The sequence below is a fragment of the Planococcus faecalis genome, assembly GCF_002009235.1.
GTDB lineage: Bacteria > Bacillota > Bacilli > Bacillales_A > Planococcaceae > Planococcus > Planococcus kocurii.
Genome location: NZ_CP019401.1, coordinates 230,687 through 286,501, shown reverse-complemented (window position 1 = coordinate 286,501; position 55,815 = coordinate 230,687). Strand labels below are relative to the sequence as shown.

Below are 55,815 nucleotides of genomic sequence, written 5' to 3'. Positions count from 1 at the left end.
AAACAAAGCGATGGCTCCCGCAATTCCTAGAAAAGAGGCTGCTGACAAATAGTCCCCAGCAATAGCTAGTCCATTTTGCCAACCAGTTAATCCGCCTCCTGCTGTGTAGAAATCACTAGCAGAATTCGTTCGTTTCGCTGCAAAATAAGTAATAACAAGCGTAATCCCAACAATAAAAACGAAAATGGCTATAACCGTAACATTCATTTAGGTTCCTCCTCGTCATAGTCAAATTCCTTCAACGTGGCTTTAGCCATTTCATCGAACTTCGCCGCACGTCTCATGTAAACAGTTACAAGAATCCACGTCATTGCAAACAATCCGAAAGCAAAAACCCATACCCATGTGATATCTCCAATAAAAGTTGCGTTCAACCAAGTTGTATACGAAATAACAATATTAAACAAAAGATAAAGTCCTAAAAACAGAATTGTTGTCGGAATTAAAAAGCGCTTTTTTCTGCTCATTAATTCCCTGAAACTTGATGAATTTTCTATCTTTTCGAAATCAGGCATGCTACCAGACTGTCTAGCATGCACGTACTCTTCGTCGTTTTTTTTACTATGGGTTTCATTTTCTGCAATTTCCTTCGTCAAATCTCTCACTCCTTTTTATTTTTTCTGAATACATAAATAATTAAAGCACCCCTCATTTTTATAGTCAATAATTATTTCTAAAAAATGTAAATATATCACTTATTCTTTTCAGCTTTTATGCTTCGTCCTTAACATACAAATTCATTTTGCAAACAGTTTGTTGCCCTCTATTAATGCGATTAGTACAACTGAACAAAGGATTTCTTTAGGTTTTCCAGAATACCTATAGAGGAGCTAAAAGTAAGGAGCCGATGAAATGAAAAAATGGATGATTTATGGGGCAAATGGCTACACAGGTGAGTTGATTGCTAGAGAAGCGGTAAGGAGAGGTATGTCTCCTGTACTTGGAGGACGTAGTGCCAAAAAAATTCAGGCCTTAGCAGAAGAACTATCATTAAATTTTCAAGCTTTTCCATTAGATGAACACGCAGCAGAGCAACTAGAAGAAATTGATTTGGTTCTTCACTGTGCCGGTCCGTTTCAACTAACGAGTGAACCGATGATTCAAGCTTGTCTATCTGCAAAAACACATTACTTAGACATTACAGGCGAGGTTTCTGTCTTTGAACATACTCATTTCTTACACACTCAAGCTGTCGAAAGAGCCATCATTTTATGTTCAGGTGTCGGCTTTGACGTCGTGCCAACAGACTGCATTGCCTTAAAATTAAAAGAAGAGTTACCGGATGCAGTTAACCTAGCACTCGGCTTTGATTCAGATTCTGGCGTTTCACCGGGAACATTTAAAACCATGATTCAAGGCTTGGGTTCTGGTAGCATGCATAGAAAAGAAGGTATCTTGGAAACCGTCCCGCTCGGCAAACAACAGCGGACCATCGATTTTGGTCGAGGTTCCTGCTCCGCTATGGGTATTCCTTGGGGCGATGTCTCGACTGCTTTCTACACAACAGGCATTCCGAACATCTCTACTTGGATTCCACTGCCCAAGTCACAAATCTATAGCGCCCGTCTAGTAGGTTCAACAGGACAGCTACTCGCGACAGACTGGGTGAAGCAAAAACTGCAAAAGCTAGTAGAGCAAAAAGTGACAGGTCCTGATCGCAAAAATCGCGCCAGTTCTCCTGCTTACATTTGGGGAGAAGCGATCAATCGTGAAGGCGTTAAAAAAGTTGCACGAATTCAAACGGCCAACGTCTATGATTTAACAATCTACAGTTCACTGGAAATTGTACGCCGCTTGCTAATCGAAAAAATTGAAGGCGGCTATTACACTCCAGCGGGTCTTTTCGGTTCAAGCCTTATCGAAGGATTGCCTGGTTCTGGATCTTTTGAACTCGATACGTTTTACCCTTCATAAGAAAAGGCACATTCGGTAATCGAATGTGCCTTTTCTTATGAATCAAAATCATTTTTTTATTAACTGCATGCGTTGGTTAAAAAGCGTCGGATACGACAAGAAACCAAGCATAACACTCGTTACAGCAGCGGTTGTCAGCAATAAGAACATGATGAGCAATTGGAATTGAACGGCTTGAATTGGATCTGCCCCTGCAATAATTTGTCCACTCATCATTCCTGGTAGCTGAACGAGTCCTACCGTTTTCTGGCTTTCAATTGTCGGAATCATGCTAGCCTTTATGGCTGTGATCAATTGTCTATGGATTGCCTGTTTCGGCGTTCCACCAAGAGACAAAATTAGCTCTGTTTGGTCTTGATTTGACTCGACTTCTGCTGTAAAACGATTCAGGAACAAAATCGACAACACCATGGAATTTCCGATAACCATTCCGCTAATGGGAATAATGTATTGGGCCGTAGCCGGAGTAATGGCAAAGCCGAGTAAAATACTTTGCGTCAATACTTCTACAGATAGTAAGGTGACGGCTACTTTTATCGTAATGCCTCGAATCGCCGATCCTTTTTTCTGGGCATTATGCGTAGCTGCTACAATCATTAAGCCAACCATTAAGAAAATATAGATGAGGCTTTCCGAATCAAAAACGAATTTCAAGACGTAACCGACTGCTAACAACTGCACAATCGAACGTAAAGTTGCGATAATTGTATCTTTTTCTAAGCCGAGGTTTAAGGTCTTGGACAATAAGAGAGGAATCGCTACAAAAATGAGGGTAATGGATAAAGTTAAGTAACTCATTCTGCCTCCCCCTTAACAAACTGCCGAACTCTGTCATTGACAGGATCATTGAGTAAATCACTTTCTCCTGTTTCCACGACTTCACCATCCATCATTACCCACGTATAATCCCCAATTTCAAGCGCTTGTTGAAGATTATGCGTAATCCAGATGATGGTCGTGCCGTATTTCCGGTTAATTTTGACGATCAGTTCTTCAATTTCCCGTAAGGACGTCCGATCTAAAGAAGAAGTGATTTCGTCAAGCAGTAAAACTGTCGGTTTGTTGACGAGTGTTCTCGCAATTGAAACCTTTTGGCGTTGACCACCGGACAAGTCTTTCACTTTCCTGTCCATCAACTCTTCTTCTAGTCCAACGTCATGCAATAATTCAATTGCTTCCTCTTTAGATAAAGAGTTGCCTTGTAATTCTAGCGGCAAGCTTAAATTCTCATAGACACTGCCGGTTATCATCGGTGCACTTTGAAGCGCTATTCCGACTAAGCGACGCAGTTTGACGGGCTCATAGCTTTCAATCGGCCGGTCTTTTATATAAACTTCTCCCGATTGAGTCGACAATAAGCCGTTACACAATTTTAAAAGCGTTGTCTTTCCTGCCCCCGATGGACCGACCAGCGTCGTAATTTTCCCTTCTGGAAAAGAGCCGGTAATCCCTTTTAACACAGGAGTTTTTGTAAATGAAAAATCAACGTGATTGAAATGAATTGCCGGCTTATAAGTTATCGTCATGAATCATCACTTCCTTTCAGACAGAAAAAACAGCACACCTTGTTCTGTGTGCTGCTTCGTTACTATTATGCTTCTAGCTTACGTTGTGCAAACTCATCGTCCATTTTTAGGAAGTATTCTCCACCTTCTTCGATGGCTTTTACTCTCGCAATGATGTCGCGGAACGATTTTTCTTCCTCCATTTGTTCTTCAACAAACCAATCAAGGAAAGACAGTGTCGCATGCTCTTCTAGTTCACCAGCTAATGTTACCAATGCGTAAATATTGCTCGTTACGCTTTTTTCTTGAGACAATGAGTTTTCAAGAACGTCCAACGCGCTGACAAAATGATTTTTGGGTTCAGTCAAAGCTTGTAGAACCGGTTTTTCATCCATCGTCACTAAATAATGATAAAATTTCATTGCATGGTAATGCTCTTCTTTTGATTGGATAAGATAGAAGTTTGCAAATCCATGAAAGCCTTTTTTCGAAAAATATGCGGCCATCGCAGTATAAGCATGTGCGGCCTGTAATTCGTTATTAAATTGATCGTTCAATGCGTTCGTCAGTTTTTCTGATAACATGTTTATTCCTCCTAGGCTCTTATTTATAATTATTATAATGTAGACAATATAACATAGCCTATCGAATTAATCAAATCAAATGAGAATATTTGTTTCTAATTGATAATAAATATCAATTATTAAGGAATTATACTTTATTTAAATGATAATAATTATCGTTAAGTACAAACCACTCACTTTTATCAACAGATTGTAGTACGATATATTGTATAAGAATTATATAAGGGGATGTTGGCATGCACGATATGAAATTAGATCCACAAGTCTTTGCCCTATTAAAAGAAAAAATCCAAATGATCCAGACTGAAGAAGGCGCCGTTTACTTGGTCGGCCCCATCCGTCTTCCTGTTGACTTATATAACGAAACGTTTATATTTAATTGGTATTGCTGGTTGAGCCTCGATGAAGTGACTGAGGATTACGAGAGCATTATTGAAAAACTGAACTCCGCAAACCTTGCTGAGTATCAGCAATCGAGCGTCCTCGTATACGGTGATTTTGAGAACAATGAAGATGCCTTGATTCGTATGCATTCTATTTGCCATACAGGCGATATTTTTGGCAGCAAGCGCTGCGACTGTGGTTTTCAATTAAAACAATCGATGAAACGAATTACTGACCATGGCACCGGTGCGTTATTTTATTTGGCGAATCATGAAGGTCGTGGCATTGGTTTGTTCAGCAAAGCGATGGCTTATGTACTTCAAGAAAATGGTTACGATACGGTCGAAGCTAATGAGAAATTAGGCTATGTAGACGATTCAAGAAATTACGGTGATGCTATTGCTGTATTGCAATCATTGCGTACCAAGCCCGTAACGTTAATGACGAATAACCCTAAAAAAGTTGCAGCTATTGAAAAAGCGGGACTTAAAATTGCATCAAGAACTTCCCTATGGGGAGACGAGTCTCAATACAACACGGATTATTTACAGACCAAAATTGAACGCTCAGGGCACCTTAAAGACGAGGAGGACATGATGCATGTCAAGCCATGAATTCTATATGGACTTTGCGCTCAGTAATGCACAAGCTTTAAAGGGCCAGACAGATCCAAATCCATTGGTCGGCTCTATCATTGTCAATAACAGCGGAATTGTCGGTATTGGAACTCACTTGAAAGCCGGCGAACCTCATGCCGAAATCCATGCACTTCGCATGGCGGGTGATAGGAGTCATGGCGCTACGATTTACGTAACGCTTGAACCTTGCTCCCATTTTGGGCGGACGGGACCGTGTGCACAAGCCATTATCGATGCCGGCATCAAAAGAGTTGTCGTGGCCACGTTGGATCCGAATCCACTGGTTTCCGGAAACGGTGTCCGGATGCTTCAAGACGCGGATATCGATGTAATCGTCGGCATACGCGAGGAAGAGTCACGAAAAATGAATGAAGTGTTCAATAAATTCATCGTCGGTAAAACCCCTTTCGTAACCTTGAAAGCCGCTTCTACACTTGATGGGAAAATTGCTACTCACTCTCTTGACAGCAAATGGATTACTTCTGAAGAAGCTCGATTGGATGTTCATCTATTACGGAGTCAGCATATGGCCATACTGGTGGGGGTGGGTACGGTAATTGAAGACGATCCTGAATTGACGGCTCGAATCCCAAATGGCCGCAATCCGCTTCGTATTGTTTTAGATTCCACATTACGTATTCCGCTTGATTCAAAGCTTTTGACAGATGGAATCGCAGATACTTGGATTTTTACAAGTCGAAATTGCGATAGTGATAAACGACAGGCATTAGAGAAGTTAGGTATTTCTATTTTTGCAACGAGTCACGATACGCAAGTGGATGTTTTAGATGTTGTTCGGACACTTGGTGAAAAAGGCATTTCATCGCTTTTTATCGAAGGTGGCGGTACCATCAATGCCGCATTTCTAGAAAATGACTTAATCGATAAAGTCGTGTTTTACTTTGCTCCTAAAATAGTCGGAGGCAAATTAGCACCGACTTTTATTGAAGGAACAGGTGTGGACTGGATGAAAGATGCCATCGATTTACGTGATGGTGAATTCAGCAAAATGGGCAAAGACTTTAAATTTACAGGCTATCCTGAAAAGCGAGGCAGCAGCATATGAAATTGGGTTTTGACATAGACGATACATTGATTAATTTGCGTGAATATGCCTTTCATTATTACCAACAGCAATTAGGTAAACGTGTGGACATTGATATTTTCCACACCTTGAATCGCGTCGAAATACATGAAGCGTTCGGATTGAGTGATGAAGAAGGCAAGGATTTGTGGAATCGCTCTTTGGATTTTTTGTATTTCACGGACTGTCCCCTCTACTTCGGGGCACTTGATCTATTGAAACAACTCGAATCAGGTGGTCACGACATCTACTATATAACATCACGTCCCCCAGAGTATGCTGACAATACGTTCAACTGGCTGATTGAAAAAGACTTCCCTATCGTAAGAGAAAACTTTTTCTGTGGCATGAAAGATTCGGAAAAAGTGAAGATCATTCAAAATTTGCAGCTGGATTATTATTTCGACGACAAGCCGGCTGTCTTGGATACTTTAACAAATACTCCTGTAAAAGTTATCGTCAAAGATCAATCTTATAATCGGCACCTCGATTTGCCACGTGTTGAAAATTGGGATGAGTTGGGCGATTTGATCAATAGTGAAATAAAGTAAGTTTCCAATCAAAAAAACCATTGAAGAATCGATTATTTTCCTTCTATGGTTTTTTGATGTATTCTATTACTTTCAAAATCGGAACTTCACTTTAATCAACTTTATCTTCTTCGCTCAATTGGCATTGCCCAAAAGCATCATCTAAGGTATCAAACCTCCCCAAGCGATGAACTTTTCCATTGCTGCTTTCCATGAAAGTATAAATCGTTACATGGCCACTTTGGTTTTGCCAAGTAACCTTCTGCACGCAAATCACTTCATCCCCTGTTGTATACTGTGTTGCGTCTCCATATGAACGTCCAACCCCTCAATTCATTTCCTTAGAACATCATGACCTTCTGCCGTAGCTCTTGGACCTACCAATTCAACGCGGAGATCTGATATTTCTAGTACTGCTTTAACATCTTTGTCGTTTACTTTGGTTGTCCATCTATCTGCAATTTTAAGATTGTCCTCCATAACCATCTCTCCTCTGTTATAGCCTAGCTTTTCTGCAACTCGATAGAATCGAAAAAGAAGACAGGAAAACCTATCTTCTTTAGTAATGTTTATTTTTCAGTTTTTTAAACGTTTCCACAAAGTGATCTGGATCTGTATAGACTTTGTACGTTAATACTCCCCTATGAGTATGCAGATACAACAAACTTGCTTCAGATGAAAAGGACTTATAAGATACATCCCATACGTTTGCTACTTGGAATTTCGTCGCAGAAGTTACCACGATATCTTCGTATAGGTGAATATTACATTCTGTATCGGTGATTTTTATTTCTCCAGATTCAATAGAACGCTCTGTATCAATGTAAGTGATGGACGACAATAAATTTACTTGGTCCAAGCTGGCATTCCTCCTATTCCTTAAGAATCTTTTCCTAGAAGTTTATCGTATAGGCAGGGTTTTAAGCAAAGCATACGTTTATACACAGCTCAAATCGTTAATGATGAATACACGAATTCGGTAGCCTATAAAAAAGATGCTCCTAGTTTCAGGAGCATCTTTTTTATGCTTGTTTAACTAATAATCCTTTTAAAACGTCAATAAAGAATTGATTTTCTTCTGTCGTCCCAACAGAAACACGGATGTAATCAGGTAAGCCCCAAATTTTCCCGTGACGAACAATGACACCTTTTGCCATTAGTTGTTTGTACAGTTCTTCGCCATCTTCACCCAGTTGCACTAATACGAAGTTGGCCATGCTTTCAACGTACGTTAACCCTAGGTCTTTAAAGGCTTTGTATAGTTGTTTACGTCCTGCTTTATTGGTTTCTTGGGAAGTCTGTACATGTTCAGTATCTTCAATTGCTGCAGTTGCTGCAATTTGTGCTAATGTATTGACGTTAAACGGTTCTTTTACTTTTAAAATCGATTGAATGATTGATTCAGGAGCGATTCCAAAGCCAACTCGTACTCCAGCAATACCATAAATTTTTGAGAAGGTCTCCAATGTTACGACTGACTGTCCCGCGTTGATGTATTCCACACCATTTGTGTAGTCCGCGGCATCAGCGAAATGATCGTAAGCCGCATCAATAACGACCAATACGTTATCAATCGCTTCTACTAATTTATCCAAATCTGATTTTGGTATATACGTACCTGTTGGATTGTTCGGCGTACAGATGTAAATAATTTTGGTTTTTTCTGTTACTGCTGCTAGTAACGCATCTACATCATATTCAAATCCTTCTTTGAATTTGACCGGTACAACTGTGGCACCCATAATATGTGCACCAAAATCATATTCACTGAATGACGGAGACGGAACAATGACTTCATCTCCAGCTTCGAGAAAAGCTTCAGAAATCAACGTAATCAATTCGTCAGCACCATTTGTTGTAATTACTTGTTGAGGAGTTACTTGAAATTTGTTAGCAATGGCTTTTTTCAATGCGCTCGCATCTGCATCAGGGTAACGGTTTAGTTCTGCCAATCCATTTTGAATCGCTGCTACCGCTTTAGGCGAAGGCCCTAATGGATTTTCGTTAGACGCCAATTTAATGACACGATCAAGTCCTAATTCTTTTTGCACTTCCCAGATTGGCTTTCCTGGTGAGTATGGTTGAATTTTGTCCAATGTTTTACGTGCTTTAATCGTATGTGAGCTTGTCATAGAGATTCCCCCAAAAGTATAAGTTATGTATCATTATCTACAGATTCCTACAATCATAACACGCTTAACGGACATTTCAAATCGAATCCACTAGCTAAATCGCCCTAGACATGCGGCTTACTCTAGCTTTCTAATTCTATTACTTGTCTATCTCTTATTATTATACCGAATTGCGGCTTTATTTGCACAAGCACGTACAACTATTTGTGCCACCCAATAAAATATGTTTTACTGTTAAGCAGACAGACTGAAAGAGGAGTTTTTAAATGATGAAGAAAATGAAATTTGCGTTCGCCCCAATTCTTTTATTGCTAACATTAGGCGCGTGCTCTGATCAGGAAGAAACTAAATCCGAAGAAAATACTGCGCCTGAAACGACTGAAGAAACAGCAGGTGAAAACACTCCTACCGAATCAGCTTTGGAATTACCGGAGCAAAAAGATGTAGTTGTTGTCGTGAATGAGGAAGAAATTTTGGGCAAAGTTTATAATAGTGTGGCTCGTCAACTGGAATCGTCATTAACTGCACAAGGTCAAGATGTGTCCGAAGATGAAAATGCTGCCCTTGTAAAAGAACAGGCATTGTCCGTATTGATTGGTAACAAAGTAATCTTGCAAGACGCAGCAAAAAAAGGCTATCAAGCAGATGAAAAAATAGTTGAAGAGCGCTTAGAAGAACTAAAGAGTCAGTTTGAATCGACAGAGGTAATGGACAAAGCCTTAAAAGAAACTGGCTTTACGCTAGCTGACATGGAAGTTCAGCTTCGTGAACAGTCGATTTACGAGCAGTATGTTGCAGAAGAGGTAACAGCAGGAGAAGTGACAGACGAAGAAGTGAAAACAGCTTATGATGGCTTTGCAGAAACTTCTGAAGAAGAAGCACCCGCTTTTGAAGAAATGGAGCCGACAATCCGCACATCTCTAGAAGAGCAAAAAACACAAGAGGCTGTAGTTGTTCAAATTGAAGAACTAAAGAAAACAGCTGAAATAGAAGTTAACATCTAATCAAAAACATCCTGCTCAAATTGAGCAGGATGTTTTTGACTATGCTAGTTTTTCTGAACAGTAAGCAAGAATTTCTTCTTCTTCCTCATCTTCAAGTCCAAACTCAAGTGCACCTCTTGTTTGCTTATCGATAAAGTTGTAATGTGCGATACGAGCTCCTGCCTCTTCTGCAGCAATAATAACACGCAGTTCTAAGCCGCCCTCTGTATATAACTCATCTTCTTCATCAACTTCAACATTCAACAAGAATTCGTAACGGTCACCCACCATAATTCCTGTAGGATCGTTAATTTTGTGAAACACATAATCTGTAATTTGCATTGTAACACCTCCGTTATTCTATTCTAGCTTGTCTACAGCTTTTTGGACAGTTGAACGAAGAAATAAAACGTTTATCGTGGAATCAAAAGGGAATATAAGTAGAGTGAAGACAATTAAAGGAGTGGATATCGAATGAACGTACTAGTTATTGGAGCAAACGGTCAAGTCGGCCGCAACATTGTCAAAGAATTATCCGAAGCAAATCATCAAGCAACCGCTATGGTCCGTAAAGAAGATCAAATTGATAAAATGAAAGAACTCGGTGCTGCTAATGTCGTATTGGGCGATTTAGAAAAAGATTTCAGTGCTGCTTTTGAAGGCGTAGATGCTGTAATTTTCGCAGCCGGATCTGGTCCAAAAACAGGGGCTGATAAAACCTTAACCATTGATTTATGGGGTTCTGTGAAAGCAGCTCAATACGCACAGGACAAAGGCGTTAAACGCTTTGTGCAACTTGGCTCAGTTGGCTCAGACAATCCGGATGCGGGTGGCGAGGCGATGAAGCCTTATCTAGTAGCAAAACGCACAGCAGATGATCTGTTGAAAGCTACTAATTTGGATTATACAATCGTTCGTCCCGGAGCTCTTTCAGACGAAGACAAATCAGGTAAAATCGAGATTTCTTCAAATGGGTTTTCTTCTCTTGAAGGAAGATCAATTCCAAGAGCAGACGTCGCTAAAGTCTTAGTAGATGTACTCGATCGCAACAATACGTATCACAAAACATTTGAAGTACTGCAAGGCGAGCAGCCTGTTGGCGACCAATTAGAGACTTTATAAGACATTTTCGAATGATAGGCGAAAAAGAGCGGATGGATTTCCGCTCTTTTTTGTGTTAAACTAGGCAATACGATAACTAGAGGACGTGATAAGCATGATTAATATTCAACCACCAAAAGCGGATGTGACGATTACACAGCGCAAACAAGAAATTACAGGTGACGAAGCTGTCATCAAACCATTATTCGGCTTTATCGATTTGCACGATGTTCCACGCGATAAAGGCGGCATCATTCAATTTTTTAACCACAGTGGAGAACTATTGTTTGTCGGAAAAGCCCGCAAACTACGCCAACGTGTAAAAAAACATTTCGAAGATTCAGTATCACCATTGAAGAATCATCGTGAAGAAGTCTACCGCATTACCGTTTCCATTATAGAAGATCCAATGGAGCGCGACATCTACGAAACGTATTTGATTAACACAGAAAAAGCCAAATACAATGTAGACAAAGTATTTTACAAAGAACAAGAATAAAAAAACGGAGGCCTTTTGGGCTTCCGTTTTTTTATTGTTTTGATGAATCCAAGAGCCATTTTTCCAAATAATAATGGCTATGGCCTACTGGATGATTGTTAACTACACCAATTTCCGAAAATCCTTGTTTCTTATAAAATTCAGGCGCTTGAAAACTTAAGGTGTCGACAATCATCAATCGATATTCTTTACTGCGCGCATAAATTTCTGCCCGTGCCATCAATTTTTCTCCAATGCCGGTACCTCTGATTGCTGGGTCTACCCACAGGAAATCGATGTGAAGACTTCGCCAAAAACCGGTGGTTGTTAAACCGCCTATAATCACCTCTTCTTCATTACGCACGATAAAACTCATTTGCTCAAATGGGGAGTTCGCTTCTCCCGGCAAATTGGCGACATTGTGTTCAATAATTTTCTTCCGGATAAAATCTCGGTCTTTCGCCACTTCCTGTTGAATAATTTTCATCGTAACAGTCTCCTCCTGTATCGAAAAACTTTCTTTTTACATTTTCTCATTTCCGCCTCTTTTTGTGTACCATCTCCTAATTAGCATGTTTTAATTTACTACCCAAAAGGAATAGTAAATTAATAACTATGTTCTTTGGAGGAACCTATATGTCATCAACTATAAAAGAAAGTCTATCTGCACGTTGCCAGAGCGAATACGATTCGCTTCGGCGTGTTTTGTTATGCCCGCCACGCTTTATGGAGATAAAAGATGTCATCAATGATGTTCAGAAAAGGTATAAGGACGAAAATATCGATATAGACAAAGCACTCAATCAACACAATGAATTTGTTCAAGCGTTACTTGATCGTGGTGTTCAAACCGATTTGATTGAGCCTGCTGAAAATTATCCGGAACAAGTATTTACACGAGATATTGGATTTACCATTGGAGACTCGGTGTTTATTAGCGAAATGGCCTCTGAAATTCGCCAAGGCGAAGAACAAGAACTTCGAAAGTGGATGCAAACACGTGACGTCAACTTCAAAAATTTGACAGGCCATCGCATCGAAGGCGGTGATGTCATCATCGACCGCGACACTGTCTTTGTCGGTATCAGCAGCCGTACTTCCAAAAAAGCTATCGATGATTTACAGCGTGAGCTACCGGATTTTGAAGTCCTGCCTATTTCGTTTAATGAAAAATACCTGCACCTTGACTGTGTCTTTAATATCTTGTCACCAACAGAAGCACTCATTTTTCCTGAAGCGCTCGATAGGGCTACTGTCGAAATGCTCGCTGAGCGCTATACATTAATTCGTGTCAATGAGAAAGAGCAGTTTGCTTTAGGCACTAACGTACTGTCTATTGGCAATCGCCAAGTTTTCAGCCAGCCGCAGAACACACAAGTGAATAAGCAATTAACTTCCCGCGGCTTCCATGTAATTGAAGTCGATTATTCCGAAATTATCAAATCCGGTGGTGCTTTTCGTTGCTGCACTATGCCTTTGATACGCGTGTAAAAAAAAACAACTGCCCCATAAGTCTCTAAAAAGACGATGAAAAAGAAATTCTTTTTCATCGTCTTTTTAGGACAAGCGCCCTGAAAGCAGTTGGCGAATGCCTGCTACTTTCAAGAGATTGTAGGTCCATGCCACAATCCGGAACGCCTTTTGCACTTTATCGAAGCCCCAGAGGAGAAATCACCGGAACGACCGATTGCCTTTGATAGGACCGAACACACTTTCTGCGTCAATTTTGCGTTATCTATTTAAAGAGGATGTCCACCATCACTTTTCCGTGCTATCCTTTTTGGGAAGTTAGCCTCGGATTTCACATAAAAATCGTTCTTTCTGTAAGGAGTGTATGGGAACTTTTGTTTTACAGAAATGGACGGTTTTTTATCTCCTGATTTAAGGTTAGAATGGCTGAGGCTGTGCCCGCGAAGCGTGCGTCGAAATGGACATCAGCCCTTTCTGACAATTGCCAAAAGAGGCTATCCCTGAAAGTAATGTTTTCATGACTTTTGGGACAGCCTCTTTTCATGTGTTCTATAAACGACTCGCTACTTCCTCATGGACCTGCATAACAAATTCTTTCATCAATGCTACCCCGTCCGGCGTACCAATCGACTCTGGATGGAACTGGATTCCATAAACCGGATAGTCCCGATGTTTAACAGCCATAATCGTGTCGTCATCGAGTGCCCGCGCTTGTACCTCTAAACAATCAGCCAAAGTTTCGGGCTCTAATACAAGTGAATGATAACGCATGACCGGTAATGGCAGTGGCATATTCTTAAACAACCCTTGCCGAACATGTGATACTTGAGACACTTTACCATGTCGAATAAATGGTGCTTCGACAACATTGCCGCCAAATGCTGCTCCAATTAGTTGCTGCCCCAAGCAAATCCCTAAAATTGGAATCGATTGGTGCACCTCTCGAATTAGTTTAATCGATTCAGGTAATTCCAGTGGGTGACCAGGTCCCGGTGAAAGAATAATTGCTTTCGGGTTTTTGGCTTTAATTTCCTCTAGTGTTAACACATCGGAACGGACCACTTCTACTTCCACTCCCATAGCAGCAACGGCCTGATAAATATTATAAGTAAAAGAATCATAATGATCGATTAATAGAATCATCCGAACACCTCCGTGAGTGAACGCGCTTTATGAAGCGTTTCCTCATACTCTGCTTGTGGGTCTGAATCAAAGACAATGCCTGCCCCTGCTTGGACATGAACCATTCCATCTTTAACGACAAAAGTACGAATTGCCAGTGCGACATCTAGATTGCCATTAAATCCTAAGTAGCCAATAGCTCCCCCGTAGACTCCTCTACGCTCTTCTTCAAATTCTTGTATCAATTGCATAGCACGTACTTTCGGAGCGCCTGACACCGTCCCCGCAGGCAAGCAGGATACTAAAGCATCTAACGGATGCATTTTTTTATCCAGCTGTCCTGTTACTTCCGACACCAGATGCATCACGTGTTGGTATTTTTCAATAACCATATATTTTGGCACTTCTACAGTTCCAATTTGTGCGACACGCCCTACATCGTTGCGGCTGAGGTCTACTAGCATTTTATGCTCTGCTTGCTCTTTTTCGTCACTAGCTAGTTCTTCTGCCAATCGATTGTCCTCAAGGTCAGTGTCACCGCGTTTTCGTGTGCCAGCAATCGGATTGGTTATCATGTGGCTGCCACGGATTGTTAACAAACTTTCAGGTGACGCACCGACAATTGCATAGCCATCAAAATCGATAAAGAATTGATAAGGAGATGGATTTTGTTTGCGTAATTTCCGGTATAACGCAAAGGCATCTCCTTTGTAACTTGCCGTTAAGCGCTGCGACAAAACCAATTGAAAAACATCACCTTTACGAATATGATCTTTTGCTTGTTCTACCTGTTTACGGAAAAAAGCATCACTCGTTTTGGAGTCGAATTGTAGTGATTCCTGATTTACTGCCATAGCCGCTTGTTCAGGAATAGCTAATTGTTGTTCAATTTCATCAAGCTTGTCTTCAAACGTTAAAATGGTCACATCATTTTTTACATGATCGAACACCACAATGGTTTCATAGATTTGTAAATGAATATCCGGCATCTGCAAGCTATCTTTTTTGGGTGCTTTGATTGGTTCATACACTTGAATCGCATCATAACCGATATATCCAAGGGCCCCTCCTGTAAAAGGCAATCCCTCTACTTCTGCTTCGTAACGAGGCATTCGTGCTTTGATCAATTCTAATGGTTTTCCCTCGTAGATTTTCTCAGCGCCTGTTCGAAAATCAATTTCACGCAATTGTTGACCGTGACCAATATAACCAACAGACGGATTTGCTCCGATAAACGAATAACGACCCGTAACACTTGTTTTTAATGAACTTTCTAACAGGCATTTACGTTCCCCAACTAGTCGGTTAAACACAGCAATAGGTGTTAAAGAGTCCCCATCAATTTTTCTCATTTTCATTTCTTTACTCATCTCAACTCAGCTCCATTTCTTAAAAACGCAGACCTTGCTGCACGTTTTACTCTCTTTTAAAACAAAAAAGCCCTCTGCAAGAACAGAACTGTTCCTTGCAGAGGACGGAATCACCGCGGTACCACCTCATGTTAAAGCTGACAAAGCTTTCACTTGATCCCTGATAACGTAGGGAAACGGATTCTTCTACTGCTTGTTCAAAGAATCACTCATAAGTCCATTCACTCAGACACCCCGTCAGTTTCCACCTGCCACTGACTCTCTTTGAGAGGTTGATCTGTGCTACTCTTCTTACTCATCGATTTAGCTCTACTATGCTCTGCTCAACTAGATTTCGGCGGTGTCGCTCCCGACACCTTCAACCGTAATCCGCACAAAAAAGGTTGTGCTTATCGTATTAAATCCACAGTGATTTGTCAACTATAAGCTGGAATCATTTAGACAATTCTGGATTTAATCATTGGAATCACAACAAGACAAGAGAGTGGAAATACAGTTTGTTCAGGGTTATCATTTGGGAAGTAATCTTCGGATTGCACATCAAAATCGTCCTTTCTCCAATGGTGGTGTGGTAACTCCCATTTACAGAAATGGACGATTTTTTGTATCCTTTTTTCGTTTTAGAACGGCTGAGGCCGTGGAAAGCGTCCGTCGGAATAGACATCAGCCATTTCTCATCCATACAAAAAAAGGCTGCTCCGAAAAGTCATTTTTCATGACTTTTGGAACAGCCCCGTCTTTTTCGTTACCAGAAATTCGGCTTGTCGACCATGAACCATAGCATCAATGACAACAAGAAAATGTAAATCCATAATGAGCGATGTAACTTCTTAACTAACTGCAAGTGGTTGAATTTTTCATTGCCAAATTTGCGTAGAGTCGGCGTGAACGCGCGTGCCAAGAAAAAAACAGAACCGACCATAACAGCCAGTGTACCTAAAATCCAGGAAGTTCCCCAGCCCCACGGTCCTTGCCAAATTAGCAGAACGCCTGTTGTAACCAATACATGACCTGCATGCTTAACGAGGCGTGTCGCCGATTTAAAAGTTACGATATGCGACTGAAGAACATCTCCAGAGGCTGTCTCCATTCGCTTAACTAGAGGAAGAAGGACAAAGAATGGTCCAATAGATAGCACCGCACTTAAAATATGAGCGAATAATATGAGCGAGTACATGTTGCAGTTACTCTTCCATCAAATGAAATTCGTGAACCCAAACAGTCATTTGAGGTAACCACGGCATACCTGCGTGAGTAGACAGTATTGATTGTTTGTATTCCTCAACACTAGCATATCCTTCTCGTGCCACTAGTTCATCTGTTAACTCACCAAGTGTTTGTTGGTAGACGTGATCTACTAAGAATTTCTTATCGTTTAGCACCATGATTTCTCCTACATCTGCATAACGACCATTCCGGCGTGTCGCCGATTTCTGACCAAGCAGAACCTTTTCGACATCCTGCTTGTTCGTTACGAGTCTTTCGATGCTACAAGTTTTCGGCGGCAATTGCTGCACGTTTTTTTCAGACATTTAAATTCCACCTCTCATTGTTCTTTCTCAGTATAACCCTTTTCTGCCCTGTTATTCACCTCAAAAAAAATCGCCCCGTAAAAACCAGGGCGATTCTCAAAACTATTTTGCAAATACATGCTTACCAATTTTCGTAATCGTCGTGCGTGAGAAAATCCATGTATCCGTAACACCGCTCGGATTATAGTAATAAGTTGAACCAAGTGATGGGTCAGATCCCTTCACTGCAGCCTTTACAGCCTGGTAAGACGATGCACTCGGTTTCAAATTATACTGCCCATCATTTATGGCAGTAAACGCATTACGTTGGAAAATAACCTGATCCATACTGTTCGGAAACGCAGAAGAGTCGATACGATTTAGGATAACAGCTGCTACCGCAACTTGTCCGGTATAACTTTCTCCTCGTGCTTCTCCATTTACAACACGTGCCATCATCTCAACTTCTGTTATTTTTTTACGTGTTAATGGTCCCGTAAAGCCCGTAGCTGAGACATTAAAGTCACGCTGAAACTGCATAACTGCATTTTTAGTTACAGAACCATAATAACCTGTAGCTGTCGTATGGAAATAACCTAATTTCCCTAATGTAGATTGTAGTTCTTTTACATCTTGTCCAGAAACACCTTCGTGTAAATCTGGCGAATGTGCTTCCACAGACGTTTGAGAAAAACCTAAAAATAAAACCATAGACAAAGCAAACAATAGTGCTTTAAAATTTTTCATACTTTCTCTCCCTTCAATTCCAAGAATCAACAAACGACTCTTTTTAATAGTATATAATTGTAATTATATGAATTCAATCCGACGTAACTACTTTAAATTTATTGATAACTAGTCAAAATGAATAAGATACTGATTTTTTTATAAAAAAAGGTGCTTTCTCCTGCTAAATATTAGTTCTTTTCTCTTACGAAATCGAAAGACGAATGTTTAAAGCAAAACAGGTATCTGAAAATTTCTCAGATACCTGTTTTGCTTATAATTTTTTATAATGAAGCTGTACAAAGTCTCCATACGATTTTACCGATTTGAGCTTCAGAGAGGATTCCATATTGACCTCTTTGAATAACGGAATACCTTTGCCAAGTAATACCGGGGCGATGGAAATGATCCATTCATCAATTAGGTTTTCTTCGACAAAACTATGAAGCAATCCGCTACCGCCAACTACCCAAATATTTTCTCCTGGCTTTTCTTTAAGCGCTTTTACAAAGTCTGAAACCGTTTGATCTGTAAACGTGACAAATGCATGTTCCTCGGCAACTGTTGATGTAAAAACATAACTCATTTTATCTTGATAAGGAAATTGACCATTTTCCGCTGCCATTACCCAATCATACGTTCTGCGTCCTAGCACTACCGTATCAATGGTAGCTATGAATTCAGCGTAACCCATATCTCCTTCTTGTCCTTCCGCTGCTTTGAACAGCCAGTCCAGTGAGTCTTCTGTTGTTGCAATATATCCATCTACACTCGTAGCAATGTAACAAACCACTTTTCTGTTGTTTTCCATATCATTTCTCTCCTCCAATAGTTGCTGCCCCTCAAAAATTCCGATATTAAAAGCTGCTTCGAGACTGGTCTCGTAGTTTTTTTAGGTTGTGGATTTTCTTTACATACGTTGAATTAAAGAATCCAACAAATATGCCGCTTCGGCGCTATGGACAAGTCTTTGCTGGGAAGTGTCTCTGAAGAGATGGAGCAAAATAGCGAAGACGCCTTGGGGAACAAGCGAAGTGCTGAAATCCACTCGGGCGTTTAGCCCGAGTTAGTTCAGCGCGAGCCCCCGGCAAGAGAGCTGTTTTGCGGAATATCGACTACTATAGGTTTATTAGTTCAACATATATATTTCTTTTTTACTTCTCATTAGACACTCTATCTTAAACTTCAGATTGAGTAGCTAGGTTTCGACGATAAGGCATTTGTTTGGTAAAGTAAACAGAAGAGACTGACTGGAGGCGTTCAGATGAAGAAGATTGTTATTGTTTCAGATACACATATTCCATTTCGCGCTAAAAAACTACCTCAGCAACTGGTGGATGCATGCCAAGAAGCTGACTTTATCATTCACGCAGGTGATTGGCAAACGATGGATGTCTATCATGAATTAGCAGCTTATGCTGAAATTGATGGCGTCACTGGCAATGTCGATCCGTGGGACATTCTTGAAAAGTTTGGCCGTAAAAAGATTTTTACCTTCGGAGACTTGAAAGTCGGAGTCGTTCACGGTGACAGTGACGGTAAACCGACCGAACAGCAAGCTTATGACACGTTTAGCGATGACGATGTGGACATTATCGTTTTCGGACATTCCCATACACCCGTCATACGAGAAGTTGGTGGTGTGACATTATTTAATCCTGGCTCACCAACCGATAAGCGCAGACAGCAACAATATTCTTTTGGTTTATTAGAAATAGACGATTCGTGGGAACTCAAACACGTTTTCTTTGATAAAGAAAATTAGTCTGCGAGCAACTCATTTAACTAAGTACGGCAGTCAACTAGAACAAAGAAAAATCAGACCTCCTCAATGAGAGTCTGATTTTTCTTTGCACTCTTTTATCAATACGAACCCAAGCTGTTTTAAAGCTGTCTCTAAATTAGCTTCAATCATGACCCCTTTTAGTGCAGCCGCAAAATGTGGCACTTTTAACGCCATAAACGGCTGAATTCCCGTAATAACCGGTGTGACACCAATTACTTTCAGGATATTAACCAATTTTAGTAAGTATTCCCCAACAGTAGAGTTGATTTGTAAGACACCTGAAACATCGATAATCAAATAATCCATAGATTCTTGGCTACATTTTCCAAGTACGTGCTTGATGATAACTTCTGCACGCGAAGCTGTAATTTCACCAATGACAGGAACGATTGCTACACCTTTAGTTACTGGCACGATAGGCGCAGTCAATGTTTGAATTTGCTGATTGGCTTTCTCAAGTTCTAATACATAGGTCAATAAAGTCGACATCATTTCAAAAGTAGAAAGGTCTTCCTCAGAAAGTTTATGGGATTGATCATCTAGTCCACAAATCGTACCATAAACCGTGCGATCGCTATAGTAGACTGGAACGCCGACGAATGTCCCTTGACCATAGTTTTTTGTAATAGCCATAGAACGAGTTAACTCACTTGCTGAAACATCTTCTATAATTAACGGAGTAGGTCCGTGGTTTATGCTCAAACTGCAGTAAGACTGAGGGAGTGGCATCGAACTCCCTTCTTCTACAAGGCTCTTACTGTTATTATGCGCTTTCATAATCTTATTTGTCTCGCCATCATTTTTAGCAATAAATAAGGAATTGATGCCAATTTGCTTGCTTAGCAACTGCAAAATATAGGCAGCTGCATCATCAAAGTTACCAAAACCTTTTGCTTCATGCGTAGTTTCCATTGCTGTTCCCCCTATCCGCTTTGCTCAATCTGTACGTAATTTTACCGAACTTGCCAGTAATAGCTTTCCGGTATGATGGTTATTTATTCTCTTCTAAAAAGGTTCGTTTTTATTGTTGAAAGGGTATATCCCTAACAATAGCATGCGGAGGTGTAAATATGGAAAACGAATTAGATATTCTTGTATTGGAACAATCCCATACATTCATTTATTTCAGGTGGACAGCGACCGAGGACGTTTGCCGCGTAAAGCGAGATGGGCAAATGGTTTATACCGGCACTCAAAATCGCTTTAAAGATGAAGGATTAAAAGAAGGTCACTTGTATACCTATACACTTGAACGCCTAGATGCGTCAGGACACTGGGTAGATAAAATCAAGCTACAAACAGCAACAGAAAAACGACAAACGAACAGCAACAATCGTTTAGCAGAGTTAGTTTTAACGACCATTGTTTCTAACAGTCGTATTTCTTTAGCTTGGGGAAAAATTGTTGGCATTACGGCTTATGATATCTATCGCAATGGAGCGTTTATTGAAACCGTTGAAAAAAATCAGTACACGGACCGACAAGTTTCGATGAACGAAGAAGCGACTTACTGGATTCGTGGCAACCGTCCAATCGTAAAGTCTCAAAAAAAGTTTAGCGACAAAAAAATTGCGTTAAATAAATTTTTTAATAGTTTACACCAAAAATCTCCGCAAAAAAAAGCAGCAACAGAAGACTTTTGGCTGACTAAAAAAATTGCTTCTCTCGATTCTTTATTGTCCGATAAAGAATCGACTCAACTAGTCCCAGCCTGGCAATTACGCTATACTACTTTTCTGCCAGATACCTTATTGAAAAACCCTAATCTCTTGTCCCCTTTTGCCTATTTTCAAGGGGATGGACGAAGCTTTGACGCTGAGTCACCACATTACAGGTCTCAAGTCAATCTTACTATTGACCTTAAAAAAAGTCCGACATTGGTATGGGACAAGCATATAGGACCCACCATTGGATACAATTGGCGAAAAAATTTTAGCAAAGCTGATATTGCTTCCTCTCAAAAAATTGAATTAGAGAAAGCAGCAGAAATCGAACAAAAAATGGCCATCACCTTAACGCATTGCGTAGGAAACCCACTCACAACGTCACCAAACATTGATTACGAACTATCAGCTGATTTTTATCAAAATGGCACGTATGACATTATTGGCGTACATGATCAATCGCCCAATCATGAAGTTTATTTGAAGTTTGAAGATAACCACGAATGGACGGCCATTCATCAAAAAGAAAGTGAAGGCCTCGCTTTTATGGCAGGACCTACTGCCAGTCACTATTGGCGAATATCCAATTTCTACTGAGATTTTCTATTCCTAAGAAAGCCCGAACCCGAGGATTACCGGATTCGGGCTTGTTCTATTATTTGTCCAGAAATCGTTTGCGTATGTGAGGAGGGGGCAGCATGCAGCTATCCAACTTGCCGAATACTTTATACCGATTTTTAGCGATAATGTCATACGCGCCGTCACGAACTACTCGTGGAAATGGTTTCAAGTAATGCGCCAATTTCCAGAGACCTGTTAAGTGATGCGAAATCATTAAAGCCCCTTCAGATTTCACAAACGCCTGTCCATCCTTGATCAATACTAAACTATCGACATCTCCCGGTACTTTGAATTTCCTTGAAAGTTCTTGGCCAATCTCACTTTGCAACGAAGCAAACTGATAATAGCCAGCGGGATCATGATTGATGATAAATTGAACGCTTGAATCGCAAAAATTGCAGTCTCCATCAAATAATACGATGGCATGTTCCATGAAAAATTCCTCCTTCGACAAAATAGTTCTGTTATGTGAATAGCCTATTCTTTCTTTATTCAAACACGTTGCTAGCTGAAACTGTTCCTTGATGGAAAAATAATCTCCAGCCATTTTCTCGTTTTTTCCAGACAGAACTCCGGTTCGTCAGCTTTCCCGTCTTTAAGTTGGTTATTTGGTACGTGGTCAGCACAGCATCTGAACCTAATTTGTGCATTTCGAAAAAATGAATAGCCATTGGGTCGGGATTTGATGGAAAATCCCCTTCAAAATCCTGACGTTTAATAAGACCTCCAGAACTGCCAAATTCAAAAAACTCATCGTCCAGCACTTCACTTAACTTATCGGTTGAAACCCAACACTCCGGCTCCAAGTGGCTGCATTCAAGCCTATAAATTTCTTCTTTCAATCTATCCATACTTAACCCCCTAGCTGTTATTTCCCGGGAAATCGTGCTGTTTTTTAAATCCCCTCCTTGCCTAACGGCAGGAGGGGATGGTTTTATTTATCGTCTTTGAAAAAATCTTGTGAATCTTCGCTTGGTTGATCTTGCGGTGTATCCGACGAGCCAAAATCCTCTACATCTTCAAAACTATCTTGGTAGTCTCGAATGCCATCGTCTTCTTTTTTGACAGGCTGTGCTGTGGAAGCCTGTAGAACATCTTCTTCAGATGGGCGACTTTCCAAATCCGGATGTTGATCTGCGTGATCGATACAAGTCAACGCGGTTGGCAATGCTTCCAACCGTTCAAACGGAATTTCTTTGCCACACACTGAACACGTCCCGTAGCTACCGTCTTCAATTGCAGCTAGAGCTGCTTTAGCGTCTGCTAATTCTTCTTCTTTAAACTGAGTCATCGCCAGACCGCGTTCTTGATCGTATAAATCTGTGGCATTGTCAGCAGGATGATTATCGTAGTTTGAGAGCTCGGTCGTCTCAAACTCTTCTGTATGCTCTACGCGTTCTTCTAGTGATTCTACTTGTTCTACTAATTGCTTTTTCAATTTCTTTAGTTGTTCATCTGTCATCCAATTTCCTCCTCAAAAAACTCACTTATTGTTATATTGCCTTTATCGGGGAAATCAAACCTGAAATGATACTGACTCTTTTAGCAGGAGGACTTAAAAGTCATCAAATCGATCCAAAAGACTTAATAAATAATCATCTAATCGGTGTCGTACCAACTCGTCAGACAATCCTTTCATACCGAACGCTTTCCACCCTGGGTACACAGTAGGTGATCCATTTAAGGTGTCTATTAGTGAAACCAGATCCCAATACGGATCGTAAACAAATAGATTCCCAGCATGCCGCTGATACGCTGCCAGAAACTCATTAGCAACAGAAATTCCATACATCTGAGCTAGGTTGACACGGCAATGGCCAACATCGATTCCTGCGGGCCCTCGACATGCGTTGACCCAGTCTACGATAGCACTAATTTCGCCGTTTTCCCACAGCACATTAGCTGGATGGAAATCTCGATGAATGAAACACTCCCGCACTTTAGGACGGTTTCCAGAAACAATGTAAAAAGCTCGCATCCAATCGTTTTGAACTTTGGACCACGTCGGCTTTTCAAGTAAGAACGCATCGTTATAAGAAAAATATTCGTATGGAAAGTCTTCTGCCTTTATTTGATGCAACTCTGCCAAAGCCGCTGCCAGTCGATCTGTCCATTTGTTATCATGAGTTGGTTGAAGTACGACAGAGCCAGACTCTTTTGTCATGAATACTGCAGGCACGCCATTTTCTTGTCCGGTTTCGTCATAAGCGATTAAGTGAGGGACAAGAAGGCCGGACTGCTCAGCGTACTGAAGGCTATCTGCTTCATGTCTTGCTAAATCAGGCTCTTTTTCCAACCAATCGGCTTTATGAAAAAGTCGCAGAACGTAAGAAAGCACTTGGTCGTTCTCTTTGACAGTTAGCTCAAATAGCTTTGAAGAGGTTCCGCCCGTCAGCGGATCAACGTCGATGATTTCTACTTGCTCGTTTAGTTGGCTTTTCACCCATTCTATTGATTGCTTTTGTAATCCATACTGTTCGCCTGCCATTCTTGTCGCTCCTTTCTGCCTATCTTTTACCTTTAGTTTACCATGAAAAATATGGATGCTATCCGTCAATGATAGAGAAATTAACAGATAATCCACTCTTTTTAAATTTATACCTTTAGTGAGTCGTGTACAGTGTCGGTTTTTTCAATTTGGATGGTGGCATGTTCAATTCCGCACACATCATAAACCAATTTCAAAGCTTCTTGAAGAACCTTTTGCTCTTGTATATTGACATCGACATCAATGTGGCATGTAAACAAGTCCATGCCAGATGTAATCGTCCACACGTGAAGGTCATGAACGTCTAACACACCTTCGATTTCAAGCAGCCGCTCTCTCACTTGCTGCGTATCAATCGTCTCAGGTGTTCCCTCCATCAAAATATGAATGCTATTTTGAAGAATGCCCCAGGCGCTCCGCAAAATCAATAACGCAACAGCGACCGAAATCAGCGGATCTGCTATCGTCCAGTCAAATAACAGAATAAGCATACCCGCTACTATGGCGCCTACTGAACCAAGCGCATCTCCGATAATATGCATATAAGCACTTTTCATATTAAGATTGCCTTGAACATCGGCACCACGGTTTAACACCCACGCGCTCAATACGTTAGCAGCAAGACCAATTGACGCAATGACTAGCATCCAACCTCCTTGAACTTCCGCAGGCTCATATAAACGCTGGACGGCTTCATAAATGATAAAACCTGCCATAACAAATAACGTAATGCCATTAATAAAGGCGGTAAGAATTTCAAAACGGTAGTAGCCATAGGTTTTGTTAGCAGACGCTGCTCTTCCCGCAAACCAAATAGCTGACAAACTCAGTACCAGTGAAACCGTATCCGACAACATATGACCGCTGTCTGCAATTAAAGCCAAACTGTTTGTGAAGAGTCCGCCGAAAAACTCTAGCAGCATGATGCCGGCTGTTATGATAAGTGCAATAGATAAAGCTTTTTTATTGCCGCTTCTAACTGTTTCAAAATGATCATGATCATGCCCCATGCGATCCTCTCCTTTGGCTGTTGCTAATATGTTAACAAATTTGGTCGATTGACAACGCATAGTAAGTCTTATACGATAGATGAGTAAAAAGTAAATACCCCGGCAACGGGAGAGGTTCATAGCATTTCACCCTCTATAAAAAACTATGGATTGTCGAAACTCAGCCAAATCCACATGCGATTTGGCTTTTTCTTTTGTCCGTTTTTTATAACCCTCTTCCTAACCGGGCATCTAAAAGGAGGCCGTTTTTATGGCAGGAAGAAACGAAGAAACGCTCGAGCATTTAGAATTGCTTGGCAATCAAAACACCAAGTATAAGTTTGAATACGATCCAGACATTTTAGAACCCATCGACAATCTGCACAGCCGTGATTATTTTGTGAAATTTAATTGTCCTGAGTTTACGTCCCTTTGTCCGCAAACTGGGCAACCCGATTTCGCTACGATCTACTTGAGCTTTATTCCCGACAAAACATTAGTCGAAAGCAAATCACTGAAGCTTTATTTATTCAGTTTCCGCAATCATGGAGATTTTCATGAAGATGTTGTTAACATCATTATGAATGATTTAATCAAATTGATGGATCCTCGGTATATCGAAGTTTGGGGAAAATTCACGCCACGTGGCGGTTTGTCGATTGATCCTTACACAAACTATGGCCAACCTGGAACAAAATACGAAGAAATGGCATCGTACCGGATGATGAATCACGACATGAATCCCGAAACGATTACCAATCGATAAGGAGCTCAGCAAATGTTACTTTATTTGAACGGCGCATTTGTCGGCTTGTTAATCTTATCGAATATACTCGCGGTGAAATTATTCAGTATCGGCGAATGGGCTGTTTTACCGGCTGCTGTCATCGTCTATGTTTTCACTTTCCCGATCACAGATACGATTGCAGAAGTATATGGCAAAGAAGCTGCAAGACAAACCGTTACTGCAGGATTTGTTACACAGCTTTGTGCACTGGCGTTTATTTTTCTTGCTATTCATTTACCAGCTGCTTCTTTTTTTACGAATCAAGAATCATTCGAAACCATCTTTTCTGCAGGTTTTCGTGTTACTATAGCCAGTCTCGTTTCTTACTTTATTAGTCAAAACCTGGACTTCACTATTTTCCATAAACTGAAAGAAAGACATGGTCATTCCAAGTTGTGGCTTCGCAATAATGCCTCAACAATGGTCAGCCAATTGGTCGATACGAGCATTTTCATCACCATCGCTTTTTACGGCACTTTGCCAACTAGTGTATTACTTGGCATGATTGTGACACAATATGCATTCAAATGGCTCGTGGCTGCAGCGGACACGCCCCTGGTATATTTACTCGTCAAGTTATGCAAACGCGATCTAGCAGACCATCAAATTTACGGACATCAAAAACCGGAAACTCTCTAATAGAGAGCTTCCGGTTTTTTCATCATATATGCTGAAGTTTGACTGTTTAGACCTTTGCCCGTTCTTTTTGCAAACCATCTTTACTGTGTACTGTTGCACCAGTCAGGACCATATCCGCTACAATCGGCATATGATCGGAAACGGCCGTCTCAATAACGGCTACCTGTACGACATCAATAGCGCTATCTGAAAAAATATAGTCGATTCGTATTGCTGGAGACAAAATCTCAGCTGTTTCTTTATTTGTGTAAGGAGAGGGATATGTGTAGGCATCGCCTCTTTTCATTGTCAAAAAAGCATCGTTGAACTGGCTGTTGAGTTTTTGCATATAACCGTTCGAAGGTGGGGCATTAAAGTCCCCAACAAGAATTTGTGGAAAGCGGCTTTTTTCTGTAAGGGTCAAAATTTCATCAACACTAACTGCTAGCTCTTCATCTTTCAGCGCTAAATGAGTATTAAATACACTCAAATAACTACCTTCCACTTCAATGATGGTTTCTAACAGACCCCGTTGTTCATTATTTCCAAATGGACACGGAACTTGAGTCAATAAATGATTTTCGACGTATTTGATTGGGTAGTTACTCAAAATGACATTGCCATATTGATGATTCGGACGTTCTGAATCTTCAGGTGCAAAACTCATATTGGCTCCGTAAGCCGCATGCATGCCAAGTCTTTTGCTCAACCACTCTACTTGGTCCACAAATGAACTGCGAGCAGAAAAATAACGATCAACTTCCTGCAAGGCAATAATGTTCGCACAGGATTCCTCGATAACTCCTGCAGTCCTCTCCAAATCGACGACTCCATCCATCCCCAACCCATGAGCAATATTAAAAGACATGACTTTGACAATTGGTGCTTTCTTTTGATTCCCGTGCATGCAAACCTCTCCTTTTCGATGAACACAAATCGTTGGCAGCTGTTTAATTGGCTTTAGTATAACAAGTGCTTATGAAGTGGCTGTGACAAGAGTGTAAAGATTTCGTAAACGGAAAATCCGAGGCGTTCCGACTTGCTTCCATTTCAGAAGAGTTTATGCACGTTCAGTAGAGTTTACGCACGTTCAAGAAAATTTATGCACGTTCAGAAGAGTTTACGCACGTTCAAGAAAATTTATGCACGTTCAGAAGAGTTTACGCACGTTCAGTAGAATTTACGCACGTTCAAGAAAGTTTACGCACGTTCAGTAGAATTTACGCACGTTCAAGAAAGTTTATGCACGTTCAGTAGAATTTAGAGATGCGCAGCAAAAACAAAGGTTCCGCTCTAAACCAATCGCAACATAAAAAATGCAGGCAGCCTATTAAGTCTCGGCTGCCTGCACTTGAACAAATTTTTATTCTTCTGATGATGTATAAACCACAATGGCGTCCCTCAAAAATTCAGCGGCTCCATAGTTTACTTTGTTGTAATACGCAGCAAATCGCTCGTCTGCCACATAGATCTCTGCGAGTCCTCTATGCGCTTTCTTGCTATAGGACGGCCACGTAAAGTTTAACCACTGGCGATGTAACGCAGCCATTTGCTGAGCCGCGTCGCTCGACGGGTCTTTCGTTTCGATAGCGTTTGCCAAGCTGTTTAATACTTGCTGCTCTAAGCTTTTAAACGCCAGAAACTTCTCTTCGCCCATCCCTAACATGTTGGCATTCGATTGATCGACTAGACTATCACCATATTTACTGCGTATTTCATTGCCATATTGCTGTTCGTTGTCGTCCACACGTTTTTGCTGAAAGCCTTGAAATTTCTCTTTGTCCCCCATCATGCTCTCTCCTTTTTTCGTGGAAATGGTTTTTTCCACATTGGTAATCAAGAGATCCAATTGCAGCCGTTTCGCGAGAAGTGTTTCCCGGTGTGCTTTTAAAGCTTTGGCACTATCGAAGCCAGAGTCATTAACGATGTTCTTTATCTGTTCCAGTCTCAATCCGAGTTCGCGGTAAAATAAAATTTGCTGCAGCTTATCGACTTCCCGCGCGCCATAAATTCGATATCCGGACGCATTTTTTCTTAACGGCTTCAATAAATCAATTTCATCGTAATAACGCAAAGTCCGCGTGCTAACTCCGGTTAACTCCCCCAACTTTTGCACGGTATAGTCCATTTCTCCACCTCCTGATGAATCTACCCTACACCTTGACGTTGCGTTAAGGTCAAGCAGGTTAATCAAGTTAGTTGCTGTGTGGCAAAATCGCGGTACAGCGCGTGACTCGCTATTAGTTCTTGGTGAGTTCCAATTCCGGTAACACGCCCTTTTTCAATAAAAACAATTTTATCCGCATCCACAATTGTCGACAGTCGATGAGCGATAACCAAAGTAGTCCGCCCTTCCATTAAGCGACTTAAGGCCTGTTGAACGATGCCTTCTGACTGACTATCTAAACTCGCTGTCGCTTCATCCATCATCAAAATTTTGGGATCGCGTAAAAAAGCTCGGGCAATGGCAATTCGTTGGCGCTGACCGCCGGATAACTTAACGCCGCGTTCCCCGACTTCTGTATCCAGTCCATCAGCAAAGCCACGTATGAAATCTTCCGCATAAGCCATGCGTGCAACTTGCCACAATTCTTCAGCTGAAATTACTGCCGAGTTTGGCAATCCGTACGTTAAGTTTTCGCGAATGGTGCCACCCATCATAGCACTTTCTTGCGACACATAACCGATTTGATCTCGCCAAGACGTGATTGAAATTTCATCGATTGGCATGTTCCCTATCAAAATCTCACCTGACAGTGGTTCGTAAAAGCGTTCAATCAACCCAAAAATTGTAGTCTTTCCACCACCACTTGGTCCTGCAAATGCAATCATTTCACCGGGTTGTGCTTCAAATGAGATATCAGCTAGAACCGGCTCTCCTTCCCCATAAGAAAAACTTAACTTATTAATTTGTAACGATTTCCCGGCAATATCTAAAGTTGATTTTGGCTGTTGTTCTTCTAATGGCAATTCTAAAATGTCGATAATGCGTTCTGTCGCACCTTTGGCTTTTTGAAGCTCTGTGAAAAAGCGCGCGAAAGTCGCCATCGGAACAATAATTTGAAATAAATACAATAAAAATGCAACGAGCGAACCTGTCGACATTTCCCCATTTGCTACACGAATTCCGCCGTAGCCAATGATTGATACGATAACGACCATGACGACCAAATACATTAACGGTGCAATCAATGCGTAAATTTTGGCTTCTTTCATACCAAGCGCAAACAATTTATGGATGCCTTGTACACCTTTTGTTTCTTCTGTATGTTCAGCCGTTGAAGATTTCATCAACCGAATTTCACCCAAAGTTTGTTGCACATGACCCGTAAAATGAGCAGTCTCGTCTTGTAAGTTACGAGAAATTTTGGCCATTTGACGGCCTAGCGGTACCATAACGACAACTGTTAGCGGAACCGACAACATCATCAGAAGCGTCATTTTCCAGTCCAGAATGACCAAAATAATTACTGCCCCAATTATAGAAATAATGCCGGTAACGAAAGAAGGAAAATGATCCGTGATTAAATTCCGAACAATTCCCGTATCATTGACAACTCGACTTACCGTTTCTCCACTGGAATGCTGATCAAAATAACGGACACGCAAGCGGATCAATTTTGCCCACATGCGCTCTCTCAAGCCAGCGACTACTCGTTGTCCGACCATGCTGAGCAAGTAAATCGAAATGCCATTAATGACAGCTTGCACAATAAAAGCCGCAACGATTCCAACAATCAGCGGAACACTTAAGTCATTAAGGGAAAAACCATCAACTAGATTTTTTGTTAATAACGGTACCACAAGTCCAACAAGCGTAGTAATCAGACTAGCCGTCAAACCAATAGCTAGCGCAAGTTTCGGGATTTTCAATGTCAACAATAGCGAAATAAACGGCTTTAAACTCTTTTCTTTAGCGTTCTTTTTCATCATAGGAGCCCCTGTTCTGTCAGTCGCATGAAGCGAAGTTACTCTAGTTTATTACATTAAATTTATAGCTGTTCTACATACACTAAAAACACCTGCAGAAAAATTCCACAGGTGTTTCCATTTATAAAATCGGTGTTTAGGCAGCTGAAGTTTTCAGCTGTTGCCAATTTTCAAGACGTTTATCTAAAATGAAATTACCAAACGGAACGAATGCTGAAACAACGGCACCTACAGAAAAACGGAACGGCCATTTAAAAACAAACGTCATATAAATGGTAATTAAAATATACATACTGAACAAAGCCCCGTGAATCGGTCCAATCACGCTAACCGCTTCTGGAAAATCAAAAAAATATTTTAACGGCATCGCAATAAACAGCAAGATTAGCAGTGAACCGCCTTCAACTACGCCCATAAAACGAAATGTGCTTAACGCATTTTTAAACATGAACTATCCCTCGCATTCTGCTTTCATTATAAAAGCGAAAGGGGAACGCTGTACAGGGATTAGCGGGAGAACGCGGGAACTTTCTACAAAAGTACGCAAAATTTCGACACAAACCATAAGTCGTTCCTTAGTTAACTAGGCTAGAATAAAGAAACCTTTTTACGTTATCCTAGTTTCACAAAAAGAACTTTCAAGTAATTGCCTTCTTTAAATTCTTTGTGCACGCGGAAATCGCTAGGTAATGTGAATTCCTCAACAATGCTGTATTTCCCACCAAGTTCCTTAAAGGCTTTGTCGATAAATCCTTTAAATTTCTTCATGCCAAAAGAAGCACTATTGGTCGAAGCAACGATAACGCCGTTTTTTTCTGTAATGGCGATTGCCTCTTTCATCAAGTTCGTATAATCCTTAGACGTACTAAACGTGTATTTTTTTGAACGCGCAAAGCTTGGTGGATCTAAAATCACGACATCAAACCTTAATTCTTTTCGCTTAGCGTATTTAAAATAATTAAAGACGTCCATAACCAAAATATCCTGATTTTCAAAATCAATGCCATTCACACTGAATTGCTCAATCGTTTTACTAGAACTTCTCTTCGCCAAATCGACACTCGTCGTTTTCCGTGCCCCGCCAAGTGCGGCTGCTACTGAAAATGCACCAGTGTAGGAAAACGTATTGAGTACTGTTTTGCCTTTGGCGTATTTTTGCTTGATCACATTTCGTACATCACGCTGGTCTAAGAAAATTCCTGTCATCGCTCCGTCGTTTAAGTAAACTGCAAAGTTCACACCATTTTCTTTGACGACTAACGGAAATTCACCGCGTTCGCCCGCAACAAAATCATCTTCCTCGATATACTGACCTTTTGTATCGAATCGTTTTTTCTGGTAAATGCCTTTGCATTCCGTCACATTTTGAAGTGCGGCAATGACTTGATCTTTAAACGTATAAACCCCTTCACTATACCAGCTAAGCAAATAAAAGCCGTCATAATAATCAATGATCAACCCTCCGAAACCATCACCTTCACCGTTGAAAACGCGAAAAGCGGTCGTCTCTGAGTTATTAAAAAAAGCTTGTCTACGAGAAATCGCAGTCGTCAACTTACGTTCAATAAATGCTTGATCGACAGTTTCATTTTCATCATTGGTCAGCACCCAGCCATACCCCTTATTTTGCAAGCCGTAATAGCCTTTTGCTAAAAAACGTCCTTGTTTATCAACAAGTTTCAAAATACTTCCTTCAGTTTGGAGAAATTCTGCATTTTCTAAAGCTTCTTTCGTCACTAAAGGATAACCGTTAGCGTAACCTGTCTTAAATTTATCGTTTATTTTAACTGAAATTTCCGAATTCATAATCTCTCATCCTATCTGTCAACCACTGTTTTGCTTTATAATTAGTGTATACGATAGCTGACCGGATTCCCACCCTCGCCATGTGAATTTTCCAACACACTCAGTAGGAGGAATTGCCATGAAGCAGAAGTTTTATGTTTACAATATTCTATTAACTAATGGGGAATACCTGGAGAACATCCGCGTTGAAGGACCTCTTGAAGACCACTTTCCAGGGGTTTCGGTGAGTCTTTTTTCTGTTGAAAATATCGAAGGGAAAACGATTGTCTTAAGCGTATTCCACATTGTCAAAGCCGATTTAATTAGCATAGAAGAGTCATAAAGCAGATTCAGACTACAAAAAGCGTTTTGCATCTGTCATGCAAAACGCTTTTTCTATTCCTGAATCCAGTCCCAAGCATTGTTCATTTCATCTAATGTAAAATATTTCACTTCGAGTTTCGGTAATAATTTTTCTATTTCTGCTGACTTTTCTTTTATGTGGCTGGAACTGATTACAGCAAATTTATGAAAATGATTCCATGCATCCATGTTTACTTTCATGCTTTCTTCTAGTCCTTCAAAAGATGCGCCTTGTCTTTCGCTTATAATGGCATAAATATTGAATTTTCCTTTATCCGCATATTTTTCTTGAATGATTTTATCAATTTTCATCGCATCCTGGTATGTGGCTGCTCCTTCGAATTCAATAGCGATTGTTTCTATGTCTTTGCTTGGTACAAATGACAACATCTTTATTCCTCCTCGTCAGTAATAGACTTGTTGTTAATTTTCATATTCCCCATTTAGAAGCTAACAAACGGCTATAGCGAGATTTTTTAATGCTATCTACCGATATATTGCATGAAATATTTTGTTGATGGTGCCAATTACTGTATAATAGAATCTATTACGCAGTAAAAAGGGGAGCTTGTAATGCCTATTCCAGTTAATCACGCTAAGCCAGTCCGCGTGTCAGCTAAAGAAAGTGCTTATCTTCAATTACAGCAATGGATTATTGATGGTACGCTACAGCCTGAAGAAAAATTAATCGATACAGAATTGGCGCAAGCATTGAGTTTAAGTAGAACTCCAATACGCGAAGCGCTGCAGCTGTTGGAAGTTCAAGGGTTTGTAGAAATGTTTCCAGGAAAAGCTACACGCGTCACTACTATTAAAAAAGGGGACCTCAAAGACTTGTTGCCACCTCTCGCTGTTTTGCAAGCCTTGTCAGCAGAACTTGCTATTCCTAATCTTGACGAGCATGTCTTTCGTTTGCTCGAAGAAACTAACCAACGATTTATTGAAGCCATTGAAAGCCAAAATGGTTTTTCAGCTTTAAAAATTGATCAAGAGTTTCATCAAATTATTGTCGATGCTGCAGATAATCCTTATATCCACTCAATCCTCAGCAGTCTCCAGTCTCATGTAAGACGACAATTTTTTCATCATTCATTGATGTTAACTAAGAGCTCATACGATGAGCACGTCGAAATTATCCAGACCTTAAAAGAAAAAAATCCAACTAAAGTGACACAACTTATGAAATCCAATTGGATTCGTACGATTGATGAGTTGTCGACTGAAAAACTTCTGTAAACTAATTAGAAAAAGCTGCATCAAAAGCATAGACGCTTTTGATGCAGCTTTTATTTTAGAAGCAAACCTGGTTTACCAGACCCGCCATTATTGCTTAAAATTATGCGTTATGCTGAGCCGATTGAACTTTTACAGTTTTTTTGGTCCGAGCAATAACCGTTGTGATCGCGATAATGATTAGCGCAGGCAAAAGCCAACCAAGACCGTTACTGTATAATGGCAACGTAGCTGCGTAAAAATCGATAATCGACTGCAACCATGCTGGATTGTCGACTCCGATTGAAGAAGTTAAGGTTTTCAATCCATCAATGACGCTAATAAATAATGTAACAATGATTGTCGATACATAAACCAGTTGCGCATGTCTGAACAACGGCGACAAGAACGCCAGGATGATCAAGACAATCGCTAATGGATACAAGAACATTAACACAGGAATTGAATAGGTAATGATGTTCGCAAGTCCCGCATTGGTCACGACCAATGAAAAGACAGAGAAAATCACAACATACGTCTTGTAACCGATTTTCGGCGTTAATTTGTGGAAAAATTCAGCGTTTGCCACTGTCAAGCCAATCGCTGTTGTTAAACAAGCTAGGATGATGATGACAGCAAGCAACATGGCACCAAAAGTTCCGAAATAATAATCAGAAGCCCCACTGAGTACGGGTCCCCCTGTTTCCATAAGACCTAAAGTAGCTGTACTCGTTGATCCTAAATAAGCAATTCCTGTATAGACAATTGCCAATAAAGCTGATGCAACCACGCCACTTTTCAAGGTAGCCATCAATACGCCTTTAGGCGAATTCACGCCCATTTTGCGAACAGCCGAGATGACAATAATTCCGAACACGAGAGAAGCAAGTGCGTCCATCGTGTTATAGCCTTCTGTAAATCCAGTAAAGAAAGCGTCGCTTTTATAAACCGGCTGTGGTGCTTCTTGGTTGCCCATTGGTTTCACAAAAGCGGCGACCAACAAAACGCCCAATGTCAGCAAAATAGCTGGTGACAAAACTTTTCCGATACTATCAACTATTTTTGTTGGGTTTAATGACACAACAAGTGAAACGCCAAAAAAGATCAATGAGAAGATAAGCAAACCGATCGTTGCGTTTCCTGCTCCAATAAACGGAGCCACTCCAACTTCATACGAAACTGCACCCGTTCTTGGTAACGCGAAGAAAGGTCCAATTGTTAAATACAGCATTGCCGTGAAAATCAGTCCATAAACGGGATGCACACGGCTTGATAAATCCTGCAAATCATTGCTTTTCGAATAGCCAATTGCCAATATTCCAAGTAACGGCAAGCCGACACCAGTAATCAAAAATCCGAAGATTGCAATCCATACGTTTGTTCCTGCATATTGTCCCAGCTGCGCCGGAAAAATTAAGTTTCCTGCTCCGAAGAACAGCGCAAACAACATCATCCCCACTACTGCATAAGACTTAAACGATAACTTACTGTCCATTACTATTTCCTCCTGTAGATTAAAACCATGGTTTCGTCTTTAGTATTTACAATTTCAATATAACACGTTTCTTCTTTTTAAAACGTATACGATATATTGCATAAAATAATAATACAACATTGAGTCCAAAATGCAAGCTTTTCAACGGAAGTTGTTTTTAAATTCCGTCTATTTAGTCAATTTTCATTTTCGGGTTATTCTCCCAATATAGTATCTATACTGTTAAGTGTATAAATAATCAAAAATCATATTTCTCGATGTGGATACACGCGCACCGTAACGCAATAAAAAAAGGTAAATGACTTTAACACTATCCACAAAAAATACAGCTTGGATTCTCGCATCGTTATTTCTGATCTGATTAGACAAACACAGCCTCTACTCTCGCTTTTCAAATGAAATGCTGTAAAATAACTTAATATGGAAAGAACAGGGGTTTTTTATTACTAACCGGAAGGCGGCGTTCTCTTTGAAAATCATCTACATCTTTCTTCAGCTTTTCGCCATCACTGGCTTTTATTTATTAGGTGAAGCAATTCAAGCCCTCTTCAACATTCCGCTGCCTGGCAGTATTATTGGTTTTCTTTTATTGTTTGCTGTTCTTATGCTTAAAATTTTTCCACTAAAATGGATTGATTCAGGTGCACATTTTCTATTGGCTTTTTTACCACTTTATTTTATTCCTGCTACTGTTGGTGTCGTTGAATACGGAGAGCTGTTTTCTGGAAAAGGAATTTTACTAATTCCCATTGTCATGGTTAGTACGTTTCTTACCATCGCGGTATCCGGCTGGGTCAGTCAATATATTGCCGCGCGAAAGGAGCCGTCTTCATAATGGAAGTTAATCTAACTGCTGTTTTCTTTGCCGCCTTGACTATTGCTGTTTATTTTCTTACGAATGTTGTTTATGTGAAATATCAAAAAACGCTATTGAACCCAGTACTTGCTTCTACAGCAATCCTATCGGTTATATTGGTAGTCGGCAACATCCCTTACGATACGTATTTAATAGGTGGCAGCTGGATCGGTACCCTTTTAGGGCCGGCAGTTGTCGCGTTAGCCATTCCTCTTTATAAACAACGCGATTTGCTTTTCAGTAATTTACTCCCTATTTTTTCAGGCATTATTGCAGGGGTGGCAGTTGGCATGACTAGCGGAATATTGTTTACTCAGCTATTCCATTTTTCAGAACAACTGATTTTGACCGTTTTACCAAAATCATTGACGACACCCGTCGCGATGCAAGTGGCAAGCGACCTTGGTGGTATTCCTTCTCTAGCTGCGGTTTTCGTTATGGTTGCAGGGTTTACCGGTTATATTATCGGCCCGTTCTTTTTAAACTGGTTGCATATCGATTCGGCAATCGGTCGCGGCATCGCACTCGGTACGTCCGCACACGGCATGGGCACAGCAAAAGCCTTTGAATACGGTCAGCAAGAAGCTTCGATGAGCTCTGTTGCCATGACCTTAAGTGCTGTACTTGGGGCCTTACTAGGTCCTGTTGCGGCGTTTTTGCTCCTGTAAAACGGCAAAAAGAGGCTGTTTCATAATCCTCTGAAATAAAAAAGACGGAGAAAAAGGGCTGCACTTAAAAGTCGTTTTTCGTGACCTTTTGGGACAGCCCTTTCTTTTATTGCTTTCAATTCGTTGTTATTTCCCAATATCCCTCCGATTAAATCCAATCATGCCAATGACAATGAAACCAACGGCGACCAAAATCAGTATGGCTGCAGTCAAATAGTCCATCTCCTCAATCGGAAGTTGAGGCACATGACCATAAGGTGTTAATTTTTCTACCCAGTCTGGAAATCGAAACAGGCTGCCCATGTAAACGACGATAAAAGAAAACAGTAAATACAGCCACACCACACCCGTCCATTTAGAAGCCCAACCAAGCAACAGCGAGGCGACCCCGACCATAACAAGAACTGCTGGAAAATAAACCATCGCCGAACTGTAAAACATGGCGAGTGACAGATTTTCTGCCATTACCAAATTTCCTACCAGCCCCATACTAACAGGCGCGATACTCAACATCACAACTGCCGTTAAAATAGCCATCGCTAGGTAACTAGTCATTATGTGGTTTCTGGAAACTGCACGACTCAAAATATGCTCGAGTCGATCGTTCTTTTCTTCTGTTTTCAATTTCAGAATGGCTATTAATACCGGAATGCTTCCTATAATCGCCATAACCGCCATAAGTATTGGAATGAATTGCTCTATCAAAGAAGAGCCCGTTGTCTGAACAATCATTTGTTGCATAATATCAATTTCATTAAAAAACGATTCTAAATCACCGAGAATTGAACCATAAGAAACGCCGATGAGTAGCAAACCTAGTCCCCATACAAGTAAACCGGTTCGCTGAAGCCGAAAAACAAGCCCAAATGAACTGAGAAGTAATTTTGAAGCTCCTTCTTTTCCTGTCCGTGAAGCCAAAAAGCCTGATCCGAGATCTCTGATTGAATTGAGGTACAGAGCTAATCCCATCAATAGCAACGCAACTGTCACGGTTAACCCTATTGGCCACCAATAATTATTGACGTAAGCTTCTGTTCGCAAAATCCAGTTGAGTGGCGACAACCAAGACAAGGTTTCATTTGTCACGTCACCGATAGCGCGAATGATATAGGCTAGCAACAAAACAACAAAAGACAATCCCAATGTCGTTCTAGCGTTTGAAGATAGCTGCGCACAGACAGCTGCCACACCAGCAAATATTAATCCACTCGCGCCCAAAGCAGAACCGTATACTAACGATGCTTCAAACCCCATACTTTCTATACCTAGCATCGTTAACGAAACAGCAGTCAATAGCGCCAATACTACATTGACTCCAATCAACACCAGTAAAATAGACAACAGATTCGATAGTCGGCCTACTGGCAAAGAACGAATCGTTTCGATGCGACCATCTTCTTCATCTGTGCGTGTGTGACGAATTACGAGCAAAATGTTCATTAAACCGACCACTATCGCGGTCATTAAAAGCATTTCATGAGCAGTCATAGCTCCGATTGTGTAATCATTAAACCCATACCCTGGTCCCACCATCGCAGTCATGGCAGGATTCCGCATCGTTTCAGCCATCGCCTGCCTTTCTGCATCCGTTTGATACAAGCCAACAAAAGCTAGGGAAACAATGACTGAGACAGCAGCGAACGATGTCAACCAGATAGGTAGACGCAGACGATCGCGACGGAGAATAAAAAGGATTAACGTTGCTGTCCCTTCAAAAAGATGTCGCTTCATTATAATCCGCCCCCTGCTCCTGTCGGTTTACTGGCTCCTTCGTAATGACGCATAAATAGTTGCTCCAAAGTCGGCGGTGAACTTTCGATGCGAATTACGCCGAACTGACTAACGTACCGAATTACATGCTCCATTTCTTGCGTGTCCACGTGGAAAGACCATGCATTTCCTTTCTGCTCAATGCCACTCACGCCTTTAAGTCCTGCCAAATCTTGAATTCGTTCTTTTGTTTCCACTAGCAAAACTGAACCTGTTAAATGGCGAAGCTCGTTTAACGAGCCCGTTTCAATGATTTTTCCTTCACGAATAATCGCGACTTTATCACAAAGCTTTTCAACTTCAGATAGGATGTGACTGGACAATAAAACGCTCTTCCCCTGTGTTTTCGCTTCGATAATGTATTCCTGGAAAACTCGCTCCATTAAAGGATCAAGACCAGAAGTCGGTTCATCTAGTATATACAAATCTACATCTGATGACAGCGCTGCAATCAACGCGACTTTCTGCCGATTTCCTTTAGAATATGTTCGGCATTTTTTTGTTGGATCTAAGTCGAATTTTTCGATGAGGTCCTGTCGGCGATTCAGGTTGTTACCTCCGCGCAGTTTGACAAACAAATCGATAACTTCTCCTCCTGTTAAGTTAGGCCATAAATTGACGTCGCCAGGAACATAAGCGACACGCTTGTGGATTTCCACCGCATCTTTCCACGAATCCTTACCAAAAATTTCAGTTCGTCCTTCTGTAGCTTTTAAAATACCAAGCAAAATACGCAAGGTTGTAGACTTACCTGATCCATTAGGTCCGATAAACCCGTAAACTTCACCTTTTTCTACTTGAATATTCACTTTGTCCAGCGCTGTAAAATCCCCAAATCTCTTCGTCAAGTCAACTGTTCTTAAAATGGTCATGGAGATCCCTCCTATGTTTGCGTAAAATAATTTAGTCAAAATATCGAGATATTTATAAAAGTAACAGCTGATTCATTCTTAATGGAACTGGTCCGCTAAGCCAGTTGATAGAATTGGTTTTATTCCTATCACCGAGCTTTACAATTTTTGAATTTCACGTGTTCTTTCGCAGCATGTTCTACGTTTACATTAAAGCTTCCGGTCATGTCGGTCAATAATCCCCTCTCATTAAACTGATTTTTCCAACTATTTGTTGTGTGTAATTCTAGATTATTTAACTGCGATTGACACTCTGTTAATTTTAAAATCTGACCATTGCCACTACTCTTCAATAATGCTATGTTTTAATTGCTAAAAAATTATAGGAGGAATAGTAATTGAAAAACTCATCTTTCGGTAAAAAAGTATCCGTAGTTGCTGGTTTAGCCGTATTATCGCTGCTTGCAGCTTGTGGAAATAATGACGATACAGCTTCTGAAGAAAAGGCATCCGCATGGGATGAAATCCAAGACAAAGGTAGCTTAACAGTTGCCACATCAGGTACCTTGTTTCCAACATCCTACCGCGAAGAAGGGTCAGACGAATTAACTGGCTTTGAAGTAGAGGTGGTTCGTGAAATTGGTGAGCGCTTGGAATTGGACATTGAATTCACAGAGCTTGGTTTTGATGAAATGTTAACGTCTGTTCAAACAGGACAAGTCGATCTGGCTTCAAATGATATTGAAATCACAGAAGACCGCGCAGAAAATTTCATCTTCTCTACACCGATTAAATATTCGTACGGAACAGCAATCGTCCGTTCAGAAGATTTATCAGGAATCAAGACATTAGAAGATTTGGAAGGCAAAAAAGCAGCCGGTGCTTCAACTTCTGTCTACATGGAAACTGCACGCGAATATGGCGCTGAAGAAGTCGTCTACGACAACGCGACAAACGAAACGTATTTACGTGACGTAGCCATTGGACGAACAGATGTCATTTTAAATGATTATTACTTGCAAACTTTAGCCATTGCAGCGTTTCCAGAGCTGGATATCGTCATCCATCCAGATCTAAAGTACAGCCCTTCCGAAGTTGGCGTCGTCATGAACAAAGACAACGACGAACTAGCTGAGAACGTCGATCGCGTTATCGAAGAAATGCTAGAAGATGGCACAATCGCCGAAATCTCTGCTGAATTCTTTAACGGTGCCGATGCTACCCAAAAAGTGAATATTGACGAATAAAAGCAAGAAGTCGCGGTCATTTGAGCGGCTTCTTTTTTGTTGTTTATTTATGATTTAAGATGAACTTATTCCAGTTAATGGATATACTGTCCGAATCAGCACAAATACTGTCGAGTTTAGCCGAAATACTGTCCAAATTTGTAAAATACTGTCCAAAAGCGTTCAAATACTGTCCAACCTCCCCTATACTAGAATGAACGAGTAAGAATAATCAGGAAATGAGGAGATCTAGGTGAATATTTCTTTTTCGCCACTCGGCGACCAAGCAATTGTCATCGAGTTTGGCCATGAAATCAATAAACAAACTGAACAAGCGGTTAGGAGAGTATCGACTTTACTAGAAAAGCAAAAACCCGATTGGATGATTGAATTTATTCCTGCGTTCGTAACCGTAACGGTCTTTTATAATCCCATCTTGGCGCTTTACGATAAAGTGAAAATTGAACTAGAAAGACTGCTATCACATCTAGGTGAAGATTTGGTAGTCAAAACCACTACCATTGAAATTCCCGTGTGTTATGGCGGCGAGTTTGGGCCAGATCTTGAATTTGTAGCGCGACATAACAAACTGACTCCACGTGAAGTTATTGATATCCACACTTCCGGCACTTATTCAGTACATATGATTGGTTTTGCACCCGGCTTTCCCTTTATCGGTGGCATGTCTGAAAAAATTGCAGCTCCGAGACGCGATTCTCCGCGTCTCCGCATTCCGGAACGGACAGTGGGCATTGCCGGCATGCAAACGGGCGTCTACCCGATTGAAACTCCTGGTGGGTGGCAATTGATTGGCAGAACGCCGATTCGACTCTTTCTTCCTGAAAACGATGTTCCGAGTTTACTTCGTGCAGGTGACCAAATTGTTTTCAAAGAAATTTCCAAAGAAGACTATGATGCATGGGAGGAAAAGCCAGATGCTGAAAATCCTTAAAAGTGGGTTACAGACTTCCGTTCAAGACTTAGGTAGGACCGGATTTCAGAGATACGGCGTGATTGCTAGCGGCGTCATGGATCCTTTCGCACACCGTCTAGCCAATTTATTAGTCGGTAACGCGGAACAAGCAGCGACCCTTGAAATTACATTAGTGGGACCAACTATTGAATTTACCGAAAATGCGGTCATTGCTCTGTGCGGTGGAGATTTGAGCCCTCAACTAGATGGTGCCCCGGTAACTATGTGGCGGATGCATCCGATCACCAAAGGCAGTACCCTAACGTTTGGTAAGCCTATAATTGGCGCGCGGAGTTATTTAGCAGTAGCTGGTGGCATTAATGTTCCCGAAATAATGGGCAGCAAATCTACGTATCTGCGTGCCGGAATTGGTGGATTTTGTGGACGTGCCTTAAAAAAAGGGGATGAAATTCCGATAGGAAACATAACCCAACAACAATCCCTAGCATTCCAGCATACTAGCGACAATGAGTTCGACTGGCTAGTCCCGCCGGCTCGTTATTTTGAAGAACCCGTTCTTCGAATGATCAAAGGAAAGCAATTTGATTTATTCAATGAAGACAGTAAAAACCGAATTTTTAATGACGTGTTTACCGTTTCTTCGGATTCCGACCGCATGGGTTACCGACTCGAAGGCGCCGGTCTAGCTTTGGAGCATCCCACCGAATTGATTTCAGAGGCGGTGGCTTTTGGTTCTGTACAAGTTCCCGCCGACGGCAATCCGATTGTCCTGCTTGCAGATCGTCAAACAACGGGCGGCTATCCAAAAATTGGACAGATTATCTCTGTCGACTTGCCGCTCATTAGCCAGTTGAAACAAGGGCAACATCTACGCTTTAAAGAGATCTCTTTACTAGATGCGCAACAGCGCTTGGTTGAACAAGAACAATACATTCGGCAAGTCAAAGCCGCAATTCATTTAAAACAGGAGGAATGGACATGACTTTTAAAGTAGATTTAAACTGCGACATGGGTGAAAGTTTTGGCGCTTACCAGATGGGCAATGACGAGGAAATACTTGATTACGTAACATCAGCAAACATCGCTTGTGGATTTCATGCTGGTGACCCTTCAACTATGCGAAAAACCGTTAAACTGGCGCTTGAGAAAAACGTCGGCATGGGGGCTCATCCCGGGCTTCAAGACTTAGTAGGGTTTGGACGTCGCAACATGGCTCTGTCTCCTCAAGAAGCTTACGATTTGGTCGTTTACCAAATCGGTGCTTTATCCGGCTTTGTAAAAGCTGAAGGTGGCCAGTTGCAGCACGTCAAAGCGCACGGTGCTCTTTACAACATGGCGGTTAAAAACGCGTCATTATCTGAAGCGATTGCAGAAGCTGTCTATAAAATCGATCCGGAATTGGTACTGTTCGGACTGTCGGGCAGTGAAATTATTAAAGCTGGAGAAAAAATCGGCTTACGCACTGCGAATGAAGTCTTTTCAGACCGAACTTATCAAATTGACGGCTCGTTAACACCAAGAACTGAGAGCAATGCCTTAATTACCGATCCACAAATCGCCATCAATCAAGTCGTTCGCATGGTCAAAGAAAACAAAGTCGCCACTGTTGAACAGACCGATGTTGCACTTGAAGCAGAGACGATTTGTATACACGGAGACGGCATCAACGCACTTGCTTTTGCCCTTCAGATTTCAAAATCCTTAAAAGAATCGGACATTCATATTGTGAAAATAGGCGACTTTGTTTAAGACAAACTAAGGGGGGATTTTGATGAATAATGTGAAGAAGATGAAGAATACGAATCGTAGCGTTTTGCTTGGTGCGGCTTTCTTAATGGCCACTTCCGCGATTGGACCTGGCTTTCTAACACAAACAACCGTTTTCACCGAAACCTTATTGGCTTCTTTCGGATTTGTTATTTTAATTTCCATCATTATTGATATTGGTGCACAAACGAATATTTGGCGCATCATTGCCGTGTCTGGAAAACGCGCTCAAGATATTGCCAATGATGTCTTACCGGGCCTTGGCTATTTTCTGGCTTTACTAGTAGTGATGGGTGGACTGGCCTTTAATATTGGGAACATCGGTGGAGCTGGACTCGGCACAAACGTGTTATTTGGAATCGATCCGAAAACCGGCGCCATTTTAAGTGGTGTGCTCGCCATCGGTATTTTTGTCGTAAAAGAAGCCGGACGAGCGATGGACCGCTTCGCACAAGTCCTCGGCTTTGTTATGATCGGGTTAACCGTTTATGTGATGATCACTGCACAACCGCCGATCGGTGAAGCCATTACGAAAACATTTATTCCAGATACGATTGATATCTTTGCGATTGTTACGTTGGTCGGTGGAACAGTTGGTGGATACATCACTTTCGCCGGTGGACATCGTTTAGTGGACGCAGGATTGACTGGTAAAGAAGCATTGCCCGAAGTCACGAGAAGCTCAATTTACGCCATTGCTATTGCCTCACTTATGCGCATCATTCTGTTTCTAGCAGTTCTCGGTGTTGTTTCTCAAGGACTTTCATTGGATCCGTCTAATCCACCCGCTTCGGTTTTCCAGTTAGCAGCGGGGAATGTCGGCTATAAAATGTTTGGAATTGTGATGTGGGCTGCAGCTGTCACTTCCGTTGTAGGAGCAGCTTACACTTCGGTATCATTTATTCGGACATTCAGTCCACTTCTTGAAAAATATCATCGTGCATTAACCATCAGCTTTATCCTTATTTCTACACTTGTTTTCGTCATTATTGGTAAGCCTGTAGTCATATTAGTTCTTGTCGGGTCTGTAAATGGATTGATTTTACCCATTGCACTCGGCGTTATGCTAATTGCTGCGCATAAAGTCAAAATCGTTGGTGACTATAAACATCCTTTATGGATGACCATTTTTGGACTCATCATTGTGGTAGCCATGTCTTGGATGGGTGTTTACACCTTAATGAACGGTATTCCCGCCTTGTTCAAATAAAATATAAAAAAACCAGTAAGGCCAACTTCGGCTTTACTGGTTTTTTGCATTTAAGATGAAGAATGTCCTGCTTCTACAAATTCAGAGCGATCAGATGATGTGGTAACCCGTGAGTCCTGAAGCCAGCAAGCCACAGAATGCCCTGTTTCAGATACCGTATCTTGCGGTGTATACGTATGGCATACCGTCATTGTATGCGGGCACCTTGCCGCAAACGCACAGCCTTCTCCAAGCGTTGCCAGATTAGGTGGCGACCCGGCAATCGGCAGTAACGGCTGCTCACGATCTTCAGTTAACTTCGGCATGGATTGCAACAGTCCGAGCGTATACGGATGCTGCGGATTGTAGAAAATTTCATCCACCGTCCCTTGCTCAACGATTTTGCCGCCATACATAACAGCTACGCGATCTGCCATATTGGCGACTACACCCAAGTCATGTGTGATTAAAATAATGGCCGTATCCGTTTTCTTTTGCAGATCTTTCATCAATTCAAGAATTTGTGCTTGAATTGTTACATCGAGCGCAGTTGTCGGTTCATCCGCGATCAATACTTTCGGATTACAGGCAAGTGCCAGCGCAATGACCACACGCTGCCTCATTCCTCCAGAAAACTGATGCGGGTAATTATCCAGCCGTTTTTCCGCTTGCGGAATTCCAACTAGCTTTAGCATATCCAGCGCACGTTCACGGGCACGAGCTTTTGTTAGTCGCTCATGACGCTGAACACCTTCCATAATTTGTTTACCGACTTTCATCGTTGGGTTTAGTGAAGTCATGGGATCTTGAAAGACCATCGAAATTTCCGAGCCACGTAAATTGGTAATTTGGCTTTTCGACATCTTCAACAAACTTTCACCATTATAAACAATGTCGCCTTTTGTCACTTCGGTAGTAGCTGTTGGCAACAACTGCATAATCGATTTGGCGGTTACGGATTTCCCCGAACCCGATTCTCCTACAATCGCTAATGTCTCCCCTTTTTTCAACTCGAAGTTTACACCTCGTACAGCTGTCAGTTTACCGGTTTGGGTTTTAAACGCTACATGTAAATTATCAACCGTCAAAATAGTATTGCTCATGATGGGCCCTCCCCTACTTTCTCATTTTCGGATCTAATGCATCACGCAGTCCATCACCAAGCAGATTGAAAGAAATCATAATAATACTGATCACTAACGCCGGGAAAATCAATTTATAAGGAAAATAACGCATCGATTTATAGCCGTCTTCAATCAATACACCAAGCGACGCCAGTGGTGCCTGCAAGCCAAGACCGATAAAGCTTAAGAATGCTTCAAAGAAAATAGCAGTTGGAATGGTGAACATCACGGTAACAATAATTGGACCCATCACGTTCGGCAACAAATGCTTTGAGATCAAACGCGGATTTGAAGCGCCCAGTGTTCGCGAAGCCAAAACAAATTCCTGCCCTTTTAATTGCAGCACTTGGCCACGAACCACACGTGCCATTCCAACCCAGCCAGTGATGACCATCGCCAAAATAATAGAGGTAATGCCCGGTTCTAGCACCAAGATAAAGAGAATGATGACAATCAAGTTTGGAATCCCCATGAGAATTTCGATAATGCGCTGCATCACATTATCAATGCGTCCTCCGTAAAAAGAAGAAATACCGCCATAAATGACGCCAATCACTAAATCCAAAAAGGCTGCCACTAATGCTATAAACAGCGAGATTTGTGTCCCTTTCCAAACGCGTGTCCACAAATCTCGACCAAATTCATCTGTTCCAAACCAATAATTAATCTGGACATCACGTTCGGCATATTGATCGACACCTTGGGAATTCTGACCGTTAAATCCAAGCCATTCCAAGCCTTGCACTTTCGGCGGCATATTGGAATGCACTAAGTTTTGTTCGCGATAGGAAAAGTCATTCATTCCAGGTCCGATTAGCGCTAAAACAATTAGTAATACAAGCATGATCAATGAAATCATTGCACCTTTGTTTTTAATAAGACGCTGAAAAGCTTCTTTCCAAAAAGATACTGACGGTGTACCAATTTCTTCACTTTTTCCTTGATCCAGTGGTGCTTTGACAAATAAGTCTGACGGAATTTCATCATAAGCATACTGGTTTTGCATCTGCAAATCTTGATGTGAGGGGATTTTCGAAGGTTTTTTTGTCATGCTGAATCCCCCTTGTAATTGATGCGTGGATCTAAGAAACTATAAATAATGTCGACCACAAAGACCACAAAAATAAACAGCGCACTGTAGAAAATAGTGATTCCCATAATGACGCTATAATCCAATACCAAAATCGATAACGTAAACTGCTCACCAAGTCCCGGTACAGCGAATATTTTTTCAATAACCAAGGTACCTGTCATAATCGATACGGCAAGCGGTCCAAGCATCGTCACAACCGGAATCAGCGCGTTGCGGATAACGTGCTTGACGATAACTTGTTGTTCTTTCAAGCCTTTCGCTCTGGCAGTAATAATGTAATCCTGACCGATAACTTCCAGCATTTCACTGCGGATAAACCGAGCGACAGTTGCAGTAACCGTTACCGATAAAGCAATCGACGGTAACAGTGTACTGGAATATCCTTCCCACAAGGCAACCGGTAGCCATTCCAATTTCACACCAACATAATACTGCAGCAACGCCGCAAAAACGAATGACGGTATCGACATCCCCAATACAGCCAAGGTCACGGAACCATAATCCAAAATAGAATTATGTTTTAAGGCTGAAACGATTCCGAGAACCAGTCCAACAATTGCACCAAAAATTAATGCTTGTAAGCCAATAAATGCCGATGGACCAATCCGATCGCTGATCATACTCGTCACCGTTCGTCCTTCGTGTTGGAACGAATAACCCAAATCACCTTGAAGTAAGTTTCCAATATACTGTATGTATTGAATGGCGACAGGTTGATCCAATCCATACTTGGCATTTAAAATCGCTAATTGGCTATCCGTTAACTTTTCCGGATTAGTAAACGGTGTACCGGGTAACAGCTGCATCAAGAAAAAAGTCGCTGTCACAATAATGAACAACGTAAGAAGCATAAAGCCAATCCGCTGCAATAAATAACGTTTCATAAGAACACCTCAGTTCTATAATGTGAAAGAAAAGCGCAAGCACCCGTGTAGCTCTGCCGGGCATAAGACGCTCTGGCGAAGTGGCGTGTTTTCAGCCGCACAGCTAGAGTGGCTTATGACCCAAAGAGCTGGGTGCTGGAGCTAGACAAGAAAAGCGCAAGCACCCATGTAGCTCTGCCGGGCATAAGACGCTCTGGCGAAGTGGCGTGTTTTCAGCCGCACAGCTAGAGTGGCTTATGACCCAAAGAGCTGGGTGCTGGAGCTAGACAAGAAAAGCGCAAGCACCCGTGTAGCTCTGCCGGGCATAAGACGCTCTGGCGAAGTGGCAAAGGCTGTAATAACGCCGAAATGCTAAGCAATCTTAGAGCCATTAAAAATACGAGGATGTCCCGTTAATCGGCTACACCCTCGTATCTATAAGCTGCAAACCTGTTTTATTCTTCGATCGTCACCCATTTATAAGAGAATGAAGCTCCCGTTGGATGCACCAATAGATTTTTGATTTTGCTTCTCATTAAGACAGCAGCACCTTCTTGATAAAGTGGTACGATCGCTGCGTCTTCTTCTAATAGAATTTTCTCAGTATCTAATAGCATTTGGTAACGTTTTTCAAGGTCCGTTTCCGTTCTTGCTGCTGCTACTAGTTTTTCCAATTCAGGATTTGAATAATCCATACGGTTAGCCGATCCACCTTCTAACCACATATCCAAATAAGTCATCGGATCGCTATAATCTGGGCCCCATGAAGATAGAGACAAATCGTATTCAATGGCTTTTTCGATTTCCAAACGCTGAGCGAATGGCACTGCTTTGATATCCAATTTAAGTCCTGGAAGATTGTCTTCCAACTGGGCTTGAATGTACTCAGCTACTTTTTTATGGTCTTCTGAATCGGCAATGTTAATCGAGATAGCTACTTCTGTTGCTCCTGTTTCTTCTAACCCTTTTGTCCAAAGCTTCTGAGCTTCTTCTACTGCTCCTGTATTGAAATCTCCATTCAAGTCACGGAAATCTTCACCCGATGGTGACTTGAAAAAGCCTTTTGGAACCACGCCATTTAATGCAGTAGAACCGTTTTTCAAAATAACATCTGTTAAGCTCGCTTTATCAATCGCCATATTTACTGCCTGACGAATGTTTTTATTGCCGAGTACTGGATGATTATGATTAAAGCGAAGGAAAATAATTTCCGGCTCTAAAATCGTGTCAAAGTTCGCGTCGTCTTTGTTTTGATCAACTGCCTCTGAACTCAAGACAATACGATCCACTTTGTTCGTTTCGTATAAGTTAATACCTGCTGCAGGGTCTTTGACAACATAAGCGTTGACTGCATCAAGTTTAACCGTGTCTGCGTCCCAGTAGTCTGCGTTCTTTTCGTATTTCCACCCTTGTTCATGCGTCCAGTCAACTAATGTGAATGGTCCATTGAAAAGGATATTCTCTGCTTCTAGTGCATATTGATCGCCTTGCTCTTCAACAAATTTTTGATTTTGCGGCAAGAATGTTGGGAACGTCATTAGTGACTGGAACAACGGGTTCGCTGCTTCTAATGTAACTTCCAATGTTTTCTCGTCAATTGCTTTAACTCCTAATTCTTCCGCATCCATTTCTTCATTCATGATGGCTTCAGCATTTTTGATTCCAGCTGTTACGAACATGAAGTTATACGGGCTTGCATCTTTCATAACGCGTTTCCAAGCATATTCAAAATCTTGAGCGGTAACCGGATCACCGTTACTCCAATTAGAATCGCGCAAAGTAAACGTATGAACGCTTTGATCCTCGTTCTCTGTGTGATCTGTTACTAACGCTTCAATTGGTTCATTGTTTTCATCTTGACGATAAAGACCTTCATTAACGTTATTCAATACAGTAAAGGCGATTCCATCGTGTGCTTTTGTAGAATCTAAGGTAGGAATGTCTGCTGTGGTCGAAATATTAAGTACTTGTTTAGCTTCTCCTTCTATTGCATTTTCTTCTTTCGAACTTTCCGAAGAATTGAAATTACACCCCGATAAGAATAAAACAAATGCAATCAGAATCATGAAAATTTGCGTGTTTCTCGTTCTCCCCATTTTCCTACCCCCATTTTTTTGATAATTCTATTTAATCATAATTGTTATTGCATAAATAGGCAACAAGATGTTTAAATTTTCAAAAATATAAATTACGTGGTAATGTTTAGATATGAAAAGAAAGGATCAATACCTATGAATTTCAAAGCTATTTTATTGCTAACGTCATTGAGCATATCAATGCTGTTATCTTTTTTTCTGTATAAAAGTTGGTCTCTCATTAACTGGGCCAATGCTTTGTTTTTGGTTGGACTGCTATTAATTATGATCTATTCGATGATGATTTTAATCGAAGGTCAGTTTTTCACAGCTTTCTTAACGAGTACTCGAAACTTTTTTGCAAAAACAAATAAAAAAGATCAGGTGATTCAAGAAAGCGAAAAACGCTCTCTCATTCCTGTCACTTATCGCAGAGAATTCCCGAACCGAAAATCTTTTTTGCAAATTGGTTTGTTTTTTTGTATTGGCAGTCTGTTGGTTTCCTTCTTTTAATCTCCATGCAAAATCGATGGAGAAAGCGTGTCCGGTCGTATCGGAGAGTTCAACATTATCGGCAACGATTCAATAAAACAGGCGGAGAAAAAGAACTTCTTTTTCTCCGCCTGTTTTATTTTAGAAGCCTATGAGACAGCCCAATTTTACGGCACAAAAATTTTGTTGGGAACTATTTTTTTAATGCTAGACCTATCTGCTCTATAACCTTCTTCAAATAATCCTGACTGTGCGGAACTAAATCTTTTAAGCCAATCTGCTTCTTAAATCTGCTACTTTTACCCGCAACTGTGACAAATCCTTCGACCTCTACTTCTTCCTTCTTACCCATAACTAATTCAGCCAGTTCTTCAAATTCCACCTTCGCTATGCCAGAAACTTCTTCTGCCTGCAACTCAAACGTAGCGTCATTGTTGTCTTGCTTCCGGTACAAAAAGCAGTGACAGCGCTCATTGTCGGTAAAGTTCAGCAGGTTTATTTGATCTTTGATCATTCCAAGAGAAGTTAGTTCTGCAAAATCGACTTGGAGTCCAAGTTCTTCCTGAACTTCTCGAACGCCGTCTCGAACCGCTTCGTCCGCCATTAAATGACCCGCTGCCGTAATATCGAATAATCCTGGAAAGTCTTTCTTATCTTTACTACGCAACTGCAAGTAAACGATATCTTTATTATTCTCACGACCTACCACCCAGCAGTGAAAAGTTTCATGCCAATACCCTTTTTCATGCACGGTCTGGCGTGTAGCAACTCCTTGCGCAATTCCATTCTCATCGTAAATACGTATTTTTTCATTTTCCATTTTCATGTTCCCTTTTCTTCATTGTACAATAAAAAACCCGGCCATCTATCGGGCCGGGTTGGTTTAGTTTGCGACAATCGCTTCCACTTTCGATAGAAACTGTTTGGTTCGATCTTCTTTTGGATTTTCAAAAATCTGTTTGGAAGTACCTTGTTCTATAATCAGCCCTTCATCCATGAACACGACGCGGTCGGCAACTTCTTTTGCAAAATTCATTTCGTGCGTCACGATGACCAAGGTCATGCCTTCTTCTGCCAAACTTTTAATAACCAATAGCACTTCACGTACGAGTTCCGGATCGAGTGCTGAAGTTGGTTCATCGAAAAGCATCACTAAAGGATCTAACGCAAGAGAGCGAGCAATCGCTACACGCTGTTGCTGTCCACCTGACAATTGTGCTGGGTAATGATCAGCCCGATCAGCTAACCCGACTTTGGCAAGCAGTTCAATAGCAATCGCTTTAGCTTCTTCAGGACTTTTGCCATGTATAGCAATCGGACCTTCCATAATATTTTCAATCGCTGTTTTATGAGGAAACAGATTAAATGATTGAAAAACAAAGCCTGTTTTCTTACGCAATTCCCTAATTACTTTTTTGCGGTGACGATCAATTTTGCCTCCCGCGTTTACTTTGTATTCGCCAACTTGAATAAGCCCTTCTGTTGGCTCTTCTAAAAAATTCAAGCATCGCAACAAAGTCGATTTCCCTGATCCACTGGGTCCCATAATGACGACCACTTCGCTTTTATCAATGGTTAAATCGATTCCTTTGAGCACTTCGTTAGCTCCAAATTTTTTGACCAGTCCAGTAACTTTTATCATATGCCGATCAATCTCCTTTTATCCAGTCTTTCCCATTAACAGTGAGCAGACTTTGTGCAACCATATGTTATCTGACCAAGTATTTGGATGATCGAATTTCCAAACGATCCAATAATTTCGTGAAAAATGAGATCAATATCCAGTAAATCGCTGCAGCTACTAAATAAATGGTCAGTGGCTCGAATGTTTTCGCTATGATCAAGCTCGACATCTGCAACAATTCTGTCACCGTAATAACGGACACTAACGACGTATCTTTGATTAAAACAATAAACGAATTGGATAATGTCGGAATCGCAATCCGCAAGCTCTGCGGCAGGATAATTCGCTTTAATGCTTGAGAATAGGTCATTCCCATTGACATAGAAGCTTCCATTTGCCCGTTGTCCACTGCCAAAATAGATGCTCTAAATGACTCTGATAAATAAGCGCCTGCATTTAAACTAAGCGCTAAAATACCGGATGAAATCGGATCTAAGGCGATACCAACTTGAGGCAATCCATAATAAATAACGAAAATTTGTACCAATAACGGGGTTCCACGCATTAAAGACACATAAACATTCGCAATTTCGTTTACTACTTTTACTTTTAAAATACGAATAATGGCCGTCAAGAAGCCGATAACTAACGCAATCAGAATTGAAATAGCTGCGAGAAAAATCGTCATTCCTGTCGCTTTGAGCAACGATGGCAATGAATCAATCACAATTGTAAAATCCATAAATCCTCCCATTAGACAAGAAGTAACACGCTATTCCTTTTCAACGAAAGTTTCTTCTTTATACTCAATCTCAATGCCTAATTGGCTCAATTCAGTTAAAAAAGGATGGAATCGTTCCTGAACGATTAAACCTTCGATTGGAATAACGCCTGTCTCTGTTATTTTTTTAGTGGTAATCCATTGTGAAATGAGTAACGCTGGAATAGCAGTCGTTTTAGCCATCGATGTTATGTTCCGTTCGTGGTCGTATAAATCAATCATTTCCCACGTATGTTTTGTTGAAACTCCGTGCTTGATGCCGCTTACTTCTACTCTTAAAACAGTAATATCTTCAATTGAATGGCCTGACATTTTTGGTATCAAAACTTTCTGAGCGAATAATTTTGGACTGATGACTGTATCTTCAACAGCAACTGGCGTTTCATCCAGAAATCCGAGTTCACTTAATACCCTCATTTTGTCCCAATGCCCAGGGTACCGAACAGTTCGCTCTACTAGGTTTTCTACTTTTCCTTGAAGCATAAAGGCCGTACTGTGGGCGTCTGTAATGACTGTTTCACATAAACCCACTGGCTCAGAAAAAGTCATTTCTACCAAGTCGGATAGCGGAGCCAATTCCACAATTTTTCCGTTTCGAATGATCGTTGCTGGTTTTGTATAAAGTCCAAGTAGACTTTCTAAACGGTAGACGACCTGATACCCTAAAGGCGGATCCGGGTATCTCGGAATTCCGCCACAGGCTAGCATTGCTTCTTGTGCTTCGTCCAATAGTTCAATTCCTTGTGCCGCCAAGAAATTGGTGATGCCGGGTGCGACTCCGCAACCTGGGACGATTAAAACCCCTGCTTGCTGTGCTTGTTCATGCAACGCCAATTTTTCTGGAAAATGAGATCCCACCAAATCAACTAAATGACATTTTGAAGAAATGGCTGCCTTTATTGCGGGCAAGCTTAACGAGTGAGGAAGGCAGCCAATCGCTAGGTCAGCACCTTTTAGCACTTCAGCAATATCGGCTTCTGTTGCTAATGCGGCTACTTTACCAATTACTTGCGGATCGTTAGCGATAGCTAGACATTTGTCGATGCTTGCTTGGTTAATATCAACAGCTGTGATGGTTTTTACACCAGCATACTTAGCCAATTCTGTTACTACTGTTGTGCCAATCATGCCTGTCCCTAAAACGAAGATATGCATTTCTCCACCCCTCACTTATGGCGCTTATACAAAAAATATCAAAATTTGTGACAAAGAAATTGTTCCAGACAATCAATGAACGTTTAGTTTTCTAACGGTTCTGTTCCAAACCATTTTTTATAAATTTCATCGTATGTCCCATCTTCTTTCATTTCACTTAAAGCGGCATTGGCTTTTTCGATAAAGTCTTCGTTGCCTTTGTTAACGGCCATGCCGATTTCGTCTTTGTTTAAAATATCGCTTGAAATTTTAATCGGAAGATTTTGTTCTTTAATGTTGTAGCTAATCAGTAATTGATCATTGATGATGACATCTAGACGCTTATTCGTTAAATCTTGAATGTAATCGCCTACAGCTTTGTACAATTTCACGTCAGCGCCTTCTACACTATTCGCCACGTCTTCAAAAGTTGTTCCACCACCAACGCCTACTTTTTTTCCTTTGATGTCTTCAAGCTTTGTAATATCATTTGTGTCTTCACGTGTAATTAGCACTGATCCTGAAATTACATAAGGGTCGGTAAAGTCGACACTCTTTTTTCGCTCTTCTGTCACCGTCATTTGGCTAATGATGATATCGAATTTATCCGCTTTTAGTCCACCGATCAACCCGTCCCATTTGGTTGCGATAAAGTTAGCTTTTACACCGAGACGTTCTGCAATCTCATTAGAGATATCAACGTCAAATCCTTGGAATTCATCTTTATCATCGATGAAATTAAAAGGTGGATACGTACCTTCAAATGCTACATTTAATTCTTTAGATTCTTCCATTCGTTCCAGCACTCCGCCAGATTTTCCTTCTGTTCCACTTTCAGGAGCAGATTTTGACGTGTCTTCAGCCCCACATGCTGCTAAAAAGCCAAAAATAAATAAGAAAATAATAGCACTGATCGTCGTTTTTTTCATTTTCATTCCTCCATCTTCAAATTGGCTGTCTCTGTTGATTAGTACATAAACGAGAAGATTAAAGCACGTGCGGTGACAAAACCTGTATACGCATAATTACCCGTAACAATCGCCCTGTTTACTTCCATATTTTAGAAACGATTGTCTTCTTATTATTGTCTTAATAAGGAGTAAAGTCAAACAAATTTCAGATTTTTAAGAATATTTTGCATAAAATAAAAAACTTTCACAACTAAGCTGTGGAAGTTTTAATTTTCTTCATAATGGTCGAATGTTGTCTCATCCGGTGCCACATGTTTGATAAATAACAAATCTTCTTCTGTTACGTCTGGAACAAAAAACTCTGTTCCCCAATGCTCAGAAGTGAAAACAAGCTGGTCCCCACTGATCAAGAATACTGAAAACCATGCCAATCTCTTTTGGTCTATGAGATGACGTGTCAGCAGAAATTTCATGATATCTGCTGTTAGAAAGCCTGTAAAAATCGTCATACCTTGTTTTTCTTTACTTTCGAACAATCCCATTAAGTCAGAAGTGATCTCTCTTATGGCCGTCACTTCCTCATTAAAGCAATGGATTTCAAAAGTGTCGGACTTAGCTAAAAAATACTCCATCAGCAAGAGCCAGTAATCGTAATTTTCTGTAGCGGGTATACGCATAAACTCTGGGTCATCTTTAAATTCGGTCAATTCAAATTGCAATTGCTTTTTAGGTATCATGTTTGTGCCACCTCCCGCGTTCTCTCTTCGGTCTATTAGTTCTCTGTATTCAAGCGCCTAACCACTTCGCTGATTTCCTGTAAATGATCAATTTCTCCATCTGCCTCCAAGCAGCTCCAATGCTGACTTTTTTTCCAAATCGTTTTCATGCCTATTGCTTTTGCAGCCTGTATATCATTTTTCGGATGATCTCCAATATAGACAGCTTCGTTCGGAGAAACACCGAAACGTGCCAGCGCTTTATAGAAAATAGCTGGATTGGGTTTGGCCATTCCCTCCCATTCAGAAATCAAAAGTTCTTCAAAATACTCCCTAATTTTTAGTGACAGAATATTATCTAACTGAAACTGTCCCCTGCCGTTGGTGATCATCCCTAAACGTAGCGACTGCTTCGCTAAGTTCTTGAGCACCACAGTCAAATTCGGAAACGGTACGCAATGCTTGTTAAAA

General features: G+C 41.1%; 64 protein-coding genes, 1 riboswitch and 1 other annotated feature (2 of these 66 only partly in view). Of the genes, 22 read left to right on the top strand and 42 right to left on the bottom strand.

The window, feature by feature from the left end; all coding sequences use genetic code 11:
• Positions 1-207, bottom strand: the start of a protein-coding gene (locus AJGP001_RS01550; RefSeq protein ID WP_058386587.1) for a solute symporter family protein. Its footprint begins 1,329 nt before the window's first position; the window shows 207 of its 1,536 coding nt (coding positions 1-207); the start codon lies at positions 205-207; its stop codon lies off the left edge, out of view.
• Complete coding sequence (locus AJGP001_RS01545; RefSeq protein ID WP_425439666.1) at positions 204-605, bottom strand: DUF485 domain-containing protein; 402 nt, start codon at positions 603-605, stop codon at positions 204-206. The genes AJGP001_RS01550 and AJGP001_RS01545 overlap by 4 nt, the downstream gene beginning before the upstream one ends.
• A gap of 247 nt (positions 606-852) precedes the next feature.
• Here AJGP001_RS01545 and AJGP001_RS01540 point away from each other — a divergent pair, with 247 nt between their 5' ends.
• Positions 853-1,914: a saccharopine dehydrogenase family protein gene (locus tag AJGP001_RS01540; protein WP_071153403.1), complete on the top strand. Its 1,062-nt coding sequence runs from the start codon at positions 853-855 to the stop codon at positions 1,912-1,914.
• A 48-nt stretch (positions 1,915-1,962) separates the two neighbouring features.
• Here the strand turns inward: AJGP001_RS01540 and AJGP001_RS01535 are convergent, their stop codons facing one another.
• The 3 genes from AJGP001_RS01535 to AJGP001_RS01525 form a co-directional block, all read right to left on the bottom strand.
• Positions 1,963-2,712, bottom strand: coding sequence for an ABC transporter permease (locus AJGP001_RS01535; RefSeq protein WP_058386589.1), 750 nt, complete (start codon positions 2,710-2,712; stop codon positions 1,963-1,965).
• Positions 2,709-3,440 carry an ABC transporter ATP-binding protein gene (locus tag AJGP001_RS01530; RefSeq protein ID WP_078080074.1) on the bottom strand — a complete coding sequence of 244 codons (732 nt, stop codon included), beginning with the start codon at positions 3,438-3,440 and terminating at the stop codon, positions 2,709-2,711. The genes AJGP001_RS01535 and AJGP001_RS01530 overlap by 4 nt, the downstream gene beginning before the upstream one ends.
• 65 nt (positions 3,441-3,505) lie before the next feature.
• Positions 3,506-4,003 (bottom strand): ferritin, encoded by a 498-nt coding sequence (locus tag AJGP001_RS01525; RefSeq protein ID WP_058386591.1) that lies wholly within the window; start codon positions 4,001-4,003, stop codon positions 3,506-3,508.
• Between the two features lie 236 nt (positions 4,004-4,239).
• On the opposite strand from AJGP001_RS01525, the gene AJGP001_RS01520 reads away from it, so the two are divergent.
• From AJGP001_RS01520 to AJGP001_RS01510, 3 genes are read left to right on the top strand one after another with little or no spacing between them, the layout of a single operon-like run.
• Complete coding sequence (locus AJGP001_RS01520) at positions 4,240-5,001, top strand: GTP cyclohydrolase II (protein ID WP_058386592.1); 762 nt, start codon at positions 4,240-4,242, stop codon at positions 4,999-5,001.
• Entirely contained in the window at positions 4,988-6,091 is a 1,104-nt protein-coding gene (gene ribD / locus AJGP001_RS01515) for a bifunctional diaminohydroxyphosphoribosylaminopyrimidine deaminase/5-amino-6-(5-phosphoribosylamino)uracil reductase RibD (protein WP_071153402.1), read from the top strand. The genes AJGP001_RS01520 and ribD overlap by 14 nt, the downstream gene beginning before the upstream one ends.
• Complete coding sequence (locus AJGP001_RS01510) at positions 6,088-6,660, top strand: 5' nucleotidase, NT5C type (RefSeq protein WP_078080073.1); 573 nt, start codon at positions 6,088-6,090, stop codon at positions 6,658-6,660. The genes ribD and AJGP001_RS01510 overlap by 4 nt, the downstream gene beginning before the upstream one ends.
• Before the next feature lie 312 nt (positions 6,661-6,972).
• Here the strand turns inward: AJGP001_RS01510 and AJGP001_RS17615 are convergent, their stop codons facing one another.
• The 3 genes from AJGP001_RS17615 to hisC form a co-directional block, all read right to left on the bottom strand.
• Positions 6,973-7,119 (bottom strand): hypothetical protein, encoded by a 147-nt coding sequence (locus tag AJGP001_RS17615; RefSeq protein WP_245830226.1) that lies wholly within the window; start codon positions 7,117-7,119, stop codon positions 6,973-6,975.
• Between the two features lie 79 nt (positions 7,120-7,198).
• Positions 7,199-7,498, bottom strand: coding sequence for a hypothetical protein (locus tag AJGP001_RS01500; protein ID WP_071153401.1), 300 nt, complete (start codon positions 7,496-7,498; stop codon positions 7,199-7,201).
• A gap of 163 nt (positions 7,499-7,661) precedes the next feature.
• Positions 7,662-8,771: a histidinol-phosphate transaminase gene (hisC, locus tag AJGP001_RS01495; protein ID WP_078080072.1), complete on the bottom strand. Its 1,110-nt coding sequence runs from the start codon at positions 8,769-8,771 to the stop codon at positions 7,662-7,664.
• 266 nt (positions 8,772-9,037) lie between these two features.
• Between hisC and AJGP001_RS01490 the strand changes: the two genes are divergently transcribed.
• A complete protein-coding gene (locus AJGP001_RS01490; protein WP_078080071.1) occupies positions 9,038-9,775 on the top strand; it encodes a SurA N-terminal domain-containing protein in 738 nt (245 codons plus the stop codon).
• Positions 9,776-9,814: 39 nt separating this feature from the next.
• Here AJGP001_RS01490 and AJGP001_RS01485 read toward each other — a convergent pair whose 3' ends face one another.
• Complete coding sequence (locus tag AJGP001_RS01485; RefSeq protein WP_058386598.1) at positions 9,815-10,096, bottom strand: DUF6509 family protein; 282 nt, start codon at positions 10,094-10,096, stop codon at positions 9,815-9,817.
• Positions 10,097-10,228: 132 nt separating this feature from the next.
• Here AJGP001_RS01485 and AJGP001_RS01480 point away from each other — a divergent pair, with 132 nt between their 5' ends.
• Together AJGP001_RS01480 and AJGP001_RS01475 are read left to right on the top strand one after the other, a co-directional pair.
• Positions 10,229-10,876: an SDR family oxidoreductase gene (locus AJGP001_RS01480; RefSeq protein ID WP_071153400.1), complete on the top strand. Its 648-nt coding sequence runs from the start codon at positions 10,229-10,231 to the stop codon at positions 10,874-10,876.
• Between the two features lie 94 nt (positions 10,877-10,970).
• On the top strand, positions 10,971-11,354 hold the full coding sequence (locus AJGP001_RS01475) for a nucleotide excision repair endonuclease (RefSeq protein ID WP_058386600.1): 384 nt from the start codon (positions 10,971-10,973) through the stop codon (positions 11,352-11,354).
• 31 nt (positions 11,355-11,385) lie between these two features.
• Here AJGP001_RS01475 and AJGP001_RS01470 read toward each other — a convergent pair whose 3' ends face one another.
• Complete coding sequence (locus AJGP001_RS01470) at positions 11,386-11,820, bottom strand: GNAT family N-acetyltransferase (protein WP_071153399.1); 435 nt, start codon at positions 11,818-11,820, stop codon at positions 11,386-11,388.
• Positions 11,821-11,969: 149 nt separating this feature from the next.
• On the opposite strand from AJGP001_RS01470, the gene AJGP001_RS01465 reads away from it, so the two are divergent.
• The gene (locus tag AJGP001_RS01465; RefSeq protein WP_071153398.1) at positions 11,970-12,824 is read left to right on the top strand and encodes a dimethylarginine dimethylaminohydrolase family protein; all 855 of its coding nucleotides are present in this window, start codon (positions 11,970-11,972) and stop codon (positions 12,822-12,824) included.
• Between the two features lie 528 nt (positions 12,825-13,352).
• Here AJGP001_RS01465 and AJGP001_RS01460 read toward each other — a convergent pair.
• The 6 genes from AJGP001_RS01460 to AJGP001_RS01435 all read right to left on the bottom strand — a co-directional run bounded on the left by AJGP001_RS01460 (position 13,353) and on the right by AJGP001_RS01435 (position 18,343).
• Entirely contained in the window at positions 13,353-13,946 is a 594-nt protein-coding gene (locus AJGP001_RS01460; RefSeq protein WP_071153397.1) for an anthranilate synthase component II, read from the bottom strand.
• A complete protein-coding gene (trpE, locus tag AJGP001_RS01455) occupies positions 13,943-15,295 on the bottom strand; it encodes an anthranilate synthase component I (protein ID WP_078080070.1) in 1,353 nt (450 codons plus the stop codon). The genes AJGP001_RS01460 and trpE overlap by 4 nt, the downstream gene beginning before the upstream one ends.
• A gap of 97 nt (positions 15,296-15,392) precedes the next feature.
• Positions 15,393-15,603, bottom strand: a binding site (T-box leader).
• Positions 15,604-16,040: 437 nt separating this feature from the next.
• Positions 16,041-16,472 (bottom strand): hypothetical protein, encoded by a 432-nt coding sequence (locus AJGP001_RS01450; protein ID WP_058386606.1) that lies wholly within the window; start codon positions 16,470-16,472, stop codon positions 16,041-16,043.
• Positions 16,473-16,479: 7 nt separating this feature from the next.
• On the bottom strand, positions 16,480-16,827 hold the full coding sequence (locus AJGP001_RS01445; protein WP_071153396.1) for an ASCH domain-containing protein: 348 nt from the start codon (positions 16,825-16,827) through the stop codon (positions 16,480-16,482).
• Between the two features lie 102 nt (positions 16,828-16,929).
• The gene (locus AJGP001_RS01440; RefSeq protein ID WP_071153535.1) at positions 16,930-17,553 is read right to left on the bottom strand and encodes a cell wall hydrolase; all 624 of its coding nucleotides are present in this window, start codon (positions 17,551-17,553) and stop codon (positions 16,930-16,932) included.
• Positions 17,554-17,806: 253 nt separating this feature from the next.
• Positions 17,807-18,343, bottom strand: a complete 537-nt coding sequence (locus AJGP001_RS01435; protein ID WP_071153395.1) for a dihydrofolate reductase family protein — start codon at positions 18,341-18,343, stop codon at positions 17,807-17,809.
• A gap of 453 nt (positions 18,344-18,796) precedes the next feature.
• Here AJGP001_RS01435 and AJGP001_RS01430 point away from each other — a divergent pair, with 453 nt between their 5' ends.
• Positions 18,797-19,297 (top strand): metallophosphoesterase family protein, encoded by a 501-nt coding sequence (locus AJGP001_RS01430; protein WP_071153394.1) that lies wholly within the window; start codon positions 18,797-18,799, stop codon positions 19,295-19,297.
• A 63-nt stretch (positions 19,298-19,360) separates the two neighbouring features.
• Here AJGP001_RS01430 and AJGP001_RS01425 read toward each other — a convergent pair whose 3' ends face one another.
• Positions 19,361-20,230, bottom strand: coding sequence for an STAS domain-containing protein (locus AJGP001_RS01425; protein WP_071153393.1), 870 nt, complete (start codon positions 20,228-20,230; stop codon positions 19,361-19,363).
• 158 nt (positions 20,231-20,388) lie between these two features.
• On the opposite strand from AJGP001_RS01425, the gene AJGP001_RS01420 reads away from it, so the two are divergent.
• A complete protein-coding gene (locus AJGP001_RS01420; protein ID WP_078080069.1) occupies positions 20,389-21,579 on the top strand; it encodes a hypothetical protein in 1,191 nt (396 codons plus the stop codon).
• 58 nt (positions 21,580-21,637) lie between these two features.
• On the opposite strand, the gene AJGP001_RS01415 is transcribed toward AJGP001_RS01420, so the two are convergent.
• The 5 genes from AJGP001_RS01415 to AJGP001_RS01395 all read right to left on the bottom strand — a co-directional run bounded on the left by AJGP001_RS01415 (position 21,638) and on the right by AJGP001_RS01395 (position 25,101).
• Positions 21,638-22,036: a thiol-disulfide oxidoreductase DCC family protein gene (locus tag AJGP001_RS01415; RefSeq protein ID WP_058386612.1), complete on the bottom strand. Its 399-nt coding sequence runs from the start codon at positions 22,034-22,036 to the stop codon at positions 21,638-21,640.
• A gap of 55 nt (positions 22,037-22,091) precedes the next feature.
• Entirely contained in the window at positions 22,092-22,454 is a 363-nt protein-coding gene (locus AJGP001_RS01410) for a nuclear transport factor 2 family protein (protein WP_071153392.1), read from the bottom strand.
• An 83-nt stretch (positions 22,455-22,537) separates the two neighbouring features.
• Positions 22,538-23,065, bottom strand: a complete 528-nt coding sequence (locus AJGP001_RS01405) for a TraR/DksA C4-type zinc finger protein (protein WP_058386614.1) — start codon at positions 23,063-23,065, stop codon at positions 22,538-22,540.
• A gap of 93 nt (positions 23,066-23,158) precedes the next feature.
• Entirely contained in the window at positions 23,159-24,091 is a 933-nt protein-coding gene (locus tag AJGP001_RS01400) for a phosphotransferase family protein (protein ID WP_058386615.1), read from the bottom strand.
• Positions 24,092-24,198: 107 nt separating this feature from the next.
• Positions 24,199-25,101, bottom strand: coding sequence for a cation diffusion facilitator family transporter (locus tag AJGP001_RS01395; RefSeq protein WP_058386616.1), 903 nt, complete (start codon positions 25,099-25,101; stop codon positions 24,199-24,201).
• 105 nt (positions 25,102-25,206) lie between these two features.
• Positions 25,207-25,254: riboswitch (PreQ1 riboswitch) on the top strand.
• Positions 25,255-25,351: 97 nt separating this feature from the next.
• On the opposite strand from AJGP001_RS01395, the gene queF reads away from it, so the two are divergent.
• Both queF and AJGP001_RS01385 read left to right on the top strand, forming a co-directional pair.
• The gene (gene queF, locus AJGP001_RS01390) at positions 25,352-25,846 is read left to right on the top strand and encodes a preQ(1) synthase (RefSeq protein WP_071153391.1); all 495 of its coding nucleotides are present in this window, start codon (positions 25,352-25,354) and stop codon (positions 25,844-25,846) included.
• 12 nt (positions 25,847-25,858) lie between these two features.
• Entirely contained in the window at positions 25,859-26,506 is a 648-nt protein-coding gene (locus AJGP001_RS01385) for a queuosine precursor transporter (RefSeq protein ID WP_078080068.1), read from the top strand.
• Between the two features lie 46 nt (positions 26,507-26,552).
• Here the strand turns inward: AJGP001_RS01385 and AJGP001_RS01380 are convergent, their stop codons facing one another.
• The 5 genes from AJGP001_RS01380 to AJGP001_RS01360 form a co-directional block, all read right to left on the bottom strand.
• The gene (locus AJGP001_RS01380; RefSeq protein WP_071153390.1) at positions 26,553-27,392 is read right to left on the bottom strand and encodes an endonuclease/exonuclease/phosphatase family protein; all 840 of its coding nucleotides are present in this window, start codon (positions 27,390-27,392) and stop codon (positions 26,553-26,555) included.
• Positions 27,393-27,848: 456 nt separating this feature from the next.
• On the bottom strand, positions 27,849-28,613 hold the full coding sequence (locus AJGP001_RS01375; protein WP_071153389.1) for a MerR family transcriptional regulator: 765 nt from the start codon (positions 28,611-28,613) through the stop codon (positions 27,849-27,851).
• A gap of 62 nt (positions 28,614-28,675) precedes the next feature.
• The gene (locus AJGP001_RS01370) at positions 28,676-30,415 is read right to left on the bottom strand and encodes an ABC transporter ATP-binding protein (RefSeq protein WP_078080067.1); all 1,740 of its coding nucleotides are present in this window, start codon (positions 30,413-30,415) and stop codon (positions 28,676-28,678) included.
• A gap of 136 nt (positions 30,416-30,551) precedes the next feature.
• Positions 30,552-30,863, bottom strand: a complete 312-nt coding sequence (locus AJGP001_RS01365) for a DUF3817 domain-containing protein (protein WP_078080066.1) — start codon at positions 30,861-30,863, stop codon at positions 30,552-30,554.
• A 164-nt stretch (positions 30,864-31,027) separates the two neighbouring features.
• Positions 31,028-32,221 (bottom strand): class I SAM-dependent rRNA methyltransferase, encoded by a 1,194-nt coding sequence (locus AJGP001_RS01360; protein ID WP_078080065.1) that lies wholly within the window; start codon positions 32,219-32,221, stop codon positions 31,028-31,030.
• Between the two features lie 118 nt (positions 32,222-32,339).
• Between AJGP001_RS01360 and AJGP001_RS01355 the strand changes: the two genes are divergently transcribed.
• Positions 32,340-32,543 carry a hypothetical protein gene (locus tag AJGP001_RS01355; protein ID WP_058386624.1) on the top strand — a complete coding sequence of 68 codons (204 nt, stop codon included), beginning with the start codon at positions 32,340-32,342 and terminating at the stop codon, positions 32,541-32,543.
• 53 nt (positions 32,544-32,596) lie between these two features.
• On the opposite strand, the gene AJGP001_RS01350 is transcribed toward AJGP001_RS01355, so the two are convergent.
• Positions 32,597-32,953: a SpoIIAA family protein gene (locus AJGP001_RS01350; protein WP_058386625.1), complete on the bottom strand. Its 357-nt coding sequence runs from the start codon at positions 32,951-32,953 to the stop codon at positions 32,597-32,599.
• Between the two features lie 183 nt (positions 32,954-33,136).
• Between AJGP001_RS01350 and AJGP001_RS01345 the strand changes: the two genes are divergently transcribed.
• The gene (locus AJGP001_RS01345) at positions 33,137-33,799 is read left to right on the top strand and encodes a GntR family transcriptional regulator (protein WP_058386626.1); all 663 of its coding nucleotides are present in this window, start codon (positions 33,137-33,139) and stop codon (positions 33,797-33,799) included.
• Between the two features lie 100 nt (positions 33,800-33,899).
• On the opposite strand, the gene brnQ is transcribed toward AJGP001_RS01345, so the two are convergent.
• On the bottom strand, positions 33,900-35,270 hold the full coding sequence (gene brnQ / locus AJGP001_RS01340) for a branched-chain amino acid transport system II carrier protein (RefSeq protein ID WP_078080064.1): 1,371 nt from the start codon (positions 35,268-35,270) through the stop codon (positions 33,900-33,902).
• Positions 35,271-35,739: 469 nt separating this feature from the next.
• Between brnQ and AJGP001_RS01335 the strand changes: the two genes are divergently transcribed.
• Both AJGP001_RS01335 and AJGP001_RS01330 read left to right on the top strand, forming a co-directional pair.
• Positions 35,740-36,105 carry a CidA/LrgA family protein gene (locus tag AJGP001_RS01335; RefSeq protein WP_071154119.1) on the top strand — a complete coding sequence of 122 codons (366 nt, stop codon included), beginning with the start codon at positions 35,740-35,742 and terminating at the stop codon, positions 36,103-36,105.
• On the top strand, positions 36,105-36,794 hold the full coding sequence (locus AJGP001_RS01330; protein ID WP_071154118.1) for an LrgB family protein: 690 nt from the start codon (positions 36,105-36,107) through the stop codon (positions 36,792-36,794). The genes AJGP001_RS01335 and AJGP001_RS01330 overlap by 1 nt, the downstream gene beginning before the upstream one ends.
• A gap of 126 nt (positions 36,795-36,920) precedes the next feature.
• Here AJGP001_RS01330 and AJGP001_RS01325 read toward each other — a convergent pair whose 3' ends face one another.
• Both AJGP001_RS01325 and AJGP001_RS01320 read right to left on the bottom strand, forming a co-directional pair.
• A complete protein-coding gene (locus AJGP001_RS01325) occupies positions 36,921-38,525 on the bottom strand; it encodes an ABC transporter permease (RefSeq protein WP_078080062.1) in 1,605 nt (534 codons plus the stop codon).
• Positions 38,525-39,436 carry an ABC transporter ATP-binding protein gene (locus AJGP001_RS01320; protein WP_058386631.1) on the bottom strand — a complete coding sequence of 304 codons (912 nt, stop codon included), beginning with the start codon at positions 39,434-39,436 and terminating at the stop codon, positions 38,525-38,527. The genes AJGP001_RS01325 and AJGP001_RS01320 overlap by 1 nt, the downstream gene beginning before the upstream one ends.
• A gap of 377 nt (positions 39,437-39,813) precedes the next feature.
• Between AJGP001_RS01320 and AJGP001_RS01315 the strand changes: the two genes are divergently transcribed.
• The 5 genes from AJGP001_RS01315 to AJGP001_RS01295 all read left to right on the top strand — a co-directional run bounded on the left by AJGP001_RS01315 (position 39,814) and on the right by AJGP001_RS01295 (position 44,552).
• Positions 39,814-40,662 (top strand): transporter substrate-binding domain-containing protein, encoded by an 849-nt coding sequence (locus AJGP001_RS01315; protein WP_071154117.1) that lies wholly within the window; start codon positions 39,814-39,816, stop codon positions 40,660-40,662.
• 232 nt (positions 40,663-40,894) lie between these two features.
• Positions 40,895-41,593, top strand: a complete 699-nt coding sequence (gene pxpB, locus AJGP001_RS01310) for a 5-oxoprolinase subunit PxpB (RefSeq protein ID WP_071154116.1) — start codon at positions 40,895-40,897, stop codon at positions 41,591-41,593.
• Complete coding sequence (locus tag AJGP001_RS01305; protein ID WP_078080061.1) at positions 41,577-42,557, top strand: 5-oxoprolinase subunit C family protein; 981 nt, start codon at positions 41,577-41,579, stop codon at positions 42,555-42,557. Before pxpB ends, AJGP001_RS01305 begins: the two co-directional genes overlap by 17 nt.
• A complete protein-coding gene (locus AJGP001_RS01300; protein WP_071154115.1) occupies positions 42,554-43,324 on the top strand; it encodes a LamB/YcsF family protein in 771 nt (256 codons plus the stop codon). Before AJGP001_RS01305 ends, AJGP001_RS01300 begins: the two co-directional genes overlap by 4 nt.
• A 22-nt stretch (positions 43,325-43,346) precedes the next feature.
• On the top strand, positions 43,347-44,552 hold the full coding sequence (locus AJGP001_RS01295; RefSeq protein WP_058386636.1) for an NRAMP family divalent metal transporter: 1,206 nt from the start codon (positions 43,347-43,349) through the stop codon (positions 44,550-44,552).
• Positions 44,553-44,602: 50 nt separating this feature from the next.
• Here AJGP001_RS01295 and AJGP001_RS01290 read toward each other — a convergent pair whose 3' ends face one another.
• The 4 genes from AJGP001_RS01290 to AJGP001_RS01275 form a co-directional block, all read right to left on the bottom strand.
• A complete protein-coding gene (locus AJGP001_RS01290) occupies positions 44,603-45,634 on the bottom strand; it encodes an ABC transporter ATP-binding protein (RefSeq protein WP_071154114.1) in 1,032 nt (343 codons plus the stop codon).
• Between the two features lie 13 nt (positions 45,635-45,647).
• Positions 45,648-46,661: an oligopeptide ABC transporter permease gene (gene opp3C, locus AJGP001_RS01285; RefSeq protein ID WP_169835286.1), complete on the bottom strand. Its 1,014-nt coding sequence runs from the start codon at positions 46,659-46,661 to the stop codon at positions 45,648-45,650.
• Positions 46,662-46,702: 41 nt separating this feature from the next.
• Positions 46,703-47,632: an ABC transporter permease gene (locus AJGP001_RS01280; RefSeq protein WP_058386639.1), complete on the bottom strand. Its 930-nt coding sequence runs from the start codon at positions 47,630-47,632 to the stop codon at positions 46,703-46,705.
• Between the two features lie 434 nt (positions 47,633-48,066).
• On the bottom strand, positions 48,067-49,707 hold the full coding sequence (locus AJGP001_RS01275; RefSeq protein ID WP_071154112.1) for a peptide ABC transporter substrate-binding protein: 1,641 nt from the start codon (positions 49,705-49,707) through the stop codon (positions 48,067-48,069).
• Positions 49,708-49,842: 135 nt separating this feature from the next.
• Between AJGP001_RS01275 and AJGP001_RS01270 the strand changes: the two genes are divergently transcribed.
• Positions 49,843-50,199, top strand: a complete 357-nt coding sequence (locus AJGP001_RS01270) for a DUF3899 domain-containing protein (RefSeq protein WP_071154111.1) — start codon at positions 49,843-49,845, stop codon at positions 50,197-50,199.
• A 172-nt stretch (positions 50,200-50,371) separates the two neighbouring features.
• Here the strand turns inward: AJGP001_RS01270 and AJGP001_RS01265 are convergent, their stop codons facing one another.
• From AJGP001_RS01265 to AJGP001_RS01235, 7 genes are all read right to left on the bottom strand, one after another.
• The gene (locus AJGP001_RS01265; protein WP_071154110.1) at positions 50,372-50,998 is read right to left on the bottom strand and encodes an NUDIX hydrolase; all 627 of its coding nucleotides are present in this window, start codon (positions 50,996-50,998) and stop codon (positions 50,372-50,374) included.
• A gap of 63 nt (positions 50,999-51,061) precedes the next feature.
• A complete protein-coding gene (locus tag AJGP001_RS01260) occupies positions 51,062-51,820 on the bottom strand; it encodes an amino acid ABC transporter ATP-binding protein (RefSeq protein ID WP_071154109.1) in 759 nt (252 codons plus the stop codon).
• A 67-nt stretch (positions 51,821-51,887) separates the two neighbouring features.
• A complete protein-coding gene (locus tag AJGP001_RS01255) occupies positions 51,888-52,544 on the bottom strand; it encodes an amino acid ABC transporter permease (protein WP_058386644.1) in 657 nt (218 codons plus the stop codon).
• A 30-nt stretch (positions 52,545-52,574) separates the two neighbouring features.
• Positions 52,575-53,738, bottom strand: a complete 1,164-nt coding sequence (locus AJGP001_RS01250) for a saccharopine dehydrogenase family protein (RefSeq protein WP_071154108.1) — start codon at positions 53,736-53,738, stop codon at positions 52,575-52,577.
• An 83-nt stretch (positions 53,739-53,821) separates the two neighbouring features.
• On the bottom strand, positions 53,822-54,646 hold the full coding sequence (locus AJGP001_RS01245) for a transporter substrate-binding domain-containing protein (protein ID WP_071154107.1): 825 nt from the start codon (positions 54,644-54,646) through the stop codon (positions 53,822-53,824).
• Between the two features lie 248 nt (positions 54,647-54,894).
• Complete coding sequence (locus AJGP001_RS01240) at positions 54,895-55,365, bottom strand: hypothetical protein (RefSeq protein ID WP_071154106.1); 471 nt, start codon at positions 55,363-55,365, stop codon at positions 54,895-54,897.
• A 35-nt stretch (positions 55,366-55,400) separates the two neighbouring features.
• Positions 55,401-55,815 carry the 3' portion of an HAD family hydrolase gene (locus tag AJGP001_RS01235; protein ID WP_078080059.1) on the bottom strand. Its footprint extends 257 nt past the window's final position, so only the last 415 of its 672 coding nucleotides appear in the window; its start codon lies beyond the right edge, outside the window; the stop codon is at positions 55,401-55,403.

Coding starts and splice junctions, on each gene's coding strand:
- AJGP001_RS01250 (WP_071154108.1), bottom strand. CDS start 53,738: ATGCATATCTTCGTTTTAGGGACAGGCATGATTGGCACAACAGTAGTA.
- AJGP001_RS01520 (WP_058386592.1), top strand. CDS start 4,240: ATGCACGATATGAAATTAGATCCACAAGTCTTTGCCCTATTAAAAGAA.
- AJGP001_RS01360 (WP_078080065.1), bottom strand. CDS start 32,221: ATGAATTCGGAAATTTCAGTTAAAATAAACGATAAATTTAAGACAGGT.
- AJGP001_RS01265 (WP_071154110.1), bottom strand. CDS start 50,998: ATGGAAAATGAAAAAATACGTATTTACGATGAGAATGGAATTGCGCAA.
- AJGP001_RS01480 (WP_071153400.1), top strand. CDS start 10,229: ATGAACGTACTAGTTATTGGAGCAAACGGTCAAGTCGGCCGCAACATT.
- AJGP001_RS01255 (WP_058386644.1), bottom strand. CDS start 52,544: ATGGATTTTACAATTGTGATTGATTCATTGCCATCGTTGCTCAAAGCG.
- AJGP001_RS01535 (WP_058386589.1), bottom strand. CDS start 2,712: ATGAGTTACTTAACTTTATCCATTACCCTCATTTTTGTAGCGATTCCT.
- AJGP001_RS01300 (WP_071154115.1), top strand. CDS start 42,554: ATGACTTTTAAAGTAGATTTAAACTGCGACATGGGTGAAAGTTTTGGC.
- AJGP001_RS01450 (WP_058386606.1), bottom strand. CDS start 16,472: ATGTACTCGCTCATATTATTCGCTCATATTTTAAGTGCGGTGCTATCT.
- AJGP001_RS01460 (WP_071153397.1), bottom strand. CDS start 13,946: ATGATTCTATTAATCGATCATTATGATTCTTTTACTTATAATATTTAT.
- AJGP001_RS01470 (WP_071153399.1), bottom strand. CDS start 11,820: ATGAAAATTATTCAACAGGAAGTGGCGAAAGACCGAGATTTTATCCGG.
- queF (WP_071153391.1), top strand. CDS start 25,352: ATGGCAGGAAGAAACGAAGAAACGCTCGAGCATTTAGAATTGCTTGGC.
- AJGP001_RS01275 (WP_071154112.1), bottom strand. CDS start 49,707: ATGGGGAGAACGAGAAACACGCAAATTTTCATGATTCTGATTGCATTT.
- AJGP001_RS01345 (WP_058386626.1), top strand. CDS start 33,137: ATGCCTATTCCAGTTAATCACGCTAAGCCAGTCCGCGTGTCAGCTAAA.
- AJGP001_RS01540 (WP_071153403.1), top strand. CDS start 853: ATGAAAAAATGGATGATTTATGGGGCAAATGGCTACACAGGTGAGTTG.
- AJGP001_RS01385 (WP_078080068.1), top strand. CDS start 25,859: ATGTTACTTTATTTGAACGGCGCATTTGTCGGCTTGTTAATCTTATCG.
- AJGP001_RS01305 (WP_078080061.1), top strand. CDS start 41,577: ATGCTGAAAATCCTTAAAAGTGGGTTACAGACTTCCGTTCAAGACTTA.
- ribD (WP_071153402.1), top strand. CDS start 4,988: ATGTCAAGCCATGAATTCTATATGGACTTTGCGCTCAGTAATGCACAA.
- AJGP001_RS01325 (WP_078080062.1), bottom strand. CDS start 38,525: ATGAAGCGACATCTTTTTGAAGGGACAGCAACGTTAATCCTTTTTATT.
- AJGP001_RS01425 (WP_071153393.1), bottom strand. CDS start 20,230: ATGGAAACTACGCATGAAGCAAAAGGTTTTGGTAACTTTGATGATGCA.
- AJGP001_RS01380 (WP_071153390.1), bottom strand. CDS start 27,392: ATGCACGGGAATCAAAAGAAAGCACCAATTGTCAAAGTCATGTCTTTT.
- AJGP001_RS01430 (WP_071153394.1), top strand. CDS start 18,797: ATGAAGAAGATTGTTATTGTTTCAGATACACATATTCCATTTCGCGCT.
- AJGP001_RS01435 (WP_071153395.1), bottom strand. CDS start 18,343: ATGGAAAACAACAGAAAAGTGGTTTGTTACATTGCTACGAGTGTAGAT.
- AJGP001_RS17615 (WP_245830226.1), bottom strand. CDS start 7,119: ATGGAGGACAATCTTAAAATTGCAGATAGATGGACAACCAAAGTAAAC.
- trpE (WP_078080070.1), bottom strand. CDS start 15,295: ATGAGTAAAGAAATGAAAATGAGAAAAATTGATGGGGACTCTTTAACA.
- AJGP001_RS01525 (WP_058386591.1), bottom strand. CDS start 4,003: ATGTTATCAGAAAAACTGACGAACGCATTGAACGATCAATTTAATAAC.
- AJGP001_RS01260 (WP_071154109.1), bottom strand. CDS start 51,820: ATGATAAAAGTTACTGGACTGGTCAAAAAATTTGGAGCTAACGAAGTG.
- AJGP001_RS01375 (WP_071153389.1), bottom strand. CDS start 28,613: ATGGACTATACCGTGCAAAAGTTGGGGGAGTTAACCGGAGTTAGCACG.
- AJGP001_RS01400 (WP_058386615.1), bottom strand. CDS start 24,091: ATGGCAGGCGAACAGTATGGATTACAAAAGCAATCAATAGAATGGGTG.
- AJGP001_RS01395 (WP_058386616.1), bottom strand. CDS start 25,101: ATGGGGCATGATCATGATCATTTTGAAACAGTTAGAAGCGGCAATAAA.
- AJGP001_RS01415 (WP_058386612.1), bottom strand. CDS start 22,036: ATGGAACATGCCATCGTATTATTTGATGGAGACTGCAATTTTTGCGAT.
- AJGP001_RS01355 (WP_058386624.1), top strand. CDS start 32,340: ATGAAGCAGAAGTTTTATGTTTACAATATTCTATTAACTAATGGGGAA.
- AJGP001_RS01270 (WP_071154111.1), top strand. CDS start 49,843: ATGAATTTCAAAGCTATTTTATTGCTAACGTCATTGAGCATATCAATG.
- AJGP001_RS01445 (WP_071153396.1), bottom strand. CDS start 16,827: ATGTCTGAAAAAAACGTGCAGCAATTGCCGCCGAAAACTTGTAGCATC.
- hisC (WP_078080072.1), bottom strand. CDS start 8,771: ATGACAAGCTCACATACGATTAAAGCACGTAAAACATTGGACAAAATT.
- AJGP001_RS01295 (WP_058386636.1), top strand. CDS start 43,347: ATGAATAATGTGAAGAAGATGAAGAATACGAATCGTAGCGTTTTGCTT.
- AJGP001_RS01320 (WP_058386631.1), bottom strand. CDS start 39,436: ATGACCATTTTAAGAACAGTTGACTTGACGAAGAGATTTGGGGATTTT.
- AJGP001_RS01350 (WP_058386625.1), bottom strand. CDS start 32,953: ATGTTGTCATTTGTACCAAGCAAAGACATAGAAACAATCGCTATTGAA.
- AJGP001_RS01280 (WP_058386639.1), bottom strand. CDS start 47,632: ATGAAACGTTATTTATTGCAGCGGATTGGCTTTATGCTTCTTACGTTG.
- AJGP001_RS01365 (WP_078080066.1), bottom strand. CDS start 30,863: ATGTTTAAAAATGCGTTAAGCACATTTCGTTTTATGGGCGTAGTTGAA.
- AJGP001_RS01420 (WP_078080069.1), top strand. CDS start 20,389: ATGGAAAACGAATTAGATATTCTTGTATTGGAACAATCCCATACATTC.
- AJGP001_RS01485 (WP_058386598.1), bottom strand. CDS start 10,096: ATGCAAATTACAGATTATGTGTTTCACAAAATTAACGATCCTACAGGA.
- AJGP001_RS01490 (WP_078080071.1), top strand. CDS start 9,038: ATGATGAAGAAAATGAAATTTGCGTTCGCCCCAATTCTTTTATTGCTA.
- AJGP001_RS01465 (WP_071153398.1), top strand. CDS start 11,970: ATGTCATCAACTATAAAAGAAAGTCTATCTGCACGTTGCCAGAGCGAA.
- AJGP001_RS01245 (WP_071154107.1), bottom strand. CDS start 54,646: ATGAAAAAAACGACGATCAGTGCTATTATTTTCTTATTTATTTTTGGC.
- AJGP001_RS01510 (WP_078080073.1), top strand. CDS start 6,088: ATGAAATTGGGTTTTGACATAGACGATACATTGATTAATTTGCGTGAA.
- AJGP001_RS01440 (WP_071153535.1), bottom strand. CDS start 17,553: ATGAAAAATTTTAAAGCACTATTGTTTGCTTTGTCTATGGTTTTATTT.
- AJGP001_RS01370 (WP_078080067.1), bottom strand. CDS start 30,415: ATGAAAAAGAACGCTAAAGAAAAGAGTTTAAAGCCGTTTATTTCGCTA.
- AJGP001_RS01410 (WP_071153392.1), bottom strand. CDS start 22,454: ATGGATAGATTGAAAGAAGAAATTTATAGGCTTGAATGCAGCCACTTG.
- AJGP001_RS01290 (WP_071154114.1), bottom strand. CDS start 45,634: ATGAGCAATACTATTTTGACGGTTGATAATTTACATGTAGCGTTTAAA.
- AJGP001_RS01405 (WP_058386614.1), bottom strand. CDS start 23,065: ATGACAGATGAACAACTAAAGAAATTGAAAAAGCAATTAGTAGAACAA.
- AJGP001_RS01475 (WP_058386600.1), top strand. CDS start 10,971: ATGATTAATATTCAACCACCAAAAGCGGATGTGACGATTACACAGCGC.
- opp3C (WP_169835286.1), bottom strand. CDS start 46,661: ATGCAAAACCAGTATGCTTATGATGAAATTCCGTCAGACTTATTTGTC.
- brnQ (WP_078080064.1), bottom strand. CDS start 35,270: ATGGACAGTAAGTTATCGTTTAAGTCTTATGCAGTAGTGGGGATGATG.
- AJGP001_RS01530 (WP_078080074.1), bottom strand. CDS start 3,440: ATGACGATAACTTATAAGCCGGCAATTCATTTCAATCACGTTGATTTT.
- AJGP001_RS01330 (WP_071154118.1), top strand. CDS start 36,105: ATGGAAGTTAATCTAACTGCTGTTTTCTTTGCCGCCTTGACTATTGCT.
- AJGP001_RS01240 (WP_071154106.1), bottom strand. CDS start 55,365: ATGATACCTAAAAAGCAATTGCAATTTGAATTGACCGAATTTAAAGAT.